We start from the raw sequence: 56,951 nt of genomic DNA, 5'->3' as shown, positions 1-56,951 counted from the left end.
GGCGCGCTCCTTCGCGGTGCGCAGGATCTCGTATGTCGGGGCCGAACCGGTGATCTGGTAGGCCTCGTCACCGAGCGCGTCGGCGGCCTGCCCGACGTCCTTGGGATCGGCCGGGTAGTACGCGCAGGCGATGATCAGCTTGGCACCGGCGTCCCCCGCGATGGCGGCAGCCTTCTCGACGGCCAGAAACGACGACTCGGAGCCATCGGTTCCGACGACAACGGTCCGGTAGGCGCTCATTCATTCCTCCATGTCTGCGGTGGTCAATTGGCCGGGGTCCGGACACAGCTCATGCCTGGGACCCAGCAGCCACTGCGCTGACCCTAGCCGTCCCGGTGCCCTCATAGGTGCATTTGCAACACATGCCACAGGGGATATCCCCGGTGCATGACGGATCACATTTTCCATGCGCCCGGGCTGTGATCGGTGTCAGCGGGACACGGCGACCTTGGGACCGAACACGCCGGCCGGGAACACTCCCGCCGCGACGATCGCGTCACGCCACGGGGTCGCGAGTTCGACGAGCCGGGCCGCCCCGTCCTCCCCCAGTGCCGCCCACGGAGCCAGCGCGAGATCGTCGGTGAGATCCTCGACCAGTTCCCGCAGTTCCGTGCCTTCGGCGGTGAGTTCGCCCCGGGCGTCCAGGATTTCCCGGTCACGCAGACTGTCGCACGCGGAGTCCCACTGCTCCTGGGTCCAGGCGCGGCGGGTGATCGCGAACTTCTTCTGGAACCCGTACCCGGTCGCGGTGTGGGTGATCAACGATTCGAGTCCGCTCAGACCCGCCGTCTGCAGCGCAGCGATGTGACCGTCGCCGCGGTACTCCCGCAGCACGGTGAGGGCATGCCAGAACGCGACGTGCGGTGAGTCCGGCCACTCCACTTCCGTGTAGCCCGCGCAGAGCGGCCTGCCCTCGACACCCGGGATACCCCGCGCCGCAATCGACGCCAGTTCGGCCGCCTCGGCCATCTCCGGCGACGTCGTCACCGATTCACCGAGCAGTCGCGCATACGCCTCGCCGACCGCCCGGTACCGGGCCTCGACGATCGCCGCGGGCGTGGCCAGACCCCAGGCACGCGGAATGATCGACGCGACCGCGGCGGGGCTGAAGTTGAAGAACGTCGCCGTGACAACACCGGCACCGACCGCGCCCATCGGCGCGGAACGTCCGGCGAAGTAGCTCATCCGACCCGGTTCCAACCCCGCCTCGACCAGCCGTTCCTCGACCTCGGGAACGAAATAGCTGAGCGAATGAAGCAATTCCAGGGACCGAGCGGTGCGACCTGCGTTGTGTGCATCCATATGTGCGACCGTACTGCTGTGCAACCGTACTGCCTCGGCGCCCTCGCTATTTCAGGCCCGCGGCATCCATGCCGCGCAACTCCTTCTTCAGATCGGCGATCTCGTCGCGCAGCCGCCCGGCGAGTTCGAACTGCAGATCACGGGCGGCGTTCATCATCTGATCGGTCAATTCCTTGACCAGGTCGGCCAACTCCGCCCTGGGCATCGACTTCGTGTCGCGGCCCTCGTACACGCCGGCGCTGACCGAGCGTCCGGCCTCGCCCTGCGCACGACGCCCGCGGGTGGCGTTGCGTCCGGAACCGCCGACGTCGACGCCGCTGGCCGTATCGTCGGCTTCCTCGTAGACCTGGTCGAGGATGTCGGCGATCTTCTTCCGCAGCGGCTGCGGATCGACACCCATCTTCTCGTTGTAGGCGACCTGCTTCTCCCGGCGCCGCTCGGTCTCCTCGATGGCGTGCTGCATCGAGTCGGTGATCTTGTCGGCGTACATGTGCACCTGACCGGAGACGTTACGAGCCGCCCGGCCGATCGTCTGGATGAGGCTGGTCGAACTCCGCAGGAAGCCCTCCTTGTCGGCGTCCAGGATGGCCACCAACGAGACCTCGGGCAGGTCGAGACCCTCACGCAGCAGGTTGATACCCACCAGAACGTCGTACTCCCCCAGCCGCAGCTGCCGGAGCAGCTCCACCCGCCGCAACGTGTCGATGTCCGAGTGCAGATACCGCACCCGGATACCGAGCTCGAGGAGGTAATCGGTGAGGTCTTCCGCCATCTTCTTCGTCAACGTGGTGACGAGGACGCGCTCGTCACGGTCCGCACGTTCGCGGATCTCGTGCACCAGGTCGTCGATCTGCCCCTTGGTCGGTTTGACGACCACCTCGGGGTCGACGAGACCGGTCGGGCGGATGACCTGCTCGACGAACTCGCCGCCGGCCTGCCCCAGCTCGTACTTGCCCGGAGTGGCCGACAAATACACCGTCTGCCCGATGCGCTGGGTGAACTCCTCCCACGTCAGCGGGCGGTTGTCGGTGGCCGACGGCAACCGGAACCCGAATTCGACGAGGTTCCGCTTGCGCGACATGTCGCCCTCGTACATCGCGCCGATCTGCGGGACCGTCACGTGGGACTCGTCGATGACGAGGAGGAAATCCTCCGGGAAGTAGTCGATCAGCGTGGCGGGCGCCGTGCCCGGTCCACGACCGTCGATGTGCCGCGAATAGTTCTCGATGCCGGAGCAGAACCCGACCTGCTTGATCATCTCGAGGTCGTACTGGGTTCGCATCCGGAGCCGCTGCGCCTCGAGCAGCTTGCCCTTGTTCTCGAGGTCGGCGAGCCGCTCCTCGAGTTCGGCTTCGATGTCCTTGACGGCGCGTTCCATCCGCTCGGGACCGGCGACGTAGTGCGTCGCCGGGAAGATGCGCACCGAGTCGACCTTCCGCACGACGTTCCCGGTGAGGGGATGCAGGTAGTACAGCGCCTCGATCTCGTCGCCGAAGAACTCGATCCGCACCGCCAGTTCCTCGTACGAGGGAATGATCTCGACCGTGTCACCGCGCACCCGGAAGGATCCGCGGGTGAACGCCAGGTCGTTGCGGGTGTACTGCACGTCGACCAGCAACCTCAGGAGGGCGTCGCGCGGCACCTCCACACCGACCTCGAGCTGCACCGAGCGGTCGAGGTACGACTGCGGAGTACCGAGACCGTAGATGCACGACACGGACGCCACCACGACCACGTCCCGCCGCGACAGCAGGCTCGACGTCGCGGAGTGCCGCAGTCGCTCGACGTCGTCGTTGATCGACGAGTCCTTCTCGATGTAGGTGTCGGTCTGCGCGATGTACGCCTCGGGCTGGTAGTAGTCGTAGTACGAGACGAAGTACTCGACGGAGTTGTTGGGCAGCATGTCGCGCAACTCGTTGGCCAACTGCGCGGCGAGCGTCTTGTTGGGCGCCATCACCAACGTGGGTCGCTGCACCTTCTCGATCAGCCACGCCGTGGTGGCCGATTTACCCGTACCGGTGGCGCCGAGCAGGACCACGTCCTTCTCACCCGCGTTGATCCGGCGTTCCAGGTCCGCGATCGCCGTCGGCTGGTCGCCGGCCGGTTTGTGGTCGCTGACGACCTCGAAACGCGCCTCCGACCGCTCGATCTCCCCGATGGGACGGAACTCGGAATGTGCCACCACGGGGTGCTCGGATGCAAACGCCATGCACCCAGGGTAGGCCGGGGGGCCGACAAACTTCCCGGGCGATCTCCGTCGGCTGAAAAATCGCGGTAGGTTCCCTGCCATGGCAGGCGCGATTCACGACATCCACCCACCGAAGGTCGAGTACTTCGACCTCCGCGATCACACCAACACCGACCCCAAGGGTTTCGTCCGTCACGTCGACCACTACCGCGTCGAGCCGTGGGGGCTGTACATGGCACGCACCTCCGACCACCGGCAGTTCCACTACCTGGAGTCGTGGCTGCTCCCCGACCTGGGGCTGCGCGCGTCGATCTTCCATTACCACCCGTATCACCAGCGCGATCAGGACCACTACGTCGACATCGGCACGTTCACCCGCGGCGAGAACGTGTGGAAGTCGGAGGACCACTACCTGGATCTGGTCATCCGCACCGGCCGCGACACCGAACTCCTCGACGTCGACGAACTGATGGAGGCGCACCGCGCCGGCCTACTCGACGCCGCGACGGCCGAGCAGGCGATCCTCGCCGCCACCACGGCGATCGACGGAATCGCCGCACACGGCCACGACCTCGGCGGCTGGCTGGCTTCGATCGGCATGCCGATCGACTGGCGGTGACCTACGCGCTCCAGCCGGTTCGCTCGGCCCACTCCCACGCCCGGTGATACGCGCGGTCGAACCACGGGCTCTTCGCGTCGACGTAGGCGGTGATCGCGTCCTGATAGTCGGTGTGACCAGCCGCCTTCTCCGCCGCGGCCTCCTTGACCGCGAGGTACTCGGCGCGGGCGTCGATGTCCGCGCCGAGCCAGTCCCGGAACACGAGCGCGAACTGCTGCCCGGGCCACCCGTCGACCCGGAGGTGGATGTTCACGGGCCGCCCCGGATCAGCGCCGCCGTGGATTCGCTTGCCCCACAGAGCCGGATCGGTCTCGCCGCCCTGATACGAGGGCTTCGGGTCGTCGGCGGTGATGTGCTCGATGCGGGGGAACCCGGCGCCCGCGAGTGATTCCGCGAGTTCGTCCGCGACCTCGAGGTTCGCGACCGTCACCTGGACATCGAGGACGTCCTTGGCAGGCAACCCCGCCACGGCCGTCGACCCGATGTGGTCGATCCGGACGGCGCGGTCGCCGCACACCAGCCGCAACCGGGCGATCAACCGGTCGGCCTGGGCAGGCCACTGCGGATTCGGCGAGGCGAGTTCGGGCAGGACACGGACGACGGTCCGCGTGCGGATGTTGGACTCGAAGGGCACGAGACGCTCGGCCCACAGTGCCCGGACCTCCGGCTCGAGCGCACCCGGGGCGCCGCTGTTGTCGAGCCGGACGTCGGCCGCCGCCCGCCGTTGATCGTCGTCCGCCTGGGCTGCGATCCGCGCCCGCGCGTCGGTCTCGGACATCCCCCGCGATCCGACGAGTCGCTGCACCCGGTCCTCGGCGTCGACGAACACGACGACGACCAGGTGGAACGCGGCACCCATGCCGCCCTCGACCAGCAGCGGAATGTCCTGGACGAGCACGGCGTCCTCCGGCGCCGACTCGATCGTCTCGGTGGTGCGCGCCCCGACCAGCGGGTGGACGATGGAATTCAGCGCCAGCCGCGATTCTTCGTCGGCGAAGGCGCGGGCCGCCAGGGCCGGCCGGTCGAGCGCGCCGTCCGCTGTCAGGATCTCCGCGCCGAACCGGTCGACGAGGGCAGCGAGGCCGGGCGTTCCGGGTTCGACGACCTCCCGCGCGATCAGATCGGCGTCGACGATCACCGCCCCGAGTTCGGCGAGGACCTTCGACACGGTGGACTTACCGGCTCCTATGCCTCCAGTGAGGCCGATTCTCAACACGCCCCCAGTGTTGCACCCGCCCGCAACGACGACGCACGTCCCTCCCAGATCTCCACCCACTTCCCGCTCAGCAGACTCACCTGCCCCAAATACCACAGAAGTCCGACACGTTCGGTTATGTTCGAGCGAACGCACCGACCTGCACCTTCTCCAAGAAGAGGAACGCCATGCGCGATCACCGCAACCAGTTCGGTCGGCACCGCCTCGGCACTGCAGGCGGGGTGCATTGCATCGAGATCCCCGAGGTGGCTTCCGCGCTCGCCGAGCATCGCCGGACCTGGCTCACGGCACTCATCAGCCAAGGCAGGCACAGCTTCGCGACGATGCGCAAGCGCGCCGAGGTGCAGTCCTCGTCCGGTTACTGGATTCCCGCAACGGCGAACTGAGCGTCCGAGCACCACCCACGCACTGTGGCCCGACCTCCGAAGAGGTTGGGCCACAGTCGTATTCAGCGCAGTCACAGTGAGGGGTCCCGCAACGGCGAAACCCCGCCCCTGCAGTGCAGGAGCGGGGTCTTCGGCTGTGCCTGACGAGTCAGGCGGACTTGCTAGGCGTTGCCCGACAGCTTCTCGCGCAGAGCAGCGAGCTGTGCGTCGCTGGCCAGCGATCCACCGGCAGACTCGGACGACGAGGAGCTGGAGGACGAAGCGGCGTCGGCGTCGCCGGCACCCGACTCGGAGGAGTAGCCGGCAGCAGCGGTGGCAGCCTCGGCGGCCTCGTCTGCAGCGGTCTTCTCCATCTGAGCGGTGTGCATCTTGTGACGACGCTCAGCCTCGGCGTAGCGGTTCTCCCACTCTTCACGCTGCTTGTCGAAGCCCTCGAGCCATTCGTTGGTCTCGGGATCGAAGCCCTCGGGGAAGATGTAGTTGCCCTGCTCGTCGTAGCTGTCCGCCATGCCGTACTTGGACGGATCGAACTCGGCGTTGTAGTCCTCGTTGGCCTGCTTCAGCGACAGCGAGATGCGACGACGTTCGAGGTCGATGTCGATGACCTTGACGAGTGCATCGTCGTTGACGCCGACAACCTGGTCCGGAACCTCCACGTGGCGCTCGGCCAGCTCGGAGATGTGGACGAGGCCTTCGATTCCCTCTTCGACGCGCACGAAGGCACCGAACGGAACCAGCTTCGTGACCTTGCCGGGCACGATCTGGCCGATGGCGTGCGTGCGGGCGAACTGACGCCACGGGTCTTCCTGGGTCGCCTTGAGCGACAGGGAGACACGCTCGCGGTCCAGGTCGACGTCGAGAACCTCGACGGTGACCTCGGTGCCGACCTCGACAACCTCGGACGGGTGGTCGATGTGCTTCCAGGACAGCTCGGACACGTGCACCAGGCCGTCGACGCCGCCCAGGTCCACGAAGGCACCGAAGTTGACGATGGAGGACACGACGCCCTTGCGGACCTGGCCCTTCTGCAGCTGGTGCAGGAACTCGCTGCGAACCTCGGACTGCGTCTGCTCGAGCCATGCGCGGCGCGAGAGGACGACGTTGTTGCGGTTCTTGTCGAGCTCGATGATCTTGGCCTCGATCTCCTTGCCGACGTACGGCTGCAGATCGCGGACACGGCGCATCTCGACGAGCGAAGCGGGAAGGAAGCCACGCAGGCCGATGTCGAGGATCAGGCCGCCCTTGACGACCTCGATGACGGTGCCCTTGACGGCCTCGTCCTTCTCCTTGAGCTCCTCGATGGTGCCCCAGGCACGCTCGTACTGAGCGCGCTTCTTCGACAGGATCAGTCGGCCTTCCTTGTCCTCCTTGGTGAGGACGAGAGCTTCGACCTCATCGCCCACGGAGACGACCTCGTTGGGGTCGACGTCGTGCTTGATGGAGAGCTCACGGGAAGGGATGACGCCTTCGGTCTTGTAACCGATGTCGAGCAGGACCTCGTCACGATCGACCTTGACGATGGTGCCTTCGACGATGTCGCCATCGTTGAAGTACTTGATCGTTGCGTCGATGGCGGCGAGGAAGTCCTCGGCGGAGCCGATGTCGTTTACGGCTACCTGCGGCGAGGTCACGGTGGTGGAGGGCATGTGTTGAGTTGCTCCGGACGGGTTGTGGTCGGTTGATGGTGTTCTGTCGGACAAGCAACCTGAACCGACGAAAACATTCCCGCCGAATCAGATCACCGCAAGCGCAAGGAACGACACCCGACTGGAACCGAACAAACTCGAACTGAACCGAATCCGATGCCGCACACTTAGACACTCGCGTGCAATAGGCTACGCGCCCGTGGGCAAGCTGGGCAAACCCGGGCACGTTCCCACGCTCTACTCTGTTGCCCATGCCCGATCCTTGCCCGTCCGATTCTCCCCTCTCCGCCGGAGACGACCGCCACGGCACCGCCAACAGCGTCCTCGGAACGTCGGGGGTGAGCCGCGTCCGCGTCGACTCCGAGTCCAGCGAACGCGCGAGCCGGGCCTGGTGGGACGCCGACGCGGACGACTACCACCGCACGCACGGCGAGTTCCTCGGCGCGGACTCGTCCCAGGGTGAGTTCGTCTGGTGCCCGGAGGGGCTCCACGAAGGCGATTACCACCTCCTCGGTGACGTCGCGGGCAAGGACGTCCTCGAGGTGGGCTGCGGTTCCGCACCCTGTGCGCGGTGGCTGGCCGGCCAGGGCGCCCGGGCCGTCGGGCTCGATCTGTCCATGTCGATGCTGACCCGCGGGGTCGAGGCCATGCGGGCGGGCGGCCCGGCCGTGCCGCTCGTTCATGCCGGAGCCGAGCACCTCCCCTTCGCCGACGCGAGCTTCGACCTCGCGTGTTCGGCTTTTGGTGCAGTTCCGTTCGTGGCGGACTCACAGCAGGTGATGAGTGAGGTCGCAAGGGTCCTTCGCCCCGGCGGGCTGTGGGTGTTCGCCGTCAACCACCCGATCCGCTGGATCTTCCCGGACGATCCGGGTCCGCGCGGGCTCACCGCCTCGCTGCCCTACTTCGACCGCACGCCCTACGTGGAGGTCGACGGCGACGGTGTCCCCACCTACGTCGAGCACCACCGGACCATCGGCGATCGGGTCCGCGAGATCGTCGCGGCCGGGCTGGAGGTGCGCGACATCATCGAGCCGGAGTGGCCCGAGTGGCTCGACCGGGAATGGGGGCAGTGGAGCCCGCTGCGGGGACAGATCTTCCCCGGCACCGCCATCTTCAGCTGCCGCAAGCCGTGAGTACTTCTTAACCGCCGGCGGTTAAGAAGTACTCACGGGGCCGGAGGCCACTAGAGCAGTTTCGACAGGAACAACTTGGTGCGGTCGTGCTGCGGATTGGCCAGCAACTCGCGGGGATCGCCCGATTCGACGACGACGCCGGCGTCCATGAACACCAGCTGGTCGGCCACCTCGCGGGCGAAGCCCATCTCGTGCGTGACGACGACCATCGTCATGCCGCCGGCCGCGAGATCCTTCATCACGGTGAGCACCTCCCCGACCAACTCCGGGTCGAGGGCGGACGTCGGCTCGTCGAACAGCATCAGCTTGGGGTCCATCGCCAGCGCGCGGGCGATGGCGACGCGCTGCTGCTGACCACCCGACAGCTGCGCGGGGTACGCGTCCGCCTTCTCGCTCAGGCCCACCTGGTCGAGAAGATCCCGTCCCCGCTCGAGCGCCTTCTTCTTGCTCAGCTTCTTCACCTGGATGGGCGCCTCGATGATGTTCTCGAGCGCCGTCCGGTGCGGGAAGAGGTTGAAGTGCTGGAAGACCATCCCGATGTCGCGGCGCTGCTTCGCCGCCGCCCGGGGGTGGAGTTCGTAGAGCTTGCCGCCCCGCTCGGAGTACCCGACGATCTCGCCGTCGACGTACAGCCGGCCGGCGTTGACCTGCTCGAGGTGATTGATGCACCGCAGGAACGTCGACTTGCCCGAACCGGACGGCCCGACCAGGCACAGGACCTGGCCGGCGCCGATCTCGAGCGACACACCTTTGAGCACCTTCAGCGCCCCGAAGTTCTTGCAGACCCGGTCCGCCTTGACCATCGGCGTCATTTTCGTTCCCCTCCGGGTGTGTCGGGCAGGGTTTCGGGACCGGGTTCGATCACCAGCGGCTTGCCCTGCGCATCGGCGAGCGCCTGCAATTGCCGCGGGGTGAGCTTGCGGGACGCGCCCTTCGAGTAGTACCGCTCCAGGTAGAACTGGCCGATCATGAGCAGGCTCGTGATGGCGAGGTACCAGGTGGCGGCCACCATCAGCAGCGGGATGGGCTGGAAGTTCGCACCCGAGATGTCCCTGGCACGTCCGTACAACTCCAGGCTGTACGGCACCGCGGTGACCAGCGACGTCGTCTTCAGCATGCTGATCAGCTCGTTGCCGGTGGGCGGGATGATCACCCGCATGGCCTGTGGCAGAACCGTGCGACGCATCGTCTGCGACCACGTCATGCCGAGCGCCACCGACGCCTCGGTCTGCCCCTCGGCGACCGAGTTCACGCCTGCGCGGACGATCTCGGCCATGTACGCGGCCTCGTTGAGTCCCAGCCCGATCACCGCGAACAGGAACGCCGCGTTGATTCCCTGCAGGTCGATGTGCACGAACTGGTGGACGAACGGGATTCCCAGATCAAGCTGCTTGTAGATGGACGGGAACAGCCCCCAGAACACCAACTGCACGTAGACCGGGGTCCCGCGGAAGATCCACAGGTATCCCCACGACGCCGCCTTCAGAACCGGGTTCGGCGACAGCCGCATGACGGCGAGCACGACACCAAGGCCGATGGCGATGGCCATCGACAGGATCGTCAGCTGGATGGTGTTCCACGCCGCGGCCGAGATCCGGGCGTCGAACAGATACTGGGCGTAGACGTCCCAGCGGTACGCCTCGTTGGTGCGCGCACCGTTGACGAACAGCGCCAGCAGCAGGCCGACGACTATCGCGGCGATCCACCGGCCGGGCCGCCGCAGGGGGATCGCCTTGATGGGTTCCGGTTCCTGCCCCGTCTCGGTGCCCGGCCGCCCCGGAGCCTTCTCCACGTCAGACACTCGTCAACCGCTCAGCTCGTGGCGCCGTTGATCTGGGAGGTGGTGATGACGCCCGCCTCGACACCCCAGTTCTCCGCGATCGTCCGGTAGGTGCCGTCGTCGATGAGGTGCTGCAGCGCCTGCTGGAGGGTCTGCGCGAGCGGCGAGCCCTTCGCGACGGGCCAGCCGTACGGCGCGGCGTCGAAGACCTCGCCCGCGGCCTCGATCTTGCCGTCGCTCTGCTTGATCGCATACGCGGTGACGGGCGAGTCGGCGGACATCGCATCGACCTTGCCGAGGGCGACGGCGTTGGCCGCGTCGTCCTGGCTGTCGAACTTCACGATCTCGATGGGCGGCTTACCGGCGGCCACGCACGCCGCGCTCTTGGCGGGCACCTCTTCGAGGTCCTCGATGGTGGTCGTCTGCACGCCCACCCGGAGGCCGCACGCGTTGGTGGGGTCGACGGACTTCCCGGCGGGCTGCGCCCACTGCACTCCGGCGCTGAAGTAGGTGGTGAAGTCGACCGACTGCTCGCGTTCCTTGGTGTCGGTGAACGACGACATACCCATGTCGTAGCTGCCGGCCTGGATCGACGGGATGATCTTGTCGAAGTCCGCTTCGGTGTACTCCGGTGTCACGCCGAGCACCTTGCCCACAGCGTCCACGAGGTCGACGTCGAAGCCGACGATCTTGCCGCTCGGATCCTTGAACTCGTTGGGCGAGTAGGGAATGTTGACGCCGACGATGATCTTGCCGGACGAGGCGATCTTCTCGGGCAGTGTCGCCGCGATGGCATCCACCTTGTCGACTTCCACGGCGACGGTGTCTTCTCCGGACGGCGAGCCGCCGCCCTCGGTGTTGCTGGCGCAGCCGGCGAGCAGCAGAGCACTGCCACCCGCCAGTGCACAGATGGTGCGGGCCACGCGGCCTCGCGCGAAGACGGATCGACCAGACACTGGCATGTCCTCCAAGAATCGTGGTACACCGAGCGAGCTACGGCGACGGAGAACTCTCGAACTCCGACTAGTCGAACGGTAGGTCACGACACCCGCAACTGCGGACGTCGTTACCGAACATTAACGGCCTGACCCGGCCCGTGGCGGCGGTTTCAGCGACGCAGTGTCCGGGCGAGGACCGTCTCGGTGAACTCGCTGGTGGACGCGAGTCCACCCAGGTCAGCTGTGGCGACCCCGGAGGCGATCGTCGCACGGACCGCGTCGCGGATACGGTGGGCCGCGCCGCCGAGATGCCGGTCGGCGCGGCGGTCCCCGAGCCACTCGAGCATCATCGCGGCCGACAGCATCAGGGCCGTCGGATTGGCCCGGTTGCGTCCCGCGATGTCGGGGGCGGCTCCGTGCGCCGCCTGCGCCATCACCTTCGTCTCGGAACTGTTGATCGACGGGGCCGTGCCGAGCGAGCCGGACAGCTCGCCCGTCAGGTCCGACAGGATGTCGCCGAACATGTTCTCCGTCACCACGACGTCGAAGTCGCGCCCCCTGCGGACGAGGTGCGCGGTCATGGCGTCGACGTGCTCGTCGTCGATCCGCACGTCCGGGTAGTGGCGCTCCCCCACCTCCCGGCAGACGTCGCGGAACAGTCCGGTGGTCATCGACAGCACGTTGGCCTTGTGCACGATCGTGACGTGGCGGGCCCTCGTGCGCGCCAGCGCGAATGCGGTGTGCGCGATGCGCTCACACGCCCGCCGTGTCACGACGCCGACGGCCAACGCCACGTCGGGAGTCGGCATGAACTCGCCGCTGCCGGCGAACATGTTCCGATCCGCGTACAAGCCTTCGGTGTTCTCCCGGACGATCACGAGGTCCATGTCCGGCACCGTCGAGGCGACGCCCTCGAGCGAGCGCGCGGGGCGGATGTTGGCGAAGAGGTCGAAACGCTTGCGCACCACCCCGCCCGGGGTCAGCCGGCCGCGGAACGGCTCCGGGTAGGCGGCGCTGTCGTGCGGACCGAGGATCCAGGCGTCGAGTTCGTCCAGCGCGGACAGCGTGGAGTCGGGGATCGGCGTTCCGTGCGACTCGATGGCGCCCAGGCCGAGGGGCAGTTCCACCCAGTCGACGTCGCCGCCTCCCGCCGCGGTCACCGCGGCCGAGACCACCCGCTGGGTCGCCGGAACGATCTCGTGACCGATGCCGTCGCCGAGGAGCACCCCGACCCGGGTACCGGAAATGTTTGCCGTAGCACCGCTCATGAGGCCATCATTGCCTACCATGGTCCAGTCGGTGGAACTGCTGTTCGACGAAGCGACCGACGTTGCCGTGCGCGCCGAGTGGCAACGCCTGTGGGATGCGGGGATGCCCAGCCGCACCCGGGTTCGCGCCGAATCGAATCGGCCCCACATCACCCTGTTCGTGGCACGCCATATCCCAACCGAGATCGACGAACTGCTGGGCCGCCGGATCGCGACGCCCTCGTTCCACATCCGGCTGGGCGGGCTCGTGATGTTCGGGGGCAGGCACGTCACGCTGTCCCGGTTGGTGGTGCCGTCGAAGGCCCTGCTGTCCCTGCACCGCAGCGTGTTCGATCTCGCGGAACATGCCACGGAGGTCACGCCGCACATCCGGCCGGGCGAGTGGACGCCGCACGTGACCCTCGCGCGGCGACTGCCTGCGGATCAGATCCCGGAGGCCGCGCGGCTGCTCGACGGCGGCGACATCGTCGGCCGGGCGTCGGTGGTGCGCCGGTGGGACGGGGACGCCAAACGCGAGTGGGTGGTGACGGCACCCCCGTGATCACGGTGTGCGCGCGGTGATCGTCGCGGCGGCCTTCGCGAAGACCGTTGGGTGACGACGATTCCCGCGATCACCGCGAGCGCCCCGACGGGCTGGTTCCAGGAGATGTGCTCGTCGAGCGCGACCGCGCCGAGCACGACGCCGACGACCGGGGTCAGGTAGGTGACGGTGGACGCCGCGGTGGGCCCCCAGCCGCGCACCACGTTCGTGTTCCACACGAACGCCAGTCCCGTGCCGAACGCCCCGAGCCCGATCATCGACGCGACGATCGCGGGGGTCAGGTGCATCGGTGTGCTCGCGACCCACGGGGTGGCGAGCACCATGGCGGCTGCGGCGATCGACACCTGCATGAACGCGATGGTCGGAGTGCTCACGCCGCGCGGGAGGATGAACCGCCTCAGGTAGACCAGTGCCACGCCATAGGACGCGGTGGCGCCGAGGCACGCGAGTTGGGCGGGGACGCTGCCGAGAATCCCCGACTGCCACGGCGCCAGCACCACGACCACACCCGTGAACCCGAGCAGGAGACCGAACAACTTTGCGTCCGTGAGCTTCTCCCCTGGCAGGAATGCCAGGGCCACCGACATAGTCATCAGCGGTGTAGTGGCGTTGTAGATGCTGGCCAGCCCCGAACTGATGCCCTGCTCGGAGAGAGAGATGAAGAGGAAACTCGCGCCGTTCGATCAAGTGTGACGGTATGTCCCGCTTCATCGAGCCACTACCTTGCGGTGGTGGCGTTGAGTCCTGTGCGGACTCTTCCCGTGGCGGTGCGACTGCGAAGCGTGCGAGCACGTCCGTCTGACATCGCTTCCATCGGGCAGCTCCCGGCGCAACTCGCCGGTGTCGACCGCCGCAGCGGCCAGGTTCCGGGCCGCGTTCTCATCCCGATCAAGGATGATCCCGCAAGCCAGGCAGGCGAACACCCGCTCATTCAGGGGCAGCTTGGCTTTCGCTGTCCCGCACTCCGAGCAGGTCTTGGAGGAAGCGAACCAACGGTCCGCCACCACGAGCCGGACCCCGGCCCGTTCGGTCTTGTAGGTGAGCTGACGGCGGATCTCCGCCCACGACACGCCGGCGATGTGCCGGGCCAGACGCCGGTTCCGCAGCATCCCGGCCACGTGCAGGTCTTCGATCACGATCGTGTCGAACTCCCGCACCAGACGGGTAGTGAACTGGTGGGTGTCGTCGCGACGCAGGTTCGCCACGCGGGTGTGGATGCGGTCGGCGCGGGCGCGGGCCTTCTTCCACCGGTTCGACGGCGCGACACCGGTTCGGCGGTCCGGGCCGCGCCGGCGAGCGCAGGCCCGTTCGGCGCGGCGCAGGTTCGACAACTCGGCATCGAGGCGACGCTGGTTCGGCACCTGCTCACCGGTCGAGAGGGTAGCCAGATGTGAGATACCGAGATCGACGCCGACCACCCCGCCACCGGTGCGTTCTTCGGGTGCGGCGTCCGGGAGGTCGACGGAGAACGAGACGTGCCAGCGACCGCGCTGGTATGACAGGGTGGCCGACCGGATACGCGCGGTGCCCGCGTCGATCTTGCGGGCCAGTTTGCGGGTCGACTCACCGGTGCGCACCACCCCGATCACGGGCAACTGCACGTGCCGGCGGTCGCGGACCAGCCCGAATCGGCCGGTGGTGAACTTGCACGACATGCGCGCGGTCCGCTTGGACTTAAACCGGGGCATCTTCGCTCGGCCCGCCGTGCGGTTGGCGAGCGCGGCGGCGAGGTTGGCGCAGCCCGAGGCGTACGCCTCCTTGCTGTTCTGCTTCCACCACGGCGCCACCTCATCCTTGGCCGCGTTCCACGCCTTCCGCAGACTGTAGGCGGAAGTGGCCACCCATGGGGTGAGTTGATCACCGGTCAGGCCGTAGGTCTGCTCCGCAGCACGCTGCGACCAGTTCGCCTTCACTCGGGCCAGGCACCAGTTGTAGGCGACCCGTGTGGCACCGCAGTGCGAGGCCATCGCGTCGGCTTGCGCCTCGGTCGGATCGAGGGCGAACAGATACGCCCGGATCACGTCGACTCCTCGGGCTCGGCTTGCGCTGCACGCACCCCCGCCGCCGCCCTCCGAGAGGCGGAGCGACGGCCGTACAGGCGCACACACATCGAGGTCAGCACCTCGGTCATCTCGCGCACCAGGTCGTCGGCGACCTCAGAATCATCAACGACCTCGGAATCATCCAGCACGACAATGCGTCGCCCCTGAGCGGACAGCGCAGCTTCGAGGTACTCCACTCCGAAGGAAGCCAGTCGGTCGCGGTGCTCCACCACGATCGTGGTCACGGCCGGGTCGGCGAGCAGCTTCCGCAGCTTCCCGGCCCGCCCGCCCAGCCCGGACCCGATTTCGGTGATGGTGCGGTCGATCGACAGCCCACGCTCCCCTGCACCGGTCACGACCCGCCCGGCTTGGCGTTCGAGGTCCGACTTCTGCTCGTGCGAGGAGACTCGGCAATACGCCACGGTCACACCGGATTCCCGAACGGGCGGGTCGATAAGGATCGTGCCGGTCGGGAGCTGCCGGGCGGGCACGGGGAGCTTTCCGGCGTGGAACCAATTCAGCGCAGTGCGGTACGAGACCCCCTGCTCCTTCGCCCACGCGCTCAACTTCACGTGCCCATTATGACACAGAATGACATGTCCTTACAGGATTACGCGAGCAGCGCAACACCCCAGGCGAGCGCCGTGCCCGCGTACTGAACCGCCGGATTCCCTCTCAAAACCGGAAGTCTCCGTGCTGGATGACTTCGTTGTGGGTGTCGGGCGTGCGGCCGGCAAGCGCCAGCGCGTCGAGCGCCAGGAACACGAGGAGTACCACGACCAGGATTGTCATGCCTTCAGCCTGGTTCTCTCGGCCTCCGAGCAAAAGTGGCAGAAAAGACATAGTTGATCGTTTTCCTGCCATACTGGGTTGGTGCTGAAAAAGGTCGTCGTACCCCTCATGCCGCTCACCGAGGCGTTCGAACTCGGCGTCGCCTGCGAGGTGTTCGGTTTCGACCGATCCGACGACGGCCTGCCCACCTACGACTTCTCCCTCGTCGCCGGCTCACCGGAACCCATCCGCACCCGTTTCGGATACGGCATCGACGTCCCGTACGACCTCGACCGGCTCGACGACGCCGACCTCATCGTCGTTCCCGCGGGCGGCACCTACGCCGAGGACGACGGCTCCTACCTGTGCGCGAAGGAGCCTGCCCCGCACATGGATCCTCTCCTCGACAAACTCCGGGCCGCGGTGGACCGCGGCGCCAAGGTCGCCAGCCTGTGCAGCGGCGCGTTCGTGCTCGGGGCCGCCGGACTGCTGGACGGACGCAAGTGCACCACCCACTGGCGGCACGCCCGGCGGCTCGCCGAACTCCACCCGGCGGCCACCGTCGACCCGAACGTCCTCTACGTCGACGACGATCCGGTCCTGACCAGCGCCGGCACCGCCGCCGGCATCGACCTGTGCCTGCACATCGTGCGCAAGGAACAGGGCAGCAAGGTGGCCAACGTGATCGCCCGGCGCATGGTCGTCCCGCCGCACCGCGACGGCGGCCAGGCGCAGTACGTGGCGATGCCGCTGCCGTCGACGACGATCGACACCCTCGGGCCGCTGCTCGACTGGATGACCGAGCACCTCGCCCTCGACCTCACGGTGACCGCGGTGGCGGCCAAGGCCAACATGTCGCCCCGGACGTTCGCGCGACGATTCCAGGCCGAGACCGGAACCACCCCGGCCCGCTGGCTCAGCGACCAGCGGGTGCTGGCCGCGCAGCACCTGCTCGAGAACTCGGACCTTTCGGTCGACGTGATCGCCGAACGCGTCGGCTTCGGCGGTGGTGCGGTGCTGCGGCAGCATTTCCTGCGGCTGCGCCACACCACCCCGCAGGCGTACCGCCGCACGTTCCGGGACACGGAGCGCACCGGGTGAGGAACCCGCAGGGAAGAATCGACGGCGACGCGGCGTTGCACAGGCAGACCCACCGATCGAAAGGACCCTCGTGGCCACCAAGACTCTGACTCAGCAGAACTTCGACGAGACCGTGACCGGCAACGACGTCGTTCTGGTCGACTTCTGGGCATCGTGGTGCGGACCGTGCCGCTCCTTCGCCCCCACCTTCGAGGCCTCGTCGGAGCAGCACCCCGACGTCGTACACGCCAAGGTCGACACCGAGGCGGAGCAGGGCATCGCCGCCGCCGCGAACATCCGCTCGATCCCGACCATCATGGCGTTCCGCGAGGGTGTGCTGGTGTTCAGTCAGCCGGGTGCGCTGCCGCCCGCGGCGCTCGAGGATCTTCTCACGCAGGTCAAGGCCCTCGACATGGACGAGGTGCGCAAGCAGATCGCCGAGCAGGCCCCCGCCGAATAGGGCGTAGGACCGCCGCGGCCGAACCGAGCGGAGGACCGCCGCCTAGTGCGCGGCGGCGTCCCAGCTGCGACCGGTGCCGACGGACACGTCGAGCGGCACCGACAGTTCGATGGCCGAGGCCATCTTGTCGCGGACCAGCTGTTCCACCTGGTCCCGTTCCGCTTCGACGACCTCGAGCACCAGTTCGTCGTGCACCTGCAGCAGCATGCGCGACTTCAGACCCGCCTCGCGCAGCGAACGCTGCACGTCGATCATCGCGACCTTGATGATGTCGGCGGCCGTGCCCTGGATGGGGGCGTTGAGCGCGGCACGCTCGGCGACCTCCCGCCGCTGGCGGTTGTCGCTGGTGAGGTCGGGCAGGTAGCGGCGGCGCCCGTACAGCGTCGACGTGTAGCCGTCCTTGCGGGCCTGTTCCACGACCTCGTGCAGGTAGTCACGCACCCCACCGAACCGGGCGAAGTACGCCTCCATCTGCGATTTGGCCTCTTCGGTCGAGATCTTGAGCTGCGCCGCCAGACCGAACGCGCTGAGCCCGTACGCCAGCCCGTACGACATCGCCTTCACGCGGCGGCGCAGCTCGGGGGTGACCTCCTCGATCGGCACGCCGAACGCGCGGGCACCGACGAAGCTGTGCAGATCCTCGCCGGTGTTGAACGCCTCGATCAGGCCCTCGTCGCCGGACACGTGCGCCATGATCCGCATCTCGATCTGGCTGTAGTCTGCGGTGAGCAGCGAGTCGAAGCCCTCGCCGACGACGAACCCGTCACGGATCTGACGGCCCGCGTCCGTGCGCACCGGGATGTTCTGGAGATTGGGCTCGGTGGACGACAACCGGCCGGTGGCGGCGACCGTCTGGTTGAACGTCGTGTGGATCCGGCCGTCCTCGGCGACCGTCTTCAGCAGACCGTCGACGGTCACCTTCAGCCGCGTCGCGTCGCGGTGCGCGAGAAGGTGCTCGAGGAACGGGTGCGACGTCTTCTCGAACAGGTTCTGCAGCGCCTCGGCGTCCGTGGTGTAGCCGGTCTTCGTCTTCTTCGTCTTGGGCATCTCCAGCTCGTCGAACAGCACGACCTGCAGCTGCTTGGGTGACCCGAGGTTGATCTGCTTGCCGATGACCCCGTAGGCCGCCTCCGCCGCCTCGGACACCTCGGCCGCGAACCGGCTCTGCAGGTCGTGCAGGTGGTCGCCGTCGACGGCGATACCGGACGCCTCGATGTCGGCCAGCACCGCCAGCAGCGGCAACTCCATCTCGGACAGCAGGGCCGTCGACTCGATGTTCTCGAGTTCCGTGTCGAGCGCGGCCGCGAGGTCGAGGACGGCGCGGGCACTGAGAATCTCGGTCTCGGCGGCTTCGGCGTCGACCTGATCGGCGTCGTCGAGCAGCGACAGCTGCTCCTGCCCGGTCTCCTCCACTCGCAGTTCCCTGCGCAGATAGCGCAGCGACAGGTCGTCGAGGTTGAACGTCCGCTGCCCGGGGCGCACCAGGTACGCCGCCAGCGCGGTGTCGCTGGTGAGACCGCCGAGCATCCAGCCGCGTCCGCGCAGCGCGTGCATCGCCCACTTGGCCTCGTGCAGGGCCTTAGGCTGGGTCGCGTCCGCGAGCCAGTCGCCGAGCGCCTTCTCGTCCTCCGGGGTGGCGGACGCGGTGGCAATGTACGCGCCCTCGCCGTCGGCGGCTGCGACGGCGAGGGCCGTCACGTCGCCGCCGTACGGGGTGCGGGTGCCGACCACCGACACCCCGGACCGCTCGCCCGCCGACGCGTGCGCCGACAGCCAGTCCGCGACCGCACCCGGCTCGAGCGCACTGCCGCGCACCTCGAAGCCCTCCTCCGCCTCGGCTTCGACCGGGGCGAGCGTCGCGAACAGCCGGTCGCGCAGCACCTTGAACTCGAGGTCGTCGAACAGCGCGTGGATCTTCTCCCGATCCCACTGGGCGAGCATCAGCTGGTCCGGGGTGTACGGCAGCGGGACGTCGCGCACCATCTCGGTGAGCTCACGGTTGAGCAGGACGTTCGGCAGGTTCTCCCGCAGCGCGTCACCGACCTTGCCCCGAACCTTGTCGACGTTGTCGACCAGCCCGACGAGATCGCCGTACTCCTTGATCCACTTGGTGGCGGTCTTCTCCCCCACCCCGGGGATGCCCGGCAGGTTGTCGCTCGGGTCGCCGCGCAGGGCCGCGAAGTCGGGGTACTGCGCAGGTGTGAGCCCGTACTTCTCCTCGACGGCCGCCGGCGTGAACCGGGTGAGGTCCGAGACGCCCTTCTTCGGGTAGAGCACCGTCACCCCGTCGGTCACCAGCTGGAGCGAGTCCCGGTCGCCGGTCACCACCAGGACGCGGTACCCGAGCACCTCCGCCTGGGTGGTGAGCGTGGCGATGATGTCGTCGGCCTCGAAGCCCTCCTCGGCCATCACCGGGATGCCGAGGGCCCCGAGGACGTCCTTGGTGATCTCGACCTGCCCCTTGAACTCGTCCGGGGCCTTGCTGCGGTTGGCCTTGTACTCGGGGAACTTCTCGGCCCGGAACGTCTGCCGGGACACGTCGAACGCCGCCGCCACATGGGTGGGCTGTTCGTCGCGCAGCAGATTGATCAACATCGACGTGAACCCGTAGACGGCGTTGGTGACCTGACCGCTGTGCGTCTTGAAGTTCTCGGCGGGCAGGGCGTAGAACGCACGGAAGGCCAGCGAATGGCCGTCGAGCAGCATCAGGGTGGGGCGATCGTCGGACGGCGCGGCTGCGCCGGACGCGGGGGACGTGGTGGACCGGGGGGTGGTTGCAGGGCTCACGGTTGCCCAGTCTAGGGAGCGGATCCGACACCGATCAGCCGGATGGTTCGATACCCAACCGAAACGTGCCGGAAATCCGAGAACCCCATTTCGCGCGACCGGAGCCGTTAGAGTCCGGAAATTGCGGCACGGGCGGTAGTCGAGCCCGTCGCAGCACGTTCCTGACCGATCTACACGTTTCCGGAGGACCTGCGTGGCCCCAACCGTGAGGAAGCGACTCCCAGCAGTGAGTACGCGACCGACATCCGCGAGGAACCGCACGAGACGAGGTCCGGTCACCCGGCAACTCGGCCGTGCGTTCGTCCTCGTCCTACTCGGCCTCGTCGCGGCGATCGCCTTCGGCGGTCCCGCGGCGGCGCAGGAACCCACCCCACCGCCCCCACCGACCGCAACCAGTCAGCAACCGGCGCCCCCGGAGAACGCGGTGCGGGTCAGCGGCAATCTGAACAACGCCGGCGAACGGCTCGCGGACGTCGAGGTGCGCGCTCTCGATTCGTCGGGCAACGAGGTGGCGAAGGCGACGTCGGAGGCGAACGGCCGCTGGGAAGTCCAGGTCGCGCCCGGCACGTACACGTTCGAGATCGTGGCGGACTCGCTTCCCGACAATGTCAGCGTGCAGGGCACGGTGCAGCGTGAAGTGGTGGCCGGTCGCACCAACACGGTGATCTTCTCGTTCGGCGAGGCCCGCACCGGTTCCGGGGTGCCGTTCTACGAGAAACTGATTCGCCAGACCATCGACGGACTCCGGTTCGGTCTCGTCATCGCCATCGCCGGTGTCGGGCTGAGCCTGATCTACGGCACCACCGGCCTGACGAACTTCGCGCACGGCGAACTCGTCACCCTCGGCGCGGTCGCGGCGTGGGTGATCAACGTGACGTTCGGTGTGCAGCTGATCCCGGCCACCGTCCTCGCGGTGTTCGTGGGGATCCTGATCGGCCTGCTGAACAACGCCGCGATCTGGAAACCGCTGCGAAAACGCAAGACCGGCCTGATAGCCCAGCTGGTGGTGTCGATCGGGCTCGCGATCTCCCTGCGCTACCTGATCCTGATCTTCTTCTCCGATCGCGCGGAGCCGTTCGTCGACTACCAGGCGCAGGTGGAGCGGCACTGGGGTCCGATCGCGATCACCGACGCCAACCTCGTGTGCATCGCAATCAGCCTCGTCGTCCTCGTCGGAGTGGCCCTGCTGCTGCAGAAGACGCGCATCGGCAAGGCCATGCGGGCGGTGTCCGACAACCGCGACCTGGCCGCGTCCTCCGGCATCGACGTCGAACGGGTGATCCGCTTCGTGTGGGGGCTCGGCGGCGGCCTGGCCGCGCTCGGCGGCGTCCTGTTCGGCATCTCCGAACTCGGCGGCCGCGTGCAGTGGGAGATGGGTTTCAAACTCCTGCTGCTGATGTTCGCCGGCATCACCCTCGGCGGACTCGGCACCGCCTACGGCGCGCTGCTCGGCTGTGTGATCGTCGGTCTGCTCGTCCAGCTGTCGACGCTGGTGATCAACCCCGACCTCAAGTACATCGGAGGACTGCTCATCTTGATCGTCATCCTGGTCGTCCGGCCTCAGGGCATTCTCGGCAGCCGGCAAAGGATCGGGTGAGGGCATGGACATCGCAGGAGCACTCCAGGTCTCGCTCGCCCAGCTGATCGGCCCGTCCGCGATCTTCTACGCGCTGCTGGCAATCGGCCTCAACCTGCACTTCGGTTACGCCGGGCTGCTGAACTTCGGTCAGATCGGTTTCGCACTCCTCGGCGGCTACGGCGTCGGGATCATGACCGTCACCTACCAGCAGCCGCTGTGGGTCGGCATCCTCGTCGGTCTCGTCGCCGCCGGGTTGCTGGCCGTCGTCCTCGGTATCCCGACGCTGCGGCTGCGGGCCGACTACCTCGCCATCGTCACGATCGCCGCGTCCGAGATCCTGCGGCTGATATTCCGCTCCACCGCTTCGGATTCGATCACCGGCTCCACCAACGGCCTGTTCGGCTTCGCCGATCCGTTCACCACGCTCAGCCCGTTCGACTCCGGTAAGCAGTACAACTTCCTCGGGGTGAAGTTCTACGGCGACGACCTGTGGTCGATGGTCGTCGGCTGGACTCTCGTCCTGGTGCTGTGCGGGTTCGTGTACCTCCTCACGCACAGCCCGTGGGGCCGCGTCCTCAAGGCGGTCCGCGAGGACGAGGACGCCGCGCGCGCCCTCGGCAAGAACGTCTTCGTCTACAAGATGCAGGCGCTGGTCCTCGGCGGCATGATCGGCGGGCTCGGCGGTGTGTTCAACGCACTGCAGACCAAGTCGATCAACCCCGACTTCTACTCCACCGCCCAGACGTTCTTCGCGTTCGGCGCCCTCATCCTCGGCGGCGCGGCCACCGTCTTCGGACCGGTGGTCGGAGCGATGCTGTTCTGGTTCCTGCTGGCCATCCCGGACGCACTGCTGCGCCAGGCCATCTCCGGTCCGGAGCCGCTGCTGCCGCTGACGGAACAGCAGGTCGGGGCCATGCGCTTCGTCCTGCTCGGCATCATGATCGCGGTGCTCATGGTCTTCCGGCCGCAGGGCATACTGGGCAACAAGCGGGAGGTGCAGCTCAATGCCTGACCACAGACTGCCGGATCATCTGCAGACCGACACGGTGCTCACCGCCGAGCAACGGGCCTCGATCTTCACCGACGTCCCGCACTCCCCCGGCGCATCCAAACCCGACCCGATCCTTCTCGTCGACAACGTGTCCCGCACATTCGGCGGGCTCAAGGCCGTCGACGTGGCGCATCTCGAGATCCAGCGCGGCTGCATCACCGGACTGATCGGTCCGAACGGCGCGGGCAAGACCACCCTGTTCAACCTGCTCACCGGTTTCGACCGGCCGGACAGCGGTACGTGGTCGATGGACGGCCAGTCCCTCGGCCGGATGTATCCGCACCAGGTGGCCCGCCGCGGTGTCGTCCGCACGTTCCAGCTCACCAAGGCGCTGTCGAAGCTGACGGTGCTCGACAACGTGCGGCTCGGCGCCACCGGGCAGCGCGGCGAGCGGATTGTCAACACGCTGCTGCCATGGACGTGGAAGGCGCAGGAACGCGCCGTCACCGAACGGGCCAACGAACTGCTCGCGCGGTTCACACTCGACACCAAGTCCGACGATCTCGCCGGTTCGCTGTCCGGCGGTCAGCGCAAGCTGCTCGAGATGGCGCGGGCGCTGATGACCGAGCCGACCGTGGTGATGCTCGACGAGCCGATGGCCGGCGTGAACCCGGCGCTCACCCAGAGCCTGCTGGGCCACATCAAATCGCTTCGGGACGAGGGCATGACCGTGGTGTTCGTCGAACACGACATGGACGTCATCCGCGACATCAGCGACTGGGTGGTGGTGATGGCGCAGGGCAGTGTGATCGCCGAATCCACCCCGGAACACCTCTCGTCCAACAGCGCGGTGGTCGACGCGTACCTGGGCAGCCACCACGATCAGGCACTCGAGTTCGACGACGAGGGGAATCCGGTGGGCGCGACGGCCGTTCTGGCCTCGGCACTCGAGAGCGCCGAGGCCGAAACCCTCGAGACCGGCGGCGACCTCTCCGAACCCGACATCACCGACCTGAGGCGTGAGAACTCATGACCGAACCGACCCCAGCGGAATTCGCGGCCACACCCGAGGAGCACGCCCGGCTCGCCGAGGGTGCCCTCGTCCGCGCGGACGGTGTGGTGGCCGGGTATATCCCGGGCGTCAACATCCTCCGCGAATGCAATTTCTTCCTGCGCGAGGGTGAGATCGTCGGCATCATCGGCCCCAACGGCGCCGGCAAGTCCACTCTCCTGAAGTCGTTGTTCGGGTTGATCCCGGTGCGTGAGGGCTCGGTGACCCTGCGCGGTGAGGACATCACGTCCAAACCGGCCCACGTTCTCGTGCAGAAGGGCGTCGGCTATGTCCCGCAGACGCAGAACGTCTTTCCGTCGCTCACCATCGAGGAGAACCTCGAGATGGGGATGTATCTGCGCCCCAAGCGCTTCGCGGAGAGGTTCGCGTTCGTCGGCGACCTGTTCCCGCTGCTCGTCGAGCGGAAGAAGGTGAAGGCGGGCGCCCTGTCCGGCGGTGAGCGGCAGATGGTCGCCATGGGCCGGGCGCTGATGATGGATCCGTCCGTGCTGCTGCTCGACGAGCCGTCCGCCGGACTGTCCCCGATGTTCCAGGACGAGGTGTTCATCCGCTGCAAGAGAATCAACGCGGCGGGTGTCTCGGTGATCATGGTGGAACAGAACGCCCGGCGGTGCCTGCAGATCTGCGACCGCGGCTACGTCCTCGACCAGGGCCGCAACGCCTATACCGACTCGGGGCCCAACCTGATGCACGACCCGAAGGTGATCGAGTTGTACCTCGGCACCCTCGCGGGCAGCCAGGAGAAGAAGTAGTCCCAGCGGATCCGGACACGACTGTGGGCCAGGTTTCCCTGGCCCACAGTTCGTTTCAGACGAGTGCGATCACCCGCCGACGACGATGTACCCGTCCGTCGTCAGCTTGTTGTCGGCACCGAACTTCAGCTTGCCGTACGAACCGATGGACGGCTCGCCGGCTGCGGCGAAGTCGAGCTTGCCGGTGATGCCGTTGTAGTCGATATCCGTGCCGGCCTGCACGAGCGGCAGGCATTCCTGGTACGACGTGCACGGCGTGCCGCCCTCGGTGACGTTGTTGATGTTCGCGGCGATGTCGCGACCCGCCGTCGACTTCGCGGCTTCCGCGGCGAGCGAGGCAATGACCACGGCGTCGTAGGACTCACCGGCGTAGTTGAAGTCGATCAGCCCCGGGTTGATGCCCTTGAGACGATCCTGGAAGGCCGGGCCGACGTCGGTGAGCGGGGTGGTGCCCTGCATGCCGTCGAGCAGCGGCGCCGCCACCGACTCGCCGAGTGCGTTACCCATGTTGCCGTCCACGCCGTAGACCTTCATGCCGTCGGACGGGCCGATGCCGACCTCGTGCATCCGGGTGATGATCTTCGCCGACTCCTCGAATCCCACCACCGCGACGGCGTCGGGCGCGAAGTCCTTGACCTGGTCGACCTCGGAGTTGAACGACTGCGCGTTGGGGTCGTAGATGATCTTCTGGATCTGGTCCTCGGGGATGCCCGCGTCGACGAGGTTCTTCTGGATGTTGTCGGCGAGCCCGGTGCCGTACGGGTCGTTGAGGGCCAGGATGGACACGCGCTGACCGCCGTCGTCCGAGATGAGTTGCGACACAGCCTGAGCCTGCAGGACGTCGGTGGGGGCGGTGCGGAAGTACTGCCCCTTGTCCGGGTAGCAGACGAACTGGTCGGACGTGTTGGCCGGGGAGAACATCACGACGCCGGCGCTGGACACCTTGTCGATGACCTTCAGCGACACCGACGACGACGCCGCACCGATGATCACCTGGGTGCCCGCCGCCAGTTCGCGGTCCACCGTGGTGTTCGCCGTATCGGTGGTGGTGTCGCCGGAGTCGCCGGGAATCAGCTGGACGGGCTGGCCGAGAACCCCTCCTGCCGCGTTGACGTCGTTGACGCCGAGCTGGGTGCCCGCCACCATCGGCGGTCCGAGGAAGGAGAGGCTTCCCGTGTCGGGGAGCAGGGTGCCGATCTTCAGCGGCGCCGTGGACGGGGCACCCGCTGCCGCCGCTTCTTCGGGGGTGCAGTCGGTGGAAACAGTGGTGGCCGAGGCAGAGCTGTCACTCCCGCTCGCGGAGTCGTCGCCACTGTCCGAACTACAACCTGCCAGTGCGAGAGATGCCGCGCCGAGAACCGCGGCCGCCCGCACGAGGGTCCGTTTAGCCATCCAAACTCTCCTTAGATCACCTGTGTGCGGGCGCCACCCGAGTTGGCGTCCGCTGTGGGATCAGACGCTAGCGGTCCGGCGGCTTTCGCGATCGGTCCGGAAAGGCTCGTGACCTTACTGTGATCTGATTACGACGAGTGTTTACGCGGCCGTAGCGTGGCGAGCGTCAGGCGCCGACGAGGAGGCGCACGGACTCGACCACCACCTGGCGCCGGCGGGCCCGGTCCGCGGGCGCCGAGGCGCCGAGTTCCGGGGTCTGCGTGTGCCAGGACATCGCGACGGACCGGACGACGGCGAGCAGCTCCACCGGCGCGAATCGGGTTGGCAGCACACCACTTTTCTGCGCCCGCTCGATATCGGCGAGCTTCGACCGGTTGGACGCGACCACCACCTGGAGCGGCTCACCGTCGGGCCGTTCGAGTTGGTACCAGGTGGCGAGCCGCAGCGTCGCCGGGTTGTCCTCGTACAGGTCGAACGAGCGTCCCGCGTAGCCCGGGAGGTCGGTGGCGTCGAAGCGCACCTGCTCGGTGAACGCCACCACGTGGGCGGCGAAGACGGCGTCGAACAGTTGCCCCTTGTCGCCGAAGTAGGCGTAGATCATCGACTTGTTCGCCTTGGCGGCGAGGGCGATGCGATCGACCCGCGCCCCGGCGATACCGAATTCGGCGAATTCGGCCGCCGCCGCGTCGAGTAGTCGTTTCTTCGTTGCCTCTGCATCACGGACCATGCGTCCACACTATCAACTAACCAGTTGGTTGACAGCTACGCCGCGCAGGTGTTCCATGGATCCCGTAAGCATCCAACCAGTCAGTTGCAAGCAGAAATGGGATCTCTCATGGCCAAGACCTGGCTCATCACCGGTAGTTCACGCGGTTTCGGCCGGGAACTCGCGACCGCGGTCCTGCGCAGCGGCGACAACGTCGTCGCCACCGCCCGCAGACCCGAACAGCTGACCGACCTGATCGACACGTACGGCGACCGGGTTCGGACGGTCGCCCTGGACGTCACCGACGCCGCGGCCGCCCGCGACGCCGTCGCGACCGCGGTCGAGGAGTTCGGCGGCCTCGACGTCGTGGTGAACAACGCCGGCTACGCCAACAGCGTCCCGATCGAGGAAATGGCCGACGACGACTTCCGGCAGCAGGTTGACGCCAACTTCTTCGGCGTCGTCAACGTCACGCGGGCTGCGCTGCCCATCCTGCGCGAGCAGCGCAGCGGCTGCTTCGTGCAGTTCTCCTCCGTCGGAGGCCGCGTCGGCGGCACACCCGGGCTGAGCGCCTACCAGGCCGCGAAGTTCGCCGTCGAGGGCTTCTCCGAAGTGCTGGCGGCCGAGGTGAGACCGTTCGGGGTGAAGGTGCTCATCGTGGAACCCGGGGCGTTTCGCACCGACTGGCAGGGCTCGTCGATGCAACGCAGCTCCGTCGGGCCCGACTACGAGGCGACGGTCGGCGCGATGAACCGCTACCGGGAGGACTCCGACGGCACCCAGCCTGGGGATCCGGCACGGGCCGCGCGGATCATCATGGATGTGGTTGCCGCCGAGGACGCCCCACTGCGCCTGCTGCTCGGGGCAGGCGCCGTCGCGATGGCCGAGAAGTCGTCCCGCGAACGCGCCGCCGAGGCCCTCGCCTGGGCCGACGTCAGCCGCTCCGCGGACTTCCCCGCCGGCGACTGACCCGCCACCAACGGAAGACGGCCCGGGCGAAAACGCGTCGGCTGCCGCCGATCTCGCCGGTCAGCTGGTGGGGGCTTCCCCACCGAGGGTCTCGAGCACCACCTGCGCGACCGCCTTCATCGTCGACCGGCGGTCCATCGCGGCCCGCTGGATCCACTTGAACGCTTCGGGCTCGGTCAAGGACTGCTTGTCCATCAGCACACCCTTGGCCCGCTCGACGATCTTGCGGGTCTCCAGCCGCTCGGACAGATCGGAGATCTCCCGCTCGAGAGCAGTCACCTCCTTGAACCGGCTGGCTGCCAACTCGACCGCGGGCACCAGGTCGGCCGTGGAGAACGGCTTGACGAGATAGGCCATCGCCCCGGCGTCGCGCGCCCGCTCCACCAGCTCGCGCTGACTGAACGCTGTGAGAATGACCACGGGCGCAATACGTTTCGCCGCGATCTCGGAGGCCGCGTCGATGCCGTCGCGGCGGGGCATCTTCACGTCCATGATCACGAGGTCGGGTTTCAGCTCCACCGCCAGGTCGACGGCGGCCTGCCCGTCCCCCGCCTCACCAACCACGTCGTAGCCCTCTTCCCGCAGCATCTCGACCAGATCGAGCCTGATCAGCGCCTCGTCCTCGGCCACCACGACCCGTCGCGGCTGCGACGGCACACCTTGCTGCTGGGGAGCGTTCATGGCCACCATTCTCCTCTGCTCGGACGACCCCGGCGCGGGGAGCGAACGTTAGAAGGGTACCGGTGGTTGACTCCCGGCGGCGATCTTCTACAGTGGTACAGCGCAACACGCCCTCGTATCCCAATTGGCAGAGGAAACGGATTCAAAACCCGTCCAGTGTGAGTTCGAGTCTCACCGAGGGCACCGCCGGGATCATCCCGCGATCGCAGGTCAGATGCATTCTCTGACCTGCGATTCGCATGTCGCCCCCCCGTTACGGCGTCCCTGTCACCACTGCCCGCCCGCGACCTGCCGGGTGGCGGCATTGATGCGGTTCCACAGGTTCACGCCGGCGATCGACAGCACCAGCGACGCGAGTTGCTCCTCGTCGTAGTGCCGGGCGGCCTCGGCCCACACCTCGTCGGGCACCGGGTCCGCGCGATCGCTCAACCGGGTCATCGACTCGGCCAGCGCGAGGGCCGCACGTTCGGCGTCGCTGAAGTACGGGGCCTCCCGCCACGCCGCCACCGCGAAGATCCGCTGATTGGTCTCGCCTTCCTTCTCCAGCTCACGCGCGTGCATGTCCACGCACACGCTGCAGCCGTTGATCTGGCTCGACCGCAGGTGCACGAGGGCGTGGGTCACCGGCGGCACGTTCGCCTTCGCCGTGGCCTTCCCCAGCGCCAGCAGAGACTTCATGGCGTCGGGAACGATCATCGCGGGGTTGGTCATCCGGGCTTTCATGATTGCCTGCCTCCAAAGGAATTCGGGTGGTGAGATGTCACACCGGCTTGTTTTCGTTGGTCACTGGTATGACGAACCGCGACGGGAGAATGTGACAGATGGACGCAGAAGAAGTTCTGGCGCACCGCTTCGAGGAGAACCGGACGCATCTGTCGGCGGTCGCGTACCGGATGCTCGGCTCGATCGGCGAAGCGGAGGACGCCGTGCAGGAGGGCTGGCTGCGACTCAGTCGCGCCGAGACGTCCGAGGTGCAGAACCTGCGTGGTTGGCTGACGACGGTCGTCGGGCGGGTCTGCCTCGACATGCTCCGATCCCGCAAGGCGCGGCGCGAGGATCCCCTGGAGGTCCATGTTCCGGATCCGATCGTTCGCGAGGTGGACGGGACCGATCCCGAGCACGAGGCGGTGCTGGGCGACTCCGTCGGTCTCGCGCTGCTGGTCGTTCTCGACACGCTGGCGCCCGCCGAGCGGCTCGCCTTCGTGCTGCACGACATGTTCGCCCTGTCCTTCGACGAGATCGCCCCGATCGCCGACCGCACGCCCGCCGCGACGCGGCAACTCGCAAGCCGGGCGCGCCGGCGAGTCCAGGGATCGGGGCACGCCCCGGAGACCGACCCGACCCGGCAGCGCGAGGTGGTCGAGGCATTCATGACCGCCTCGCGGGGCGGCAGGGTCGACGACCTCCTCGCCCTGCTCGACCCGGACATCGTCCTGCGGGCCGACCGCGGCGCCGACGGAGCCGACGTGGTGCGCGGATCCCGCGCAGTCGGCGAGCAGGCCCTCACGTTCTCGCGTTTCGCTCCTTTCGGCCGGCTCGCCCTGGTGAACGGCACACCCGGGGTGGTGACCGCGCCCGACGGGAAGACGTTCTCGGTCATGGCGTTCACCGTCTCCGGCGGGAAGATCGTCCGGATCGACATCCTGGCCGACCCGGTCCGTTTACAACGTCTGGGCATCTCCCCCGGCGACGTCTGACGACCCGCAGGTAGCGGCGGTTTTTTGTGCCCGATCCTGGGGATCTGCGGCGTCCTGCCAGTACCATGGTGGGACAGGTACGCCCTCGAGCACGGAGGTCACCCATGGAGCTCGGCACCGTCACTTTCACCTACGACGGGCGGGTAGCCCTTCGATTCCAGCAAGCGCTCTCGCACTCGCCGGAGAAGGTGTGGCGTGTTCTCACCGACCCGCAGTACCTGAAGGACTGGTTTCCCGCCGACGTCGACTTCGACCTCACCCCGGGGGCCGACCTCGTCTTCCGGGTGACACCGGAGCAGGTGCGCCGGTTCGGACTGCCCGCAGATCAGACCACCACCGGAACGGTCATCTCGGTGCATCCCGCGCACATCCTCGAATACCTGTGGGACGCCGAGACGCTGCACTGGGAACTCGTTCCCGACGGCAGCGGCGGCTGCTGGCTGACGCTCACCCACACCGTGGAGGAAGAGGAATCCGCCTACGCGCACGCCGCCGGCTGGCACGCGGGGCTCGAGGTCGTCGAAGCGCAATTGGACGGCCGCGAAGTCGACTGGTCGCTGTGGGATCGCGCCGACGAACTCGCCGAGTCCTACCGCAAGACGTCCTGACCACCAGAATTCCCCGACCACGCGAAGTCACCGACAGTAGGGAGTGCGTATCCCGGGCAGCACCACCACACCGGCAGCAACCTACGTGAAGGAGGTCACCGGCGAGGCGACGCGGCGATGGGGTGTGCACGGCACCGACCTCGGTTGTCCGGTGCGCCTGTCCGACGGCCGGGTCGCGTTCTTCTTCGGCGACACGTTCAGCTCCCGCGGCCGGGGGTGGCGCAGTCCCGTGATGTTGCGCTCCACCACAACCGATCTCCGCGGCGGCATCGAGTTCGACTCCGCGGGCGGGGGCCGGACGGCGAGGGAGATCCTGCCGAACGCGCACGACGTCCGCGAATCACCCGACCGGGAATCGGCGGGCAGCGAGTTCACCGTGGTTCCCGCGGACGCCGTCACGATCGGCGACCGGACCTACCTGTCCGTCGTCAGTGTGCACTCGTGGGCGTCGCAGGGGTGGCCGACGAACTTCACGTATCTCGCCTGGTCCGACGACGGCGGCGAGCGCTGGCACCGGACACGCGCCCGGTGGGACAACCGCGGCGGTTCGCTCGACCAACTGTGGACGATGGAACGGCACGAGGGCTACGTCTATGTCGTCTCGAGTGCGTTCGACCGCACCAATCCGGGTGGAATGATCCTGCGCCGAGTCCCCGAAGCGCGGATCCTCGAACCCGGAGCCTACGCAGACTGGGGCTGGGACCGTGGCACGGGGTGGGCGTGGGGACAGCCCGCGACCCCGATCTTGCCGGGTCCCGTCGGGGAGATGTGCCTGCGGCGGATCGACGGCACCTGGGTCCTCGCTTACTTCGACCCCACCGCCTACGCGATCGTCACCCGCACGGCGCAGCGCATCGACGGACGGTGGTCGGAGCCGACGGTGCAGGTTGCCGGCGGCGACTGGGGAGCCGCGGACGGCACGTGGGCGCAGATCTACGGCGGATACGTCCACCCGGCGTCCACGTTGGACGAACTGCATCTGCTTGTGTCGCAATGGAACACGACGACCGGGGACCCCTACCGGGTGCTGCAGTTCACCACCCGGCTGGACGCGCCCGTCACCCCACCAGCTCCGACTCCGTCCACCGCCCTTCCCCTTCGAGTTCCACACCACGGGAATGGAATTGGTTGAGCGTGCTGCGGTGCCCCACGCTCACCACGATGCTGTCGGGGAGTTCGGTCCTGAGCAGGGTGTAGAGCGTGTGCTCGAGGCCCTCGTCGATCGCCGACGTGGCCTCGTCGAGGAAGATCACCGCTGGACGGGCGATCAGCACCCGCGCGAACGCGAGACGCTGCTGCTCGCCCGGCGACAGGATCCGCGTCCAGTCGGCGGTCTCGTCGAGCCGATCACTCAGATTGCCGAGCGACACCCTCGACAGCGCACCACGCACGACGTCGTCGGACGCCGTCGGCTCCTTCGGGTAGGCCAGGGCGGTGCGTAGCGACCCGAGCGGCAGGTACGGGCGCTGGGACAGGAAGATGGCCTCCCCCGCCGGCCGCGACACCGTGCCGTCGGCGTATGGCCACAGATCCGCGAGGGTACGGAGCAACGTAGTCTTGCCCGAACCGGACGGCCCCTTGACCAGCAGCGACTGCCCGGGGGTCACGGTGAGCGCGAGGCCCTCGATGAGGGTCTCCCCCGTCGGGATGCGCACGTCCAGCTTTTCGACCTGCAGATCGTCGCCCGACTTGCCGGTCTTCAGGACCGGAAGTTCGGCGGCGTGCAGGTTGTCGTTGGCGAGGCCGTTGAGTCGGATGAGGGTCGCGCGGAAACTGGCGAAGTCGGCGTACGACTCGCGGAAGAAGGACAGCGAGTCGTGGACCTGACCGAAGGCCTGCGACGTCTGCATCACGTCACCGAGAGACACCTGGCCGGTGAACAGTCGCGGACCCTGCACCAGGAACGGGAAGATGACGGCCGTCTGGTTGACGGTGAGGTTCCAGCCGCTGAACTTCAACGTCCGGAAGACGATCTGCCACATGTTCCGGATGACGTCCGCGAACCGTCCGGCGAGGGTGCGCCGCTCGACGTTCTCGCCGCGGTAGAACGCGATGCTCTCGCCGTACTCCCGCACCCGGATCAGCGCGTAGCGGAAGTTGGCGCCGAGTTTCTCGTTGAGGAAGTTCAGCTTGATGAGGGGCTTGCCGATCCAGAACGCCACCGCCGTGGTCACCAGCACGTAGATGTAGACGAGGAAGATCATCGCCCGCGAGATCTCGACGCCGAACACGGTCATCGGGCCGGACAGGTCCCACAGGATCCCCGTGAACGACACGATCGACAGCACCGCGGTCACCGCGCCCATCGACAGCGAGCGGGACGTGGTCACGAAGTTGGTGATGTCGGCCTGGATGCGCTGATCCGGGTTGTCGATCGCGTCGCCGAGGAACCGGTCGCGGTAGTAGGCGCGGCTGTCGAGCCAGTCGTCGACGAGATGGTGGTTGAGCCATGTCCGCCAGTCGATGTCGAGGGTCTGCCCGATCACGTACTCGACGAGGGCACGGACCACGTGGACCGTCGCCAGGATGGCGAACACCCGGAGAAAGTGCCAGAACGCCGGCTCGTCCAGGTTCTGGATCGAATCGTAGAAGTCGTTATACCAGTAGGAGAACAGCACCGTCATGCGCACCGCGAAGACCGTCGACAGCAGCAGCACCGCCAGGATGGTCAACGGCTTGAGGCTGCGCCGCGGATCGAAGTAGGGCGCGGCGAAGCGCCAGAACTGCCTACCCCATTTGGTGAACCGCGCGAGCAGTATCACCACGACGACGAACGCGACGACAGTCATGACGTATGCCTTGAGCAGCCACATCGAGCTGTCCCATACGACGTTGTTCCAGTCCACGACCCATATCCCCGATCACGAGGTGAAACTCACCAGAAAAGATGGCGAAGTCTAACCCCGGAGGTCGGTGATGGGCGAGAGATCCGCGCAGGACACGCGTCGACCCGGAAGACACAGACCGCCCGATGTCCCATTTGCGCGGTTTCGGCCGCGCGGGTGGACATCGGGCGAGGTGAACGGTCCCCAGGCGACAGGGGGTTCTACGAGTCCTTCTCGGGTTCAGGCTCTTTCAGATTGCCGTCGTCGTCGACGTAGTCGTCGAAGGCGGTTCCCGACACCGTGCCGCCGGAGCCGGGCAGGACGACCGTCTCGCGGGCCCCCGGCTCGTAGCGGGCGTCGATCTCCTCCACCTTCTTCCTGGCTTCGGCGAGCGCCTCGTCGTCGGGCACGGGAACTTCGCTCTCGGCCGGCCGGCCGGCCTTCTTCTCGGGTTCGTCTGCGCTCATGGTGCACGTCCGTTCCGTTTCGGTGATTCCAGACCGACCATACGCCGCGGCCACCGGTTGAACTGCCGTTCAAAGCCGTTCGGTGGCAACGGAATGGCACTGCTCTTATTGGCGCGGCGGGAAGTGCCGGATGAGCCCCTCCTGGACCACCGTCGCCAGCAACTCCCCGTCGAGGGAGAAGAAGCGCCCCGTCGCGAGACCGCGGGAACCTGCCGCGACCGGCGACTCGGTGGCGTACAACGTCCAGTCGTCGAAGCGGAACGGCCGGTGGAACCAGATGGAATGGTTCACGGTGGCCGCGACGATCCGGTCCAGCCCCCACGACAGGCCGTGGGTGGTGATGATGGAGTCCAGGACCGTGGTGTCCGACGAGTAGCCCATGACGGCCACGTGAATGAGTGGGTCGTCCGGAAGGTCGCCGTCCGATTTCATCCAGACCCGGTTGTGGGTGAGTTTCTCCCCCGTGCCCTTCATGATCCACGACGGGTCGTTCGCGTACCGCATGTCGATCGGCTTGAGCGCGTCGACGAACATCTTCAACCGGTCTTCGTAACCCTGGAAGTGGTCGCCGAGCGGCGGCAGCGTGTCCGGGAACGGGACGTCGGGCACCTCGACCGCGTGCTCGAGACCCTTGCCCCAGTCCTGGAACGCCGCCAGCATGACGAACAGTTCCTGACCGTCCTGCAGGGCGGTGACCTGGCGATTCGCGAAGGCCCGCCCGTCGCGGTGCCGCTCGACGCGGTACTCGATGGGTTCCTTGACGTTTCCGCCGCGGATGAAGTGGGCGTTGACCGCGTGCACGGCGCGCTCGCCGCTGACGGTGCGGCCGGCGGCGACCAGTGCCTGGGAGATCAACTGGCCGCCGAACGTCCGGCTACCCACCTGCGCGGGATGCCGACCTCGGTACGTGTCCTCCCCGGTCCTCTCGAGATCGAGAAGTTCGAGCAGGGTCTGGAGATCGGTCTTCGCCGCGACTTCGCTCACCTAGTGGTCCTCTTCGCCGATTCTGTGGACGTGGATCAGGTTGGTCGAGCCTACGGTGCCGGGCGGCGACCCCGCCACGATGACCACCAGCTCACCCTTCTGATACCGGCCCAACCCCAGCAACGCGTTGTCGACCTGCCGCACCATCGCATCCGTACTGTCCACCGGATCGACGATGAACGTCTCCGTCCCCCACGTCAGCGACAACTGGCTGCGCACCTCCGGCAACGGGGTGAACGCCAGCAACGGCAACGGCGTGTGCAACCGCGCCAACCGCCGCACCGTGTCCCCGGACTGCGTGAACGCCACCAACGCCTTCGCATCCAGCCGCTCCCCGATGTCGCGGGCCGCGTACGAAATCACACCCCGCTTGGTGCGCGGCACGTGCGTCAACGGCGGCACCTGGGTGGACTCGTTCTCCACCGCCTCCACGATCCGCGCCATCGTGCGCACCGTCTCCATCACGTACTTACCCACCGACGTCTCACCGGACAGCATCACCGCGTCCGCACCGTCGAGCACCGCATTCGCGACATCCGACGCCTCCGCGCGGGTCGGCCGCGAATTCTCGATCATCGACTCCAGCATCTGCGTGGCCACGATCACCGGCTTCGCGTTCTCCCGGGCGATCTGAATGGCCCGCTTCTGCACCAGCGGCACCTGCTCGAGCGGCAACTCCACCCCCAGGTCACCGCGGGCGACCATCACCGCGTCGAACGCCAGCACGATCGCCTCGAGGTTGTCGATCGCCTCCGGCTTCTCCAGCTTCGCGATCACCGGGATCCGCCGCCCGACCCGGTCCATCACCGCGTGCACCAGCTCCACATCGGCCGGGGACCGCACGAACGACAACGCGATGAAGTCGACACCCAACCCGAGCGCGAACTCCAGGTCCGCGATGTCCTTCTCCGACAGCGCCGGAACCGACACGTTCATCCCCGGCAGCGACACACCCTTGTTGTTGCTGACCGGGCCGCCCTCGGTGACCCGGCAGATCACGTCGTTGCCCTCCACACCGGAGACGACGAGACCGACCTTGCCGTCGTCGACCAGCAGCCGATCGCCCGGCTTGGCGTCCTCCGCCAACTGCTTGTAGGTGGTCGAGACCCGGTCGTGGGTGCCCTCGCACTCGTCGACGGTGATCCGCACCTCCTCACCGTTGGCCCACGTGGTGCGACCCTCCGCGAACCGGCCCAGCCGGATCTTCGGGCCCTGCAGGTCGGCCAGGACACCGACCGCCTTGCCCGTCGCGTCCGAGGCCGCCCTCACGCGTTTGTAGTTCTCCTCGTGATCGGCGTGTTCGCCGTGGCTGAAATTCAGCCGCGCCACGTCCATACCGCTTTCGACGAGTTCGCGAATACGGTCACCGGTGGCGGTAGCAGGTCCAAGTGTGCATACGATCTTCGTGCGTCGGTTCACGGCCTCGAGCCTAGTCGCCCCGCGCGCCCTTCTCCATTTAGACGACTGCCAGCGGAAGCGCCGTCGGATGCACCGGCGACGGGAGGTCCGACGCCCCTGTCAGGTACACGTCGACGGCGTGCGCCGCGGACCGGCCCTCCGCGATCGCCCACACGACGAGCGATGCGCCGCGATGTGCGTCCCCGCAGACGAAGACCCCGGGTGCGGTGGTCTGCCAGTCCGGGCCGCAGGAGAGCGCTCCGCGCCGGGTCGGCGACAACCCGTAGTCGTCGAGCAGCGGACCGAGATCGACGCCCTCGAAGCCGATCGCGAAAAGTGCCAGTTCGCACGGCAATTCGATCTCCTCGCCGACCGGCGTGATGATGCGTTTGCCGTCCTCGCGGGTGACTTCGACCTCGGCGAGCACCATGGACCGGACGTTCCCGTTCGCATCGCCGAGGAACCGCTGCACCGCGACCTGGTACCGGCGGACACCGCCCTCGGCGTGCGCGGGCGACGTCCGCAGCACCATCGGCCACGCCGGCCACGGCGTCGCCTCCTCGTCCCGTTCGGTCGGCAACTCCGGGTTGTAGTCCAGCAGGGTCACCGACAGCGCGCCCTGGCGGTGCGCCGTTCCGAGGCAGTCGGCGCCGGTGTCGCCGCCGCCGATGATGACGACGTGTTTGCCCTTGGCGGTGATGTCCGCGGGACCGTCGCCCTCGCATTCCTTGTTCGAGGTGACGAGGTGCTCCATCGCGAGATGAATACCGTTCAGCTCCCGGCCCTCGACGGTGGTGTTGTCGCGGGCCCGCAGCGCACCGATCGCGAGCACGACCGCGTCGAAGTTCGCGCTCATCTGCTCCACGGTGAGGTCGACGCCGACCTCGCAGTCGGTGACGAAGTGGGTTCCCTCGGCGCGCATCTGCATCAGGCGCTGATCGAGAATTGCCTTCTCCATCTTGAATTCCGGGATGCCGTACCGCAGCAGTCCCCCGAGCCGGTCGTCGCGCTCGTAGACGGTGACGTCGTGCCCCGCCCGGGTCAGCTGCTGAGCCGCCGCCAGACCGGCCGGACCGGAACCGACCACCGCGACCTTCCGTCCCGTGGCGATCATCGGCGGTGTGGGCACCACCGTCCCCGACTCCCACGCGACGTCCGCGATGGCCTGCTCGATCCGCTTGATCGTGACACTGCCCGTCGTGTGCGTGTCGGCGAGCGAAAGCACACACGCCGACTCACACGGCGCCGGGCACACCCGGCCCGTGAACTCCGGGAAGTTGTTGGTGGCGTGCAGCCGCTCGCTCGCCGCCGACCAGCGGCCGCGCCGCACGAGGTCGTTCCACTCCGGGATCAGGTTGCCCAGCGGGCAGCCCGCACTTCCCGAGTGGCAGAACGGGATTCCGCAGTCCATGCACCGCGCGGCCTGTTCGGACACCTCGGCGGACCGCTCCGCGGAACTCTGCGGCGCGTACACCTCGTTCCAGTCGTGTATCCGCTCCGCGACCGGACGCTTGCGCGCCTCCTTCTTGACGATGTGCAGAAAGCCCTGGGGATCAGCCACGTGCCGCCTCCATGATCGCGGTGTCGACGTCGAGTCCCTCCGCCTTCGCCATCCGGGTCGCGTCCAGCACCCGCTGGTAGTCCACCGGCATCACCTTCGTGAACAGCGCGGACCGCCGGGGCCAGTCGGCGAGCACCGACGCCGCGACCGCGGAACCGGTCCACCGGTGGTGCCGGGTGACGGCGCCGCGCAACCAGTCCAGATCGTCCGGGTCGGGTTGCATCAGCTTCACCATCGCCTGGTTCACGTCCTCCGGGTCCAGGTCGAGGACGTACGCGATGCCGCCGGACATGCCGGCCGCCATGTTCCGTCCGGTCGGTCCGAGGATCACGACCCGCCCACCCGTCATGTACTCGCAGGCGTGGTCGCCGACACCCTCCACGACGGCGGACGCACCGGAATTGCGCACCGAGAAGCGTTCGCCGACGCGTCCGCGGAGATAGACCTCCCCGGAGGTGGCGCCGTAGAGCAGGGTGTTGCCCGCGATCACCTGCGTCTCCGGGACGAACAGGACGTCGTCGGCGGGACGGACCACGATCCGCCCACCCGACAATCCCTTGCCGACGTAGTCGTTGGCGTCCCCTGTCAGGTCGATGGTGATGCCCGGCGGCAGGAACGCGCCGAGCGACTGCCCCGCCGAGCCGGTGAACGTGAGCCGGATCGTGTCGTCCGGCAGCCCGGCGGCGCCGTAGCGGCGGGTGACCTCCGCGCCGAGCAGCGTGCCGACGGTCCGGTTGACGTTGCGCACCGGCATCTCGATCTCCACGGCGTGGGCGTCCTCGAGGGCACCCTCCGCCAGCTGGATGAGCGTGCGGTCCAGTGCCCGGTCCAGACCGTGGTCCTGGTCGCGGTCCCGGCGTCGCTGCGGCAGCGGCTCCCCGTCCGGCCCGGTGGGCACGGCGAAGATCGGGGTGAGGTCGAGTCCGCGGTTCTTCCAGTGGGCGATCCCCTGCGCGGTCTCGAGGACGTCGGCGTGACCGACGGCCTCGTCGATGCTGCGGAACCCGAGGTTCGCCAGGTACCGGCGCGCGTCCTCGGCGACGAACCGGAAGAACTCCTCCACGAATTCCGGTTTGCCGGTGTACCGCTTCCGCAGCTCCGGGTTCTGGGTGGCGACACCGACCGGGCAGGTGTCGAGGTGGCACACCCGCATCATGATGCAGCCCGCCACGATCAGCGGGGCCGTCGAGAACCCGAACTCCTCCGCACCCAGCAGCGCCGCGACCACGACGTCCCGTCCGGTCCGCATCCCGCCGTCGCACTGGACGGTGATGCGGTCGCGGAGACCGTTGAGCACGAGTGTCTGCTGGGCGTCGGCCAGCCCGATCTCCCACGGCGCCCCGGCATGCTTCATCGACGTCAGCGGGGTGGCGCCGGTACCGCCGTCGTTGCCGGAGATGAGGACCACGTCCGCGTGCGCCTTGCTGACCCCGGCGGCGACGGTTCCCACCCCCACCGAACTGACCAGCTTCACGTGGACCCGGGCCCGATCGTTGGCGTTCTTCAGGTCGTGGATCAGCTGCGCGAGATCCTCGATCGAGTAGATGTCGTGGTGCGGCGGCGGGGAGATCAGCCCGACCCCCGGCGTCGAGTGCCGGGTCTCCGCGACCCACGGATACACCTTGTACGCCGGCAGCTGGCCGCCCTCACCGGGCTTGGCGCCCTGCGCCATCTTGATCTGGATGTCGCTGGCGTTGATCAGGTAGTCGCTGGTGACGCCGAACCGCCCGCTCGCCACCTGCTTGACGGCGCTGCGGCGCGACGGATCGTACAGACGGTCGACGTTCTCGCCGCCCTCGCCCGTATTGGAGCGTCCGCCGAGATTGTTCATCGCGACGGCCATCGTCTCGTGGGCCTCGGCGGAGATGGAGCCGTAGCTCATCGCGCCGGTGTTGAACCGGGTGACGATCCGCTCGACCGGTTCCACCTCGTCCAGCGGCACGGGCGGGCGCACGCCCTCGCGGAACGTGAACAGGCCGCGCAGTGCGCCACCGGCCTCGGCCAGCCTGTTCACCTCCTCGCTGTACTTCGCGAACACCTCGTGCCGACCGGTGCGGGTGGCGTGCTGCAGCAGGAAGACCGTCTCCGGGGTGAACAGGTGCAGTTCGCCGTCGCGGCGGAACTGGTACTCGCCGCCGTCCTCGAGCCGCCGGTGGGCGAACTCGGCCGGGTTGTCCGGGTACGCCTGCCGGTGGCGGACGGTGACCTCGCGGGCGATCTCGTCGAGACCGGCGCCGCCCAGCTTGCTGACGGTGCCTGTGAAGTACTCCTGGACGAGGTCGCGGTCCAGGCCGATCGCCTCGAACACCTGCGCCGCGGTGTACGAACCGACGGTGGAGATGCCCATCTTCGACATCACCTTGAGCACACCCTTGCCGAGCGCGGTGAGGTAGTTCCGCACGGCGATCGTGTGCTCGACGCCGGTGAGTTCGCCCTCGGACACCAGGTCCTCGATCGACTCCATCGCGAGGTACGGGTTGACGGCCGCGGCGCCGTACCCGATGAGCAGCGCCAGGTGGTGGACCTCGCGGGCGTCACCGGATTCGACGACCAGCGCCACCTTGGTGCGTTCCTTCGTCCGCACCAGGTGATGGTGCACCGCGGCGACCGCGAGCAGCGACGGGATCGGCGCGCGGGTGTGGTCGGAGTCGCGGTCCGAGATCACCAGCGTCCGGTAGCCGTCCGCGATCGCGGCGCTCGCCTGCGCCCGCAATTCCTCGATCGCCTCGGCCATCCCCGCACCGCCGCGCTCCACGTCGTACAGCGCGCGCAGCACCGCCGCGGCGAGACCCGGATGGTTGCCGTCCGCGTTGACGTGGATGATCTTGTTCAGCTCTTCGTTGTCGAGCACCGGCCACGGCAGCACGATCTGCCTGCACGACGCCGCGGTCGGCTCGAGCAGGTTCTGTTCCGGGCCCATGACCCGCGACAGCGACGTCACGATCTCTTCGCGGATCGCGTCGAGCGGCGGATTCGTCACCTGCGCGAACAGCTCGACGAAGTAGTCGTAGAGCAGCCGCGAACGCTGCGACATGACGGCGATCGGCGTGTCCGTCCCCATCGAACCGAGTGGCTCGCCGCCGGACGTGGCCATCGGGGCGAGCAGGATGCGCAGATCCTCCTCGGTGTACCCGAACGCCACCTGCCGCCGCACCACCGACTCGTGGTTGTGCTGCGCGTGCGGGCGATCCGGCAGCGTCTTCAGTTCGAGCAGACCGGCGTACAGCCACTCGGCGTACGGCCACTCCGCCGCGAGCCGCATCTTGATCTCCTCGTCGGGCACGATGCGGCCCTCGGACGTGTCGACCAGGAACATCTGCCCCGGCTCGAGGCGGCCCTTGGCCACGACCTCCGACTGCGGGACGTCGAGGACACCGCTCTCGCTCGCGAGGACCACCCGCCCGTCGACGGTCTGCCACCAGCGTCCCGGGCGCAGGCCGTTGCGGTCCAGCACGGCGCCGACCACGGTCCCGTCGGTGAACGTCACACACGCGGGTCCGTCCCACGCCTCCATCAGCGACGCGTGGAACTGGTAGAACGCCCGCCGGTCCGGGCACATCGACGTGTCGTTCTCCCACGCCTCCGGCACCATCATCATCACCGCGTGCGCCACGCTGCGGCCGGCGAGGTGCAGCAGTTCGAGCACCTCGTCGAACGACGCCGAATCCGACGCGTCGGGGGTGCAGATCGGATACAGCCTGCGCAGGTCGCCCGGGATCACCGCACTCGACAGCAACGCCTCGCGGGCGCGCATGCGGTTCCGGTTGCCGCGGACCGTGTTGATCTCCCCGTTGTGCGCGACGAACCGGAACGGGTGCGCGAGCGGCCAGGACGGGAACGTGTTGGTAGAGAACCGGCTGTGCACGATCGCGATCGCGCTCGCCATCCGCGGGTCGCGCAGGTCCGGGAAGTACCGCGCCAACTGGGACGTGGTCAGCATTCCCTTGTAGACGATCGTCCGGCTCGACAGCGACGGGAAGTACACGCCGCTGCCCTCCGACTCGATGTCGGGGGTGACCTGCTCGGCCCGCTTGCGCAGCGGGTAGACCAGACGGTCGAGGTCGAGCCCGCCGGGCCGGATCCCGCCGACGGCGGGTCCGGCGACGAACAACTGGCTCATGTGCGGAGCACAGGCGCGGGCCGTCGAGCCGACATCCGCGCCGTCCGGATCGACGGGCACCGGACGCCAGCCGAGGATCTGGAGGCCCTCCTCGTCCGCGAGGTCGGACACGCGTCGTTGCGCGGCCGCCCGCGCCTGCGGGTCCCGCGGGAGGAAGCAGATGCCCGCCGCGTACGTGCTGCTGCCGTCGTCCAGGGGCGCGGGGAGGTCGAACGAGGCGAGAGCCCCGAAGAATTCGGTGGGGAGCTGGAGCAGGATGCCGGCGCCGTCGCCGCTGTTCGGTTCGGATCCCGCCGCGCCGCGGTGCTCGAGATTCTCGAGAGCGAGGAGGCCGTCGGAGACGATGGAGTGGGAGCGGCGGCCGTGCACGTCCGCGACCATGGCGACACCGCAGGAATCGACTTCCTGGTCCGGGTCGTACAAGCCCTGGGGACCGGGCAACTGCGAGAACAGCACCGATATACCTCCACATCGGCCGGGAAGACCACCAGTGTGTGCGCTCCGCACGTGCTGTCGGCGGCCTCCGCTAGCGGGGTCGCCACGACGGGCGCTAACTGCTTTTCGGGGGTCTACCGGGACAGCATCGGCCCGTGAAGGTTGTTACCGGACATACATCCGGCGCGCTCAGCTTACCAGGACCGATACCCGGCAAGATATGCCGAATCGGGCCCGGAACGGGCGGTGGCCCGTGTCGCATCAGCAACACGGGCCACACGGTGTCCGGGGATCGTCACTGGTCCCGCAGGGGCCGTCCGTACTGGTCCTTCACGCTCCCGGTCAGCATCATGATGCCGTCGACCAGCGGCCAGATACCGCCGATTCCACAGGTCAGCCACGTCACGGCGATCTGCGCCACGGCGATGCCGGGCTGGTTCAGGTAGAACCGCCCGACGCCGAACGCGCCGAGGAAGATCTGCAGCAGCCCGGCGGTCAACTTGGACTTGTCGGAGTACGGCTCACCCGTCAGCGGGTGCCTGCCGAACGGCGCCGACGGATCGGCGTACGCGTTGTAGCCGGGGGCGTACCCGGGCGGCGGGTACCCCTGCTGGGGGTAACCCTGCTGCTGTCCGTACCCCGGCTGCTGGTACCCGGGCTGCTGGTAGTCCTGCGGCGATTGCGGAGCAGCCCCGTACTGCGCGCCGTAATTCGGATCCGGCGCCCCGTAGGTCGGACCGTCCGGCTGCTGGGGCTTCTCGTACCCGGTGTACGGCGCGGTCGGCGAAGTCGGCTCGCCCACGTTCGGGAACGGGGCCGTCGGCTCGGTTCCGCCCGGCGACGGGTAGGTGGGCGTCGACCCCCAGCCCGGGCCGTTACCGACACCCGAATAGGTGTCCCAGCCCGGTCCCGTTCCGGACGACCCCGGTGACGGCGTCGCGTCGGACGTGGCGGGCGGCTGGGACAGCGAGGCCTCGGCGGTGGCGTCGTAGTCGAAGGGCGAGCCGAATTCGGGCGGCAGGCTCGAGTCGCTGCTGTTCTCGGTGCCGTCGCTGCTCTTACCCAGGTCGACCTTGTGTGCGTCCTCGGATGCACCCTTGCCGGAATCGTCGGATGCTTTCCCCGGTTCAGTCATTCGCGTCATCCTTCTTGCTGTCGATGGTCTTCGTGCCCGCATCCCCGCCGGCACTCGCAGTGCTCGCGGCCTTGTCGTCCGATACCGACTCCGATGCGGACGCCTTCCCGTCCTCGTCCCTGCCCTCGACCTTCTTCTCCCCCTTCGCCGGTGCGGTCTCGTCCGGCTCCGCCGGTGCGGTGCCGTCCGCGACCGGTTCGCCGTCGACAGGCCGCAGGTCGGCCGGATCCTCGCGCCCCTTCGTGGCAGCGAAGAAGTACACCACGGCCGCGACGAACACCAGGGCGGAGGTGAACGAGTTCACGCGGACACCGGCGATGAGGCTCGCGTGGTCGCTGCGCATCAATTCGATCCAGAAGCGCCCGGCGCAGTACCCGGCTACGTACAGGGCGAAGAGGCGGCCGTGCCCGATGCGGAATCGGCGATCGACCCACACGAGCAGGATCACGATCAGCACGTTCCACAGTGCCTCGTACAGGAACGTCGGATGCACCACGAACGCGACCTCGACGGTGGACACCCCGTCGATCAGCTGCGGAGACACCTGGCCGACGTCGTTGCGGCGCTCGAAGATCTCGAGCCCCCACGGAACGTCGGTCTCGCGACCGTAGAGTTCCTGGTTGAAGTAGTTTCCGAGCCGTCCGATCGCTTGCGCGAGCAGGATGGCGGGCGCGACCGCATCGCCGAGCGCCGGCAGCGGGATGCCGCGGCGCCGGCAACCGATCCAGGCACCGACACCGCCGAGCGCCACGGCGCCCCAGATGCCGAGGCCGCCCTGCCACACCTTCAGGGCGTCGACGGGGTCGCCGCCCTCCCCGAAGTACGTCGGCCAGTCGGTCATCACGTGGTAGAGGCGGCCGCCGATCAGGCCGAACGGCACCGCCCAGATGGCGATGTCGAGGACGGTGCCCTTCTCGCCGCCGCGGGCGACCCAGCGACGGTCGCCCCACACGATCGCGACGACGATCCCGACGATGATGAACAGCGCGTACGCGCGCAGGGCCACCGGTCCGACATACCAGACACCTTGGGGCGGACTCGGAATGTAGGCCAGTACGTCCACGGTGGAAGTCACGACGCCACGGTAGCGGAGCGAACGCCCTCGGCGAGTTCCTCCGTCAGCGAGCGCACCGCGTCCAGACCGCTCTCCGCCGCGGTGACCAGCGCGGATCCGACGATGACCGCGTCGGCGTAGGCGGCGATCTCGGCGGCCTGCGCGCCGGAGCGGACACCCAGTCCGACACCCACCGGAATGTCCGAGTGGGCACGGATGCGGGCCGTCAGTTCGGGTGCCATCGACGACACGGCGTCACGGGCGCCGGTGACACCCATCGTGGACGCGGCGTAGACGAACCCGCTGCTGGCGTCGAGGGTGATCGCGAGACGCTCCTCGGTCGACGACGGCGCGACGAGGAAGATCCGGTCGAGGTCGTGTTCCTTCGACGCCGCGATCCACTCACCGGCTTCCTCGGGGATGAGGTTGGGGGTGATCAGCCCGAGGCCGCCTGCGCTCGCCAGATCGCGGGCGAACTTGTCGACGCCGTACTGCAGAACCGGATTCCAGTACGTCATCACGACGGCCTTGCCGCCGACGGAGGCGATCGCCTCGACCACCGTGAACACGTCGCGTACCCGGACGCCGTTCTTCAGCGCCGTCTCGGCCGCCGCCTGAATGGTGGGTCCGTCCATCACCGGGTCGGAGTAGGCGATGCCGACCTCGACGATGTCGCAACCGGATTCGACCATCGCCTTGAACACGTCGATGGATTCCTGCACGGTCGGGAACCCGGCCGGGAGGTACCCGACGAGCGCGGCACGCTTCTCCTCGCGGCACTGCGCGAACGTCGGGGCGAGGCGCGAGAGTCGTTCGCTCACTTGGCCGAACCTTCCTTGTCAGTCGTGGTGGTCTCGGTCGAGTCGTCCGGATCGAACAGTCCGAACCACTTGGCTGCCGTGTCCATGTCCTTGTCGCCGCGCCCGGACAGGCTGACGACGATGATCGCGCCCTCCCCCAGTTCGCGGCCCAGTCGCAGTGCACCGGCGACGGCGTGGGCGGACTCGATGGCCGGGATGATGCCCTCACGCTCGGACAGCAGACGCAGCGCGTCCATGGCCTCCGAGTCGGTGACCGGCTCGTAGGTGGCGCGGCCGATGTCCTTGAGGAGCGCGTGTTCCGGGCCGACCCCGGGGTAGTCGAGGCCCGCGGAGATCGAGTGCGACTCGATGGTCTGGCCATCCTCGTCCTGCAGCAGGTACGAGTACGCGCCCTGGAACGCGCCCGGGGTGCCTCCCGCGAACGTGGCGGCGTGCCTTCCGGTCTCGACGCCGTCACCGGCGGCCTCGTACCCGACCAGTCGCACGGACGGGTCGTCGAGAAAGGCGTGGAAGATGCCGATGGCGTTGGACCCGCCGCCGACGCACGCCGTCACGGCGTCGGGCAGCCGGCCGGTCAGCGCCTGCACCTGGACCCGCGTCTCGAGACCGACGACGCGCTGGAAGTCGCGGACGATGGTCGGGAACGGGTGCGGTCCGGCGGCGGTGCCGAAGCAGTAGTAGGTGTTGTGGGCGTTGGTGACCCAGTCGCGCAGCGCCTCGTTGATCGCGTCCTTCAGGGTCCTCGACCCCGACTCGACGGACACGACCGCCGATCCGAGCAGCCGCATGCGGGCGACGTTCAGCGCCTGCCGCTCGGTGTCGACGGCGCCCATGTAGATGATGCATTCCAGACCGAGGAGCGCGCAGGCGGTGGCGGTGGCCACGCCGTGCTGGCCGGCACCGGTTTCTGCGATGATGCGGGTCTTGCCCATGCGCTTGGCGAGCAGCACCTGCCCGAGCACGTTGTTGATCTTGTGCGAGCCGGTGTGGTTGAGGTCTTCGCGCTTGAGGATCAGCCGCGCCCCACCGGCGAACTCGCTCATCCGCGTCGCCTCGAAGATCGGGGACGGACGGCCGGTGTAGTCGCGCTGGAGGCGGTCGAGTTCGTTCAGGAACGACTCGTCGCCGCGCGCCTTCTCGTACTCGGCGGTGACCTCCTCGATCACCGCCATCAGGGCCTCAGGCACATGCCGTCCGCCGTACACGCCGAAGTGTCCTCCGGCATCGGGGTCGTGCGTCGTACGCTCGGCGATTCCGGCGCTGGCAGGCGGCAGATTGCCACCCTTGAAGACGGTTTCCTGATTACGTGAAGTCACAGGTCCAGTCTGCCTCGAGGCCGGGTTCCGCCGCCGTCCGGGTCAGGTCCGCCGGGGCTACCTCAGCGCGACGGCTTGGGGCAGGACGGGTGCGCGCCGGCGTTGACCAGATCGGCCACCGCCTTGCGCGGATCACCGCTGGTGACGAGGCCTTCGCCGACCAGCACCGCGTCGGCTCCCGCACCGGCGTACGCCAGCAGGTCGGCCGTGCCGCGCACCCCGGACTCCGCGATCTTGATGATCTCGGTGGGCAGCCCGGGAGCGATCTCGCCGAACGTGTTCTTGTCGACCTCGAGCGTCTTGAGGTTGCGCGCGTTGACACCGATTACCTTGGCGCCCGCCTCGATCGCCCGGTTCGCTTCTTCCTCGGTGTGGACCTCGACGAGGGCCGTCATGCCCAGCGACTCCGTCCGGTCGATCAGCGACGCGAGCGCGTCCTGCTCGAGGGCGGCGACGATGAGCAGCACCATGTCGGCGCCGTGCGCGCGGGCCTCGTGGATCTGGTAGGGCCCGACGATGAAGTCCTTGCGGAGGATCGGGATGCTCACCGCGCGGCGGACGGCGTCGAGGTCCGCGAGGGACCCCTGGAACCGGCGCTCCTCGGTGAGCACGCTGATCACGCGGGCGCCACCGGCCTGGTAGGCGGCGGCCAGTTCGGCGGGATCGGCGATGTCGGCGAGCGCACCCTTCGAGGGGCTGGCGCGCTTGACCTCGGCGATGACTCCGATGCCCGGCTCGAGCAGGGCGGCCGCGGCATCGAGGGCCGGCGGTGCGGCGGCGGCGGCAGCCTTGACTGCGGCGAAGTCAAGGACGGCTTCGCGGGCGGCGACGTCGGCGCGCACCCCGTCGAGAATCGAGTCGAGAACGGTCATCGTGGCCCGAGTCCTTTCTGGGCAGAAACCCGATGTGAGGAACATCATCAGGGGTGAAGCCAGCCTAGATGGCACTCTGATTGTGTTTACGTCCGGGTACCCGGGTCTTCGTCCGAACCGTCAACTTGGTCGACAGGTTCGGCTTTCTTGTCTTCCACCGTGGGGTCCTCCCCCGCGTCCAGGGCGTCCCAGAGCATGCGCTGGGTGACGGGACCGTCGGCGGAATCGGCACCGGCCTTCTTCGCTGCGTCACGTCGCGCACCCGGGCTGTCGTACTTGGAGGACAACCCCGCCCGCACCCTCGGCCTGCGGACCAGTTCCACCGCGGCGGCGAGCGCCGCCAGGGCCCCCACCAGCACGAGAACGGCGGGTCCGGCGTGCACGGACACCGACTGGACCTCGGCCCGGCCCGGCAGCTCGGCCAGCCGCGCCGCCTCGTCGTCGGAGGCGCCGGACACGAGCAACCCCACCGCCGGGACGGCGGCCGCGACGGCCACCACCGCGACGAGCACACCCAGCACGCGCAGGGCCCAGCCCTTCACGGCGAACGACGCGGCGATCGCGGCGACCAGGGTCAGCGCCAGCGGCGTGAGCGCCGCCGCCCACGTGCCGCCCACGAGCACCGACGTGCGTTCCTCGCCGAGCCCGTCGGAGGAGGTGACCTCCACCCACGTCATCCGTGAGGCGCCCCACAGGCACACTGCGGCGACGGCGAGGAGCAGCACCGCGATCATCGATCGGCGGCGCCCCGCCCGCGCGGGGTCCCGGGCCGGCTCCGACGCGTCGCTCACTGCGTGTCGCCTCCCAGGGTCTTCAGCGTGTGCGCCGCCGCGATCGCGCTGAGCACAGCCATCGCCTTGTTCCGCGCCTCGGTGTCCTCGTATTCGGGGTTCGAGTCGGCGACGACGCCCGCGCCTGCCTGGACGTACCCGATGCCGTCCTTGATCAGGGCGGTGCGGATCGCGATGGCCGTGTCGGCGTCACCCGCGAAGTCGAGGTACCCGATGATGCCGCCGTAGATGCCGCGGCGGGTGGGTTCGAGTTCCTCGATCAGCTGCATCGCCCTGACCTTCGGCGCTCCCGACAGGGTGCCCGCCGGGAAGCAGGCGGTGACGGCGTCGAGGGCCTGCTTGCCGTCCGCGAGGTGACCGGTGACGGTGGAGACGAGATGCATCACGTGGCTGTACCGCTCGATGTGGCGGTAGTCGTGGACCTTCACCGTGCCCGGTTCGCAGACGCGCCCCAGGTCGTTGCGACCCAGGTCCACGAGCATCAGGTGCTCCGCGTTCTCCTTCTCGTCGGCGAGCAGGTCTTTCTCGAGCAGGATGTCCTCCTCCTCGGTGTGCCCGCGCCACCGGGTGCCCGCGATCGGGTGCGTGGTGGCCACGCCTTCCGACACGGTCACCAGCGCCTCCGGGCTCGAGCCGACGATCGAGAACGCGGTCTCGTCGTCGCCGTTCGGCACGTTGAGGAGGTACATGTACGGGCTGGGGTTGGACGCGCGCAGCATCCGGTAGACGTCGATCGGGTCGGCGGTGCAGTCGATCTCGAAGCGCTGCGACAGCACCACCTGGAAGGCCTCGCCGGCCTCGATGTCGCCGACGAGTTTCTGCACGTCGGCGCCGAACCCTTCGGTGGTGCGCTGACGGCGGTAGTCGGGGGCGGGTTTCGCGAACGTGGACACGGTCGACGACGCCGGGGCCGACAGGGCGTGTGTCATCCGGTCCAGCCGCTCCACCGCGGAGTCGTAGGCCTCGTCGACGCGTTCGTCCGTGCCGTCCCAGTTGACGGCGTTGGCGATCAGGGTGATGGCGCCCTCATGGTGGTCGACGGCCGCGAGATCCGTCGCCAGCAGCATCACCATCTCGGGAATCTGCAGGTCGTCGGTGGCGTGCTCGCCGATGCGCTCGATGCGCCGCACCGCGTCGTACCCGAGGAAGCCGACCATGCCGCCGGTCAGCGGCGGCAGATCGGGCAGCCGCTCGCTTCGGAGTAGTTCGAGGGTCTGGCCGAGGGCGGCGATCGGATCGCCGCCAGACGGCGCGCCCGCGGGAACGTTGCCGTACCAGGCTGCTTCACCGTCGACGACGGTCAGTGCGGCGGGACTGCCCGCGCCGATGAACGACCATCGCGACCACGATCGGCCGTTCTCCGCCGACTCGAGCAGGAAGGTGCCGGGCCGGTTCGCCGCCAGCTTGGTGTAGGCAGACAACGGTGTTTCCGCGTCTGCCAGCACCTTGCGCGTCACCGGGACGACCCGGTGTTCGGCGGCGAGAGCGTGGAACTGCTCACGTGTGGTGGTCGAGTCGGACCCGCCGTCGGCCGGGGTGGCGGCGGACTCGGGTGCGGGAATCGTGGTGGGCTCGCCGTGCATGCCGACCATCATCCCAGGCGCACTCGCACCGTCTGCGTGCGCGGGTAGCCTCGGCACCCATGAAGCCAGGTCAGCTCGCACCGGAATTCACCCTGCCCGATCAGGACGGCATCGAACGATCGCTGTCGAGCCTCCTCGAGGACGGCCCCCTCGTGCTGTTCTTCTACCCTGCGGCGTCGACGCCGGTCTGCACCGCCGAGGCCTGCCACTTCCGGGACCTCGGAACGGAGTTCTCCGCCGTGGGGGCGTCGCGCGCCGGGATCAGCACCGATGCGGTGGCGAAGCAGGCGTCGTTCGCGCAGGCGCAGTCCTTCGATTACCCGCTGCTGTCGGACGCCGACGGAGCCGTCGCGGAGCAGTTCGGCGTCCGCCGCGGACTGCTCGGCAAACTCGCCCCGGTCAAGCGGTCGACGTTTGTCATCGACACCGACCGCACCGTGCTCGAGGTCATCTCGAGCGAGTTCCGCGCGAACACGCACGGTGATCAGGCACTAGCCTTCCTCCGGACGCGTCAGGACACCTGAATCGACCGCTTGGCCAGTCCCATCCAGAAACCGTCGATCACCTGCCGGGGAATCTGCTCGGGGTCGCTCGACGCGCCGAGCGTGACGAAGAGCGGCGCGAAGTGCTCGATCGTCGGGTGTGCGTACGGCATGCCCGGCGCGAGCGAGCGGAAATCGATCAGCGAATCCACGTCGCCCGCGGCGAGACGCTCGTCCGCCCAGGCGTCGAACTCCGAGGACCAGCCCGGCGCCTTCGCGTCGGGTGACGGGTCGCGCAGGAACGGCAGTCCGTGGGTGGTGAATCCGGACCCGACGATCAGCACGCCCTGCTCGCGCAGGGGACGCAGCCGCTCACCGAGGTGCAGCAGCCGTTGCGGATCGAGGGTCGGTAGCGAGATCTGGAGGACCGGGATGTCGGCATCGGGGTACATGACCGTCAACGGCACGTAGGCGCCGTGGTCGAGGCCGCGATGCGGCTGGTGCGACACGGTCTCGTCGTCCGGCATCAGGGACACGACCTGCGCCGCGAGTTCGGGGGCGCCGGGCGACTCGTACGTTGTCCGGTAGAACCGTTCGGGGAAGCCCCCGAAGTCGTAGACGAGGGGGGTGCCGGTGGTGGTGGATCCGATCGTGAGCGGCGCCGATTCCCAATGTGCCGACACCATGAGAATGGCCTTGGGCCGTGGCAGGTCGCCCGCCCACTTCGCCAGCTGCGACACCCACAGGTCGCTGTCCACCAGCGGTGGCGCACCATGGCTGAGGAACAGTGCGGGCATGGTGGCGGTCATCGCGACTCCTTCGGATCGAGATCCCTCATCGAGGACGCCGGCCGGATCACCGCCGCCTCAATGTTGAACCTTCAAGTTACTATAGGAGTCAACCCGTGGGCGCGGCAACTATTCCCCGGGCACGAATCGGCCCCGCGGCGTGCTAACTATGGAGGACACGCTGCACACGCATGGAGCGACGTACGGACGGAGGACACCACCGATGAGTGGTAACGACGAGGGCACGTCGACAGAGCCCGGCACCCGATGGCTCGACGCAGAGCAGCAGGAGGCCTGGCTCACCCTCATCGCACTGGTCACCCGGCTCCCCGCCGCACTGGACACCCAGCTCCAACGCGACTCGGCACTCACCCACTTCGAGTACTTCGTCCTCGCCTCACTGTCCGGCGAATCGAACCGGCGCCTGCAGCTGTCCCTGCTCGCACAGCGCGCCAACGCGTCCCTGTCCCGGCTGTCCCACGTCGTCACCAAAATGGAGAAAGCCGGCTGGGTGCGCCGCGAAAGCATCCGCGGCAGCCGCGGCTCCGACGCCGTCCTCACCGACGAAGGCATGGCCAAGGTCGTCGAGGCCGCGCCGCCGCACGTCGAATCCGTCCGGTCACTGATCTTCGACGGCCTCTCCGCCGACCAGGTCCGTCAACTGTCCGAACTGTCCGGCGCCATGCTCACCCAACTCGACAAGAGCATCGCCTCGGGAACCGGCAAGGCCTGACCGCCGCTCACCCCAGCGGCGTCCCGACAGCTCACCCCAGCGGCGTCCCGCCGACACCCCAGCTGTCGCGCGGCACCTCGGTGATCGTCACCCACACCGTCGCCGCATTCTTACCCGTCGCGTCGGCGTACGCCTTCGTGACGGCCTCGATCGTGGCACGCTTCTGCTCCGCCGTGAGCCCCGGCGTCTGACTGATCTGAATAAGTGGCATGCCGACATCCTGCCCGAGGGCATACGAACATCCCGCCGAGGGCCGCTGCGCTAGTCGGCGGCGAGCAGGACGTCCGAGTCGAAGCAGGTGTGCGTGCCCGTGTGGCACGCCGCCCCCTCCTGGTCGACGACGAGCAGCACGGTGTCGCCGTCGCAGTCGAGCCGCACCTCGTGGACGTACTGCGTGTGACCGGACGTCTCGCCCTTCACCCAGTACTGCTGACGGGAGCGGGAATAGTACGTGCCCTTACGGGTCTCGAGGGTGCGTGCGAGGGCCTCGTCGTCCATCCACGCCACCATCAGGACGTCGCCCGTCGACCTTTCCTGCGCGACGGCATTGAACAGTCCCGCCTCGTTGCGCTTGAGCCGTGACGCGATGGCCGGGTCGAGACTCATCGGACGGTGATCCCTTCTGCACGCATGGACTTCTTGACGTCGCCGATCGTCATGTCGCCGAAGTGGAAGACACTGGCGGCGAGGACGGCGTCCGCGCCGGCTCCGACGGCGGGTGCGAAGTGCTCGACGGCGCCCGCTCCCCCGCTGGCGATCACCGGCACGTGCACGGCGGCGCGGACCGCGCGGATCATCGGCAGGTCGAAACCGGCCTTCGTGCCGTCCGCGTCCATCGAGTTGAGCAGGATCTCCCCTACGCCCAGTTCGGCGCCGCGGACCGCCCACTCGACCGCGTCGATGCCGGTGCTGCGCTTGCCGCCGTGGGTCGTGACCTCCCACCCCGACGGGGTGTCCGGTTGGCCCTGCGGCACGGTGCGCGCGTCCACCGACAGCACGATGCACTGGGAGCCGAACCGTTCGCTCAGTTCGCGGAGCAACTCGGGCCGCGCGATCGCGGCGGTGTTGACGCTCACCTTGTCGGCGCCGGCACGCAGCAACCGGTCGACGTCCTCGACGGTGCGGACACCGCCGCCGACCGTGAGCGGGATGAACACCTGTTCCGCCGTCCGGCTGACCACGTCGAGCATGGTGCCCCGGTCGGCGGTCGACGCGGTGACGTCGAGGAACGTGAGCTCATCGGCGCCCTGGGCGTCGTACGCGGCCGCCAGTTCGACGGGGTCGCCCGCGTCCCGCAGGTTCTCGAAGTTGACGCCCTTGACGACGCGTCCGGCATCGACGTCCAGACACGGGATCACTCGAACCGCCAGAGTCATTGCGTACGCCCTCCTGAAGGCTCGGAACGGGGATCACCCAGTGATCCGAGGATATCGAGAATTTCGCCGTGCACCCCGGGCGCTCCGGCGAGCACCGAATCGGACATCACCGTCCAGGGCTTGCCGCCCAGATCGGTCACCACACCGCCCGCGGCGCGCACCAGCGCCACACCGGCCGCGTTGTCCCACGCATTGTGGCCGAACACCACCGCACCGCCGAGTATTCCGGCCGCGGTGAACGCGAGGTCGACCCCGGTGGACCCGTGGATCCGGATCCGCGAGGACACCCGGCTGAGCTGCGCGAGGACCTGCAACCGGTACGCGCCGGGGATCCGCCCGCGACTGTCGATGTTCAGCGCCCCCAAGCCCACGATCGACGACGCCAGCGACGTGCGGCCGAGACTCGGCAGCGGCTGACCGCCCTCGAGCAACGGGCCGTCCGCGACGGCCGCGTAGCGCCGCCCGACGAGCGGCAGCCACGTGAGACCGAGAACGGGAACCCCGTCGTCGAGGAGCGCGAGCAGCGTGCCCGCGGTGGGCAGACCGGCCGAATAGTTGAAGGTGCCGTCGATGGGGTCGAGCACCCAGACGGGTCCACTGTCGAGGTCGGGTCCGCCGAACTCCTCGCCGTGGACGTCGATGCCGGTCCGGTCACGCAGCTCGCCGGTCAGCCGCTTCTCGAGTTCGAGGTCGACGGCGGTCGCGAAATCGTCGGGGCCCTTGTGGACGGCGCTGGGCGCACCCACCCCGGAGACGAACCGGTCGTGCACTCCGTCGAGCAGCTCACTGGCAACGGCGAGGAGTTCCCGGGGATCGCGGGACAGGGCCATGGCGCGAACTCAGCCCGAGACCGCGGCGAGCGCCTCGGGGAGGGTGAACCGCCCCGCGTACAGCGCCTTGCCGACGATGGATCCCTCGACGCCCTGGTCGACGAGTCCGGCGATCGCCCGGAGGTCGTCGATGGTGGACACACCACCCGAGGCGACGACGGGGGCGTCGGTGGCCGCGCAGACCTGCGCGAGGAGTTCGAGATTGGGGCCGGTGAGAGTGCCGTCCTTGCTCACGTCGGTGACGACGTAGCGGGAGCAGCCGTCCTTGTCGAGCCGGGCGAGGGTCTCCCACAGGTTCCCGCCCTCGGTGACCCACCCGCGGCCGCGAAGCTGGTACTCACCGTCGACGAGGCGCACGTCGAGACCGACGGCGATCTTCTCGCCGTACTTGGCGATGGCGCGGGCACACCACTCGGGGTTCTCGATGGCGGCGGTGCCGAGGTTGACGCGACCGCAGCCGGTGGCCAGTGCGGCCTCGAGCGACGCGTCGTCGCGGATTCCGCCGGACAGTTCCACCTGAACGTCGAGTTCCCCCACCACGTCGGCGAGGAGTTCACGGTTCGAGCCGCGACCGAAGGCGGCGTCGAGGTCGACGATGTGGACCCACTCGGCACCGTCGTTCTGCCATGCGAGGGCGGCATCACGAGGCGAGCCGTATCCGGTCTCGCTTCCTGCCTCCCCCTGGACGAGGCGAACAGCTTCACCGTTGACGACATCTACAGCAGGCAAAAGGACCAGGCTCACGTGCGACAACCCTAGTCGCTCAGCGGTCGGAACCCGGCTTCGGGTCCTCGGGGTCGCGGCCGTAGGCGTTGCGGGTCATGCGTTTCGACACGTAACCCATGGCGGCGATCGCACCGGCGACGCCGAGCAACCCGACGATCAGCCCGAGGACGGGGCCCGGTTTCAGCACCAGAATGATCACGGTCGCGAGGACCAGGACCGCGGTGGCGGCGCCCATCGCGTACACGGCGAGCCTGCCGATCGACAGGTCGCCGCGCCCGTCCCCGGGTTCGGTCACAGACTGCGAACCCAGTTGCGGAGCAGTTCAGCGCCCGCGTCGCCGGACTTCTCGGGGTGGAACTGGGTGGCGGACAGTGCGCCGTTCTCGACGGCGGCGAGGAACTTGCCGCCGTGATCGGCCCAGGTCAGGGCGGGCGGCGCCAGCCGCTCCGGCGTCGGCAGTTCCCAGGTCTGGGCAGCGTACGAGTGGACGAAGTAGAACCGGGTGTCGGGATCGATACCGGCGAACAGCGTGCTGTTGCCCGGTGCCTCGACGGTGTTCCACCCCATGTGCGGCAGCACGTCGGCCTGGAGCCGTTCGACGGTGCCGGGCCATTCGCCGCAGCCTTCCGCCTCGACGCCGAACTCGACGCCGCGTTCGAAGAGGATCTGCATGCCGACGCAGATCCCCAGGACCGGCCGTCCGCCGGCCAGACGCTGACCGATGATCCGCTCCCCCCGCACCGCGCGGAGCCCCTCCATACACGCCGCGAAGGCGCCGACGCCGGGAACGACGAGACCGTCGGCCGCGAGTGCGACCTTGTGATCGGACGTGACCTCGACGCGCGCGCCGGTCCGGGCCAGAGCGCGGGTGGCCGAATGCAAGTTGCCGGAGCCGTAGTCGAGGACGGCAATCGTGGAGACGGTCATGACACAACCTTATCCGGCGGCCGAACGACGCCGGAGGGCGCGGCCGACGACCGTTCCGGCGGCCGGGACCACCGCGACCGCCGTCGCCGCGACCCCGAACACCCAGGAATACCCGGCCACCGACGCGACGGCTCCGAGCGCGAGGGAACCGAACCCGGTGCCGGCGTCGAACCCGATGTTCCATCCGGCGCTCGCCGAGCCGAATCGGGCCGGTCCCGCGGCGGTGAAGATCATGACGAGCGACTCGTTCTGCACCGCACCGAACCCGAACCCGAATGCCAGCGCCGCGCACACGAGCAGCGGCACGGGCGCCGCTGCCGCCGCGGCGACGGCGAACAGGACCAGGCCGAGGCACACGAACGTCAGGGCGGGAATCAGGGCACGGCCCACCCCGAGCCGGTCGGAGAACGATCCCGCGGCGTACCGCCCGATCAGCGTCGCCCCGCTCGACACGGCGAGGATCACCCCCGCGAGCGACGCCCGCTCCGAGATCGCGATCGGCAGCAGGCTGGACAGACCGCCGAACGCGGCCGCCACGATCGCGATCGACAGCCACGGGGTCAACACGGCGGCGAGCGGGATGCGATCGTGCGACGCGCGATCCGCGGGGGCGTGGATCGCGGGGAGCCGCGTGACCGCGACGACCGCGAGCGCGGGAATGAGAGCGCCGATCACGAAGACGGGGGTCGCGGACCAGTGCGCCATGATCGCGAGCCCCGCCGGCAACCCGACCATCTGCGCGGCGGCCACCGCGATTCCCTGTGCACCCGTCGCGCGGCCGAGCATCTGCCGCGGAACGAGTTCCGCGACCAGCGCACTGCTCGCGACGGTGAGCATGCCGAAGCCCGATCCCCGGACGGCCGACACCGCCAGCACCGGGATCGCCTCGGTGGAGAGCAGGAGGAGAAGCGACGGCGGCCCCAGCAGCATGCAGCCCGCGGCGAGCATCCACCGGTGCCCCCATCTACGCAGGAGCCGGGGCACGCCGAGTTGGGTGGCGACGGTCGCGGCCATGAACACGGCCGTCACGCTGCCGGCGAGAGTGTCCGAGCCGCCGGACAGCGAGACGATCAGCGGAACCACCGGCAGCAGCACCGCCCAGCCGCCGAACGCCGCGGCGCCC

54 protein-coding genes, 1 tRNA gene and 1 pseudogene (2 of these 56 cut by a window edge) are annotated in these 56,951 nt (G+C 68.3%); 17 read left to right on the top strand and 39 right to left on the bottom strand.

The window, feature by feature from the left end; translation table 11 throughout:
• From BLV94_RS42410 to uvrB, 3 genes are all read right to left on the bottom strand, one after another.
• A protein-coding gene (locus BLV94_RS42410; RefSeq protein ID WP_005247414.1) for a universal stress protein crosses the window boundary here: on the bottom strand, positions 1-240 show its 5' portion. The gene continues 213 nt to the left of window position 1, outside the view; 240 of the gene's 453 nt are visible here — the first part of the coding sequence; its start codon is at positions 238-240; the stop codon falls past the left edge of the window.
• A gap of 189 nt (positions 241-429) precedes the next feature.
• Positions 430-1,302 (bottom strand): SCO6745 family protein, encoded by an 873-nt coding sequence (locus BLV94_RS42405; protein WP_072949299.1) that lies wholly within the window; start codon positions 1,300-1,302, stop codon positions 430-432.
• Positions 1,303-1,348: 46 nt separating this feature from the next.
• Positions 1,349-3,511, bottom strand: a complete 2,163-nt coding sequence (gene uvrB, locus BLV94_RS42400) for an excinuclease ABC subunit UvrB (RefSeq protein ID WP_072949301.1) — start codon at positions 3,509-3,511, stop codon at positions 1,349-1,351.
• Positions 3,512-3,590: 79 nt separating this feature from the next.
• Between uvrB and BLV94_RS42395 the strand changes: the two genes are divergently transcribed.
• Positions 3,591-4,109: a ribonuclease FAU-1 family protein gene (locus tag BLV94_RS42395; protein WP_072949303.1), complete on the top strand. Its 519-nt coding sequence runs from the start codon at positions 3,591-3,593 to the stop codon at positions 4,107-4,109.
• A 1-nt stretch (position 4,110) separates the two neighbouring features.
• Here BLV94_RS42395 and coaE read toward each other — a convergent pair whose 3' ends face one another.
• Entirely contained in the window at positions 4,111-5,325 is a 1,215-nt protein-coding gene (gene coaE, locus BLV94_RS42390; RefSeq protein WP_072949305.1) for a dephospho-CoA kinase, read from the bottom strand.
• A gap of 167 nt (positions 5,326-5,492) precedes the next feature.
• Here coaE and BLV94_RS42380 point away from each other — a divergent pair, with 167 nt between their 5' ends.
• Complete coding sequence (locus BLV94_RS42380; RefSeq protein WP_072949307.1) at positions 5,493-5,711, top strand: hypothetical protein; 219 nt, start codon at positions 5,493-5,495, stop codon at positions 5,709-5,711.
• Positions 5,712-5,872: 161 nt separating this feature from the next.
• Here the strand turns inward: BLV94_RS42380 and rpsA are convergent, their stop codons facing one another.
• Entirely contained in the window at positions 5,873-7,357 is a 1,485-nt protein-coding gene (gene rpsA, locus BLV94_RS42375) for a 30S ribosomal protein S1 (RefSeq protein WP_012687956.1), read from the bottom strand.
• 251 nt (positions 7,358-7,608) lie between these two features.
• Here rpsA and BLV94_RS42370 point away from each other — a divergent pair, with 251 nt between their 5' ends.
• Entirely contained in the window at positions 7,609-8,490 is an 882-nt protein-coding gene (locus tag BLV94_RS42370; protein ID WP_072949309.1) for a class I SAM-dependent methyltransferase, read from the top strand.
• Between the two features lie 50 nt (positions 8,491-8,540).
• Here BLV94_RS42370 and BLV94_RS42365 read toward each other — a convergent pair whose 3' ends face one another.
• From BLV94_RS42365 to BLV94_RS42350, 4 genes are all read right to left on the bottom strand, one after another.
• On the bottom strand, positions 8,541-9,302 hold the full coding sequence (locus tag BLV94_RS42365; RefSeq protein ID WP_072949310.1) for an amino acid ABC transporter ATP-binding protein: 762 nt from the start codon (positions 9,300-9,302) through the stop codon (positions 8,541-8,543).
• Positions 9,299-10,282, bottom strand: a complete 984-nt coding sequence (locus BLV94_RS42360; protein WP_072949312.1) for an amino acid ABC transporter permease — start codon at positions 10,280-10,282, stop codon at positions 9,299-9,301. Before BLV94_RS42360 ends, BLV94_RS42365 begins: the two co-directional genes overlap by 4 nt.
• 20 nt (positions 10,283-10,302) lie before the next feature.
• Positions 10,303-11,232, bottom strand: coding sequence for an ABC transporter substrate-binding protein (locus BLV94_RS42355; protein ID WP_012687960.1), 930 nt, complete (start codon positions 11,230-11,232; stop codon positions 10,303-10,305).
• Between the two features lie 146 nt (positions 11,233-11,378).
• The gene (locus tag BLV94_RS42350) at positions 11,379-12,476 is read right to left on the bottom strand and encodes an isocitrate/isopropylmalate dehydrogenase family protein (protein ID WP_072949314.1); all 1,098 of its coding nucleotides are present in this window, start codon (positions 12,474-12,476) and stop codon (positions 11,379-11,381) included.
• Positions 12,477-12,495: 19 nt separating this feature from the next.
• Here BLV94_RS42350 and BLV94_RS42345 point away from each other — a divergent pair, with 19 nt between their 5' ends.
• Positions 12,496-13,017, top strand: coding sequence for a 2'-5' RNA ligase family protein (locus tag BLV94_RS42345; RefSeq protein ID WP_072949316.1), 522 nt, complete (start codon positions 12,496-12,498; stop codon positions 13,015-13,017).
• A gap of 32 nt (positions 13,018-13,049) precedes the next feature.
• On the opposite strand, the pseudogene BLV94_RS42340 reads toward BLV94_RS42345, so the two are convergent.
• The 3 genes and pseudogenes from BLV94_RS42340 to BLV94_RS42330 all read right to left on the bottom strand — a co-directional run.
• Positions 13,050-13,673: pseudogene (locus tag BLV94_RS42340) on the bottom strand (DMT family transporter); the annotation flags it as partial.
• A gap of 51 nt (positions 13,674-13,724) precedes the next feature.
• Complete coding sequence (gene tnpB, locus BLV94_RS42335) at positions 13,725-15,038, bottom strand: IS607 family element RNA-guided endonuclease TnpB (RefSeq protein WP_072949318.1); 1,314 nt, start codon at positions 15,036-15,038, stop codon at positions 13,725-13,727.
• Positions 15,035-15,631, bottom strand: coding sequence for an IS607 family transposase (locus BLV94_RS42330; RefSeq protein WP_072949319.1), 597 nt, complete (start codon positions 15,629-15,631; stop codon positions 15,035-15,037). The genes tnpB and BLV94_RS42330 overlap by 4 nt, the downstream gene beginning before the upstream one ends.
• 301 nt (positions 15,632-15,932) lie before the next feature.
• Between BLV94_RS42330 and BLV94_RS42325 the strand changes: the two genes are divergently transcribed.
• Together BLV94_RS42325 and trxA are read left to right on the top strand one after the other, a co-directional pair.
• Positions 15,933-16,931 carry a helix-turn-helix domain-containing protein gene (locus BLV94_RS42325; RefSeq protein WP_072949321.1) on the top strand — a complete coding sequence of 333 codons (999 nt, stop codon included), beginning with the start codon at positions 15,933-15,935 and terminating at the stop codon, positions 16,929-16,931.
• Positions 16,932-17,001: 70 nt separating this feature from the next.
• A complete protein-coding gene (trxA, locus tag BLV94_RS42320) occupies positions 17,002-17,370 on the top strand; it encodes a thioredoxin (RefSeq protein WP_005260388.1) in 369 nt (122 codons plus the stop codon).
• Positions 17,371-17,412: 42 nt separating this feature from the next.
• On the opposite strand, the gene polA is transcribed toward trxA, so the two are convergent.
• Positions 17,413-20,157, bottom strand: a complete 2,745-nt coding sequence (polA, locus tag BLV94_RS42315; RefSeq protein ID WP_072949323.1) for a DNA polymerase I — start codon at positions 20,155-20,157, stop codon at positions 17,413-17,415.
• A 226-nt stretch (positions 20,158-20,383) separates the two neighbouring features.
• Between polA and BLV94_RS42310 the strand changes: the two genes are divergently transcribed.
• The 4 genes from BLV94_RS42310 to BLV94_RS42295 are packed head-to-tail and all read left to right on the top strand — an operon-like array spanning position 20,384 to position 24,551.
• A complete protein-coding gene (locus tag BLV94_RS42310; protein ID WP_072949325.1) occupies positions 20,384-21,754 on the top strand; it encodes a branched-chain amino acid ABC transporter permease in 1,371 nt (456 codons plus the stop codon).
• A gap of 4 nt (positions 21,755-21,758) precedes the next feature.
• Positions 21,759-22,748, top strand: coding sequence for a branched-chain amino acid ABC transporter permease (locus BLV94_RS42305; RefSeq protein WP_072949327.1), 990 nt, complete (start codon positions 21,759-21,761; stop codon positions 22,746-22,748).
• Positions 22,741-23,760, top strand: coding sequence for an ABC transporter ATP-binding protein (locus tag BLV94_RS42300; protein WP_072949329.1), 1,020 nt, complete (start codon positions 22,741-22,743; stop codon positions 23,758-23,760). Before BLV94_RS42305 ends, BLV94_RS42300 begins: the two co-directional genes overlap by 8 nt.
• On the top strand, positions 23,757-24,551 hold the full coding sequence (locus tag BLV94_RS42295) for an ABC transporter ATP-binding protein (RefSeq protein ID WP_072949330.1): 795 nt from the start codon (positions 23,757-23,759) through the stop codon (positions 24,549-24,551). Before BLV94_RS42300 ends, BLV94_RS42295 begins: the two co-directional genes overlap by 4 nt.
• Before the next feature lie 69 nt (positions 24,552-24,620).
• On the opposite strand, the gene BLV94_RS42290 is transcribed toward BLV94_RS42295, so the two are convergent.
• Together BLV94_RS42290 and BLV94_RS42285 are read right to left on the bottom strand one after the other, a co-directional pair.
• Positions 24,621-25,943 carry an ABC transporter substrate-binding protein gene (locus BLV94_RS42290; RefSeq protein WP_074933928.1) on the bottom strand — a complete coding sequence of 441 codons (1,323 nt, stop codon included), beginning with the start codon at positions 25,941-25,943 and terminating at the stop codon, positions 24,621-24,623.
• Between the two features lie 166 nt (positions 25,944-26,109).
• On the bottom strand, positions 26,110-26,670 hold the full coding sequence (locus BLV94_RS42285; protein ID WP_072951539.1) for a TetR/AcrR family transcriptional regulator: 561 nt from the start codon (positions 26,668-26,670) through the stop codon (positions 26,110-26,112).
• A 108-nt stretch (positions 26,671-26,778) separates the two neighbouring features.
• Here BLV94_RS42285 and BLV94_RS42280 point away from each other — a divergent pair, with 108 nt between their 5' ends.
• On the top strand, positions 26,779-27,618 hold the full coding sequence (locus tag BLV94_RS42280; RefSeq protein WP_072951542.1) for an oxidoreductase: 840 nt from the start codon (positions 26,779-26,781) through the stop codon (positions 27,616-27,618).
• A 60-nt stretch (positions 27,619-27,678) separates the two neighbouring features.
• Here BLV94_RS42280 and BLV94_RS42275 read toward each other — a convergent pair whose 3' ends face one another.
• The gene (locus BLV94_RS42275) at positions 27,679-28,308 is read right to left on the bottom strand and encodes an ANTAR domain-containing response regulator (RefSeq protein WP_083395834.1); all 630 of its coding nucleotides are present in this window, start codon (positions 28,306-28,308) and stop codon (positions 27,679-27,681) included.
• A 100-nt stretch (positions 28,309-28,408) separates the two neighbouring features.
• On the opposite strand from BLV94_RS42275, the gene BLV94_RS42270 reads away from it, so the two are divergent.
• Positions 28,409-28,482 (top strand) — tRNA-Leu (locus BLV94_RS42270).
• Positions 28,483-28,566: 84 nt separating this feature from the next.
• Here the strand turns inward: BLV94_RS42270 and BLV94_RS42265 are convergent.
• Complete coding sequence (locus BLV94_RS42265) at positions 28,567-29,022, bottom strand: carboxymuconolactone decarboxylase family protein (protein ID WP_072951545.1); 456 nt, start codon at positions 29,020-29,022, stop codon at positions 28,567-28,569.
• 98 nt (positions 29,023-29,120) lie between these two features.
• On the opposite strand from BLV94_RS42265, the gene BLV94_RS42260 reads away from it, so the two are divergent.
• The 3 genes from BLV94_RS42260 (at position 29,121) to BLV94_RS42250 (ending at position 31,736) form a co-directional block, all read left to right on the top strand.
• Positions 29,121-29,996, top strand: coding sequence for a sigma-70 family RNA polymerase sigma factor (locus BLV94_RS42260; protein ID WP_072951546.1), 876 nt, complete (start codon positions 29,121-29,123; stop codon positions 29,994-29,996).
• A gap of 104 nt (positions 29,997-30,100) precedes the next feature.
• Positions 30,101-30,604 carry an SRPBCC family protein gene (locus tag BLV94_RS42255; RefSeq protein WP_072951548.1) on the top strand — a complete coding sequence of 168 codons (504 nt, stop codon included), beginning with the start codon at positions 30,101-30,103 and terminating at the stop codon, positions 30,602-30,604.
• A gap of 43 nt (positions 30,605-30,647) precedes the next feature.
• Positions 30,648-31,736 carry a DUF4185 domain-containing protein gene (locus tag BLV94_RS42250; RefSeq protein WP_072951551.1) on the top strand — a complete coding sequence of 363 codons (1,089 nt, stop codon included), beginning with the start codon at positions 30,648-30,650 and terminating at the stop codon, positions 31,734-31,736.
• Here the strand turns inward: BLV94_RS42250 and BLV94_RS42245 are convergent.
• From BLV94_RS42245 to BLV94_RS42185, 13 genes are all read right to left on the bottom strand, one after another.
• Positions 31,663-33,450 carry an ABC transporter ATP-binding protein/permease gene (locus BLV94_RS42245; RefSeq protein ID WP_072951553.1) on the bottom strand — a complete coding sequence of 596 codons (1,788 nt, stop codon included), beginning with the start codon at positions 33,448-33,450 and terminating at the stop codon, positions 31,663-31,665. The two genes, BLV94_RS42250 and BLV94_RS42245, sit on opposite strands and share 74 nt — an antisense overlap.
• Before the next feature lie 200 nt (positions 33,451-33,650).
• Positions 33,651-33,896: a hypothetical protein gene (locus tag BLV94_RS42240; protein ID WP_072951555.1), complete on the bottom strand. Its 246-nt coding sequence runs from the start codon at positions 33,894-33,896 to the stop codon at positions 33,651-33,653.
• Positions 33,897-34,001: 105 nt separating this feature from the next.
• Positions 34,002-34,880, bottom strand: a complete 879-nt coding sequence (locus BLV94_RS42235; protein WP_072951558.1) for an acyl-CoA thioesterase — start codon at positions 34,878-34,880, stop codon at positions 34,002-34,004.
• Positions 34,881-36,299 (bottom strand): pyruvate kinase, encoded by a 1,419-nt coding sequence (pyk, locus tag BLV94_RS42230; RefSeq protein ID WP_074933926.1) that lies wholly within the window; start codon positions 36,297-36,299, stop codon positions 34,881-34,883.
• A 37-nt stretch (positions 36,300-36,336) separates the two neighbouring features.
• Positions 36,337-37,839: a glutamate synthase subunit beta gene (locus BLV94_RS42225; RefSeq protein ID WP_072945210.1), complete on the bottom strand. Its 1,503-nt coding sequence runs from the start codon at positions 37,837-37,839 to the stop codon at positions 36,337-36,339.
• Positions 37,832-42,415, bottom strand: coding sequence for a glutamate synthase large subunit (gene gltB, locus BLV94_RS42220; RefSeq protein ID WP_072945212.1), 4,584 nt, complete (start codon positions 42,413-42,415; stop codon positions 37,832-37,834). The genes BLV94_RS42225 and gltB overlap by 8 nt, the downstream gene beginning before the upstream one ends.
• 274 nt (positions 42,416-42,689) lie before the next feature.
• Positions 42,690-43,529 carry a TM2 domain-containing protein gene (locus tag BLV94_RS42215; protein ID WP_072945214.1) on the bottom strand — a complete coding sequence of 280 codons (840 nt, stop codon included), beginning with the start codon at positions 43,527-43,529 and terminating at the stop codon, positions 42,690-42,692.
• A complete protein-coding gene (gene lgt, locus BLV94_RS42210) occupies positions 43,522-44,604 on the bottom strand; it encodes a prolipoprotein diacylglyceryl transferase (protein WP_072945216.1) in 1,083 nt (360 codons plus the stop codon). The genes BLV94_RS42215 and lgt overlap by 8 nt, the downstream gene beginning before the upstream one ends.
• On the bottom strand, positions 44,601-45,404 hold the full coding sequence (gene trpA, locus BLV94_RS42205) for a tryptophan synthase subunit alpha (RefSeq protein ID WP_072945218.1): 804 nt from the start codon (positions 45,402-45,404) through the stop codon (positions 44,601-44,603). The genes lgt and trpA overlap by 4 nt, the downstream gene beginning before the upstream one ends.
• Positions 45,401-46,720, bottom strand: coding sequence for a tryptophan synthase subunit beta (gene trpB, locus BLV94_RS42200; RefSeq protein ID WP_072945220.1), 1,320 nt, complete (start codon positions 46,718-46,720; stop codon positions 45,401-45,403). Before trpB ends, trpA begins: the two co-directional genes overlap by 4 nt.
• A 62-nt stretch (positions 46,721-46,782) precedes the next feature.
• The gene (gene trpC, locus BLV94_RS42195; protein ID WP_012687986.1) at positions 46,783-47,592 is read right to left on the bottom strand and encodes an indole-3-glycerol phosphate synthase TrpC; all 810 of its coding nucleotides are present in this window, start codon (positions 47,590-47,592) and stop codon (positions 46,783-46,785) included.
• 86 nt (positions 47,593-47,678) lie between these two features.
• A complete protein-coding gene (locus tag BLV94_RS42190) occupies positions 47,679-48,383 on the bottom strand; it encodes a TIGR02234 family membrane protein (protein WP_072945222.1) in 705 nt (234 codons plus the stop codon).
• On the bottom strand, positions 48,380-49,966 hold the full coding sequence (locus tag BLV94_RS42185) for an anthranilate synthase component I (RefSeq protein ID WP_072945393.1): 1,587 nt from the start codon (positions 49,964-49,966) through the stop codon (positions 48,380-48,382). Before BLV94_RS42185 ends, BLV94_RS42190 begins: the two co-directional genes overlap by 4 nt.
• A 59-nt stretch (positions 49,967-50,025) precedes the next feature.
• Between BLV94_RS42185 and BLV94_RS42180 the strand changes: the two genes are divergently transcribed.
• The gene (locus BLV94_RS42180; RefSeq protein ID WP_072945224.1) at positions 50,026-50,490 is read left to right on the top strand and encodes a peroxiredoxin; all 465 of its coding nucleotides are present in this window, start codon (positions 50,026-50,028) and stop codon (positions 50,488-50,490) included.
• Here BLV94_RS42180 and BLV94_RS42175 read toward each other — a convergent pair.
• A complete protein-coding gene (locus BLV94_RS42175) occupies positions 50,478-51,257 on the bottom strand; it encodes a dioxygenase family protein (RefSeq protein WP_072945226.1) in 780 nt (259 codons plus the stop codon). The genes BLV94_RS42180 and BLV94_RS42175 overlap by 13 nt on opposite strands.
• 202 nt (positions 51,258-51,459) lie before the next feature.
• On the opposite strand from BLV94_RS42175, the gene BLV94_RS42170 reads away from it, so the two are divergent.
• On the top strand, positions 51,460-51,969 hold the full coding sequence (locus BLV94_RS42170; RefSeq protein WP_072945229.1) for a MarR family winged helix-turn-helix transcriptional regulator: 510 nt from the start codon (positions 51,460-51,462) through the stop codon (positions 51,967-51,969).
• Between the two features lie 31 nt (positions 51,970-52,000).
• On the opposite strand, the gene BLV94_RS42165 is transcribed toward BLV94_RS42170, so the two are convergent.
• The 8 genes in view from BLV94_RS42165 to BLV94_RS42130 are tightly spaced (at most 50 nt apart) and all read right to left on the bottom strand, a layout consistent with a single transcriptional unit that may run on beyond the window.
• A complete protein-coding gene (locus BLV94_RS42165; protein ID WP_072945232.1) occupies positions 52,001-52,180 on the bottom strand; it encodes a tautomerase family protein in 180 nt (59 codons plus the stop codon).
• 50 nt (positions 52,181-52,230) lie between these two features.
• Positions 52,231-52,575, bottom strand: a complete 345-nt coding sequence (gene hisI / locus BLV94_RS42160; protein ID WP_072945234.1) for a phosphoribosyl-AMP cyclohydrolase — start codon at positions 52,573-52,575, stop codon at positions 52,231-52,233.
• Positions 52,572-53,345, bottom strand: a complete 774-nt coding sequence (hisF, locus tag BLV94_RS42155) for an imidazole glycerol phosphate synthase subunit HisF (protein WP_072945236.1) — start codon at positions 53,343-53,345, stop codon at positions 52,572-52,574. The genes hisI and hisF overlap by 4 nt, the downstream gene beginning before the upstream one ends.
• The gene (locus BLV94_RS42150; RefSeq protein WP_072945238.1) at positions 53,342-54,175 is read right to left on the bottom strand and encodes an inositol monophosphatase family protein; all 834 of its coding nucleotides are present in this window, start codon (positions 54,173-54,175) and stop codon (positions 53,342-53,344) included. Before BLV94_RS42150 ends, hisF begins: the two co-directional genes overlap by 4 nt.
• 9 nt (positions 54,176-54,184) lie before the next feature.
• Positions 54,185-54,919, bottom strand: a complete 735-nt coding sequence (priA, locus tag BLV94_RS42145; RefSeq protein WP_005247511.1) for a bifunctional 1-(5-phosphoribosyl)-5-((5-phosphoribosylamino)methylideneamino)imidazole-4-carboxamide isomerase/phosphoribosylanthranilate isomerase PriA — start codon at positions 54,917-54,919, stop codon at positions 54,185-54,187.
• Between the two features lie 19 nt (positions 54,920-54,938).
• A complete protein-coding gene (locus BLV94_RS42140) occupies positions 54,939-55,196 on the bottom strand; it encodes a hypothetical protein (protein ID WP_072945241.1) in 258 nt (85 codons plus the stop codon).
• Positions 55,193-55,828 (bottom strand): imidazole glycerol phosphate synthase subunit HisH, encoded by a 636-nt coding sequence (hisH, locus tag BLV94_RS42135; RefSeq protein WP_072945244.1) that lies wholly within the window; start codon positions 55,826-55,828, stop codon positions 55,193-55,195. Before hisH ends, BLV94_RS42140 begins: the two co-directional genes overlap by 4 nt.
• Before the next feature lie 9 nt (positions 55,829-55,837).
• Positions 55,838-56,951, bottom strand: the 3' portion of a protein-coding gene (locus BLV94_RS42130) for an MFS transporter (protein WP_072945246.1). The gene runs 68 nt beyond the window's last position; the window shows 1,114 of its 1,182 coding nt (coding positions 69-1,182); the start codon falls outside the window, past its right edge; its stop codon occupies positions 55,838-55,840.

The organism is Rhodococcus koreensis (genome assembly GCF_900105905.1).
GTDB lineage: Bacteria > Actinomycetota > Actinomycetes > Mycobacteriales > Mycobacteriaceae > Rhodococcus_F > Rhodococcus_F koreensis.
Note: the sequence above shows the minus strand (reverse complement) of the source record. Positions and strands in the feature narration are given on the sequence as shown.

What these genes read in the sequence shown, in the direction of transcription:
- BLV94_RS42365 (WP_072949310.1), bottom strand. Translation starts at nt 9,302, where the DNA reads ATGACGCCGATGGTCAAGGCGGACCGGGTCTGCAAGAACTTCGGGGCG.
- BLV94_RS42395 (WP_072949303.1), top strand. Translation starts at nt 3,591, where the DNA reads ATGGCAGGCGCGATTCACGACATCCACCCACCGAAGGTCGAGTACTTC.
- BLV94_RS42295 (WP_072949330.1), top strand. Translation starts at nt 23,757, where the DNA reads ATGACCGAACCGACCCCAGCGGAATTCGCGGCCACACCCGAGGAGCAC.
- hisI (WP_072945234.1), bottom strand. Translation starts at nt 52,575, where the DNA reads ATGAGTCTCGACCCGGCCATCGCGTCACGGCTCAAGCGCAACGAGGCG.
- BLV94_RS42370 (WP_072949309.1), top strand. Translation starts at nt 7,609, where the DNA reads ATGCCCGATCCTTGCCCGTCCGATTCTCCCCTCTCCGCCGGAGACGAC.
- BLV94_RS42265 (WP_072951545.1), bottom strand. Translation starts at nt 29,022, where the DNA reads ATGAAAGCCCGGATGACCAACCCCGCGATGATCGTTCCCGACGCCATG.
- BLV94_RS42175 (WP_072945226.1), bottom strand. Translation starts at nt 51,257, where the DNA reads ATGACCGCCACCATGCCCGCACTGTTCCTCAGCCATGGTGCGCCACCG.
- BLV94_RS42300 (WP_072949329.1), top strand. Translation starts at nt 22,741, where the DNA reads ATGCCTGACCACAGACTGCCGGATCATCTGCAGACCGACACGGTGCTC.
- BLV94_RS42150 (WP_072945238.1), bottom strand. Translation starts at nt 54,175, where the DNA reads ATGGCCCTGTCCCGCGATCCCCGGGAACTCCTCGCCGTTGCCAGTGAG.
- hisF (WP_072945236.1), bottom strand. Translation starts at nt 53,345, where the DNA reads ATGACTCTGGCGGTTCGAGTGATCCCGTGTCTGGACGTCGATGCCGGA.
- BLV94_RS42165 (WP_072945232.1), bottom strand. Translation starts at nt 52,180, where the DNA reads ATGCCACTTATTCAGATCAGTCAGACGCCGGGGCTCACGGCGGAGCAG.
- BLV94_RS42305 (WP_072949327.1), top strand. Translation starts at nt 21,759, where the DNA reads ATGGACATCGCAGGAGCACTCCAGGTCTCGCTCGCCCAGCTGATCGGC.
- BLV94_RS42290 (WP_074933928.1), bottom strand. Translation starts at nt 25,943, where the DNA reads ATGGCTAAACGGACCCTCGTGCGGGCGGCCGCGGTTCTCGGCGCGGCA.
- BLV94_RS42255 (WP_072951548.1), top strand. Translation starts at nt 30,101, where the DNA reads ATGGAGCTCGGCACCGTCACTTTCACCTACGACGGGCGGGTAGCCCTT.
- BLV94_RS42355 (WP_012687960.1), bottom strand. Translation starts at nt 11,232, where the DNA reads ATGCCAGTGTCTGGTCGATCCGTCTTCGCGCGAGGCCGCGTGGCCCGC.
- BLV94_RS42170 (WP_072945229.1), top strand. Translation starts at nt 51,460, where the DNA reads ATGAGTGGTAACGACGAGGGCACGTCGACAGAGCCCGGCACCCGATGG.
- BLV94_RS42185 (WP_072945393.1), bottom strand. Translation starts at nt 49,966, where the DNA reads ATGCACGGCGAGCCCACCACGATTCCCGCACCCGAGTCCGCCGCCACC.
- BLV94_RS42280 (WP_072951542.1), top strand. Translation starts at nt 26,779, where the DNA reads ATGGCCAAGACCTGGCTCATCACCGGTAGTTCACGCGGTTTCGGCCGG.
- BLV94_RS42380 (WP_072949307.1), top strand. Translation starts at nt 5,493, where the DNA reads ATGCGCGATCACCGCAACCAGTTCGGTCGGCACCGCCTCGGCACTGCA.
- trpC (WP_012687986.1), bottom strand. Translation starts at nt 47,592, where the DNA reads ATGACCGTTCTCGACTCGATTCTCGACGGGGTGCGCGCCGACGTCGCC.
- BLV94_RS42275 (WP_083395834.1), bottom strand. Translation starts at nt 28,308, where the DNA reads ATGGTGGCCATGAACGCTCCCCAGCAGCAAGGTGTGCCGTCGCAGCCG.
- BLV94_RS42240 (WP_072951555.1), bottom strand. Translation starts at nt 33,896, where the DNA reads ATGAGCGCAGACGAACCCGAGAAGAAGGCCGGCCGGCCGGCCGAGAGC.
- BLV94_RS42180 (WP_072945224.1), top strand. Translation starts at nt 50,026, where the DNA reads ATGAAGCCAGGTCAGCTCGCACCGGAATTCACCCTGCCCGATCAGGAC.
- BLV94_RS42350 (WP_072949314.1), bottom strand. Translation starts at nt 12,476, where the DNA reads ATGAGCGGTGCTACGGCAAACATTTCCGGTACCCGGGTCGGGGTGCTC.
- rpsA (WP_012687956.1), bottom strand. Translation starts at nt 7,357, where the DNA reads ATGCCCTCCACCACCGTGACCTCGCCGCAGGTAGCCGTAAACGACATC.
- BLV94_RS42405 (WP_072949299.1), bottom strand. Translation starts at nt 1,302, where the DNA reads ATGGATGCACACAACGCAGGTCGCACCGCTCGGTCCCTGGAATTGCTT.
- BLV94_RS42345 (WP_072949316.1), top strand. Translation starts at nt 12,496, where the DNA reads ATGGTCCAGTCGGTGGAACTGCTGTTCGACGAAGCGACCGACGTTGCC.
- BLV94_RS42285 (WP_072951539.1), bottom strand. Translation starts at nt 26,670, where the DNA reads ATGGTCCGTGATGCAGAGGCAACGAAGAAACGACTACTCGACGCGGCG.
- uvrB (WP_072949301.1), bottom strand. Translation starts at nt 3,511, where the DNA reads ATGGCGTTTGCATCCGAGCACCCCGTGGTGGCACATTCCGAGTTCCGT.
- BLV94_RS42215 (WP_072945214.1), bottom strand. Translation starts at nt 43,529, where the DNA reads ATGACTGAACCGGGGAAAGCATCCGACGATTCCGGCAAGGGTGCATCC.
- hisH (WP_072945244.1), bottom strand. Translation starts at nt 55,828, where the DNA reads ATGACCGTCTCCACGATTGCCGTCCTCGACTACGGCTCCGGCAACTTG.
- BLV94_RS42260 (WP_072951546.1), top strand. Translation starts at nt 29,121, where the DNA reads ATGGACGCAGAAGAAGTTCTGGCGCACCGCTTCGAGGAGAACCGGACG.